Raw genomic sequence first — 44,492 nt, 5'->3', positions numbered from 1 at the left:
TGCAGCCGCTGCAGTCCCGGCCGCCGCCACGGCGGCCACGCCGGCAGTTGCCGCGGCGCCAGCGCCCGCCGCGCCTGGCGTCCAGCAATTCAAGGATGCGGCGCCGGAAAGCGTGGAAGACGCCTACAACGGCTTGAAGACGTATCTGATGCTCAGCGACAAGTCGCGTGCCGAAGCCAGCCACCTGAACGACCAGCTGACGCGCTACTGGCGCGGCTGGCTCGACGCCAACCGGGGCAGCATGCCGCGCGAACAGATGATACGCAGCGCCGAGCGCATGATCTCGTTCTACCTGACGCAGATCAATGACCCCTCGTGGCCGCAGATCGACCGCAAGCTGGCCCTCGTCGACCAGTCGCGCGACAGCCTGCGCCGCGTCGTGCGCGGCATGCCGGCGCGCGACCGCGTGTATGCCGACGTCAAGGCGCGCGCCGCCACGCGCTTCCCCTCGATGACGGTGGCCCGCATCGTTGGCGAGCAGGACAAGGAACTGGTGCTGGGCAGCTACGCCATCCCCGGCACGTTTACCCGCGACGCCTGGGAAAAATATATCCAGCAAGCGTTCCAGGAAGCGGCCAACCGCGAATTGCAAAGCGCGGACTGGGTGCTGAAAACGGCGTCGAAGGACGACCTGACCCTGGAAGGCAGCCCGGAACAGATCCAGAAAGCCCTCGTCGAGCTGTACAAGAACGACTATGCGAAGGAATGGCAGAAATTCCTCCAGGGCGTCAGCATCCGCGAATTGAACGGCTTCGACAACGCGGCGCAAGCCATGAACCGCCTGGGCGACCCGCAAGCGTCGCCCATCAACAAGCTGATCGAGACGGTGTACCAGGAAACCTCGTGGGACAATCCCTCGCTGCTGGGCCAGGGCTTGCAGCGGGCACAGCGCGGCATGATGGATTGGTTCAAGGAAACGGTACTGCGCCAGAAACCGGCCGTGGCCGGCAGCCAGGCGGGCGGCGCCCTGCCCATGGGCCCCGTCGGCCGCGAATTTTCCGGCGTGGCCCGCCTCGTCGTCGCGCGGGACAAGGATGCCTCGCCGATGCGCGGCTACCTGGCCGCACTGTCCAAGCTGCGCGTGCGCCTCAACCAGATCAAGAACCAGGGCGACACGGGACCGGGCGCCAAGCAGCTGATGCAGCAAACGCTGGACGGCAGCGGCTCGGAACTGGCCGACGCCCTGAAATACGTGGACGAGCAGATGCTGACGGGCATGAGCGATCCGCAAAAGCAGGCCATCCGGCCCCTGCTGGTGCGCCCGCTGATGCAGACCTTCGCCGTCATCGTCAAGCCCACCGAGACGGAAATCAACAAGGTCTGGCTGGCCCAGGTGCTCGAACCGTTCCAGAAGACCCTGGCGGCAAAGTATCCGTTCGCGCCCGATTCGCGCACCGAGGCGAGCAACGCCGATATCGGCCAGGTGTTCGGCCCGGAAGGCGCCATCGCCAAGTTCTTCAATACCGCCATCGGCCCCCTGGTGGTGCGCCGCGGCGACAGCATCAGCGCCAGGACGTGGGCGTCGATGGGCATCAGCCTGGCGCCGCCCGTGGTGGCCAGCCTGCCCGGCTGGATCGCGCCGCTCAGCGCGAACGGCGTGGCGACGGCGGCCGGCGCCGCCGAAGCGCAGACCCGCTTCGACCTGCAGGCGCTGAGCGCGCCGGGCGCCGCCGAATACACGATCGAGATCGATGGCCAGGCGCTGCGCTGGCGCGGCCAGCCGCAGCCGTGGATACACATGGTCTGGCCCAATCCACAGGGCGTGCCCGGTTCGCGCATCAGCGCCATCACGCCGGAAGGGCGCAACGTCGTGCTGCTCAATGAACCAGGCCATTTCGGCCTGAAGAAAATGATCGATTCGGCCAAGCGCACGCGCAAGGAAGGCGGCGTATTCGAACTGAGCTGGGAAAACAGCGGCGTCACCGTGACGGCCAACCTGAAGATCGTCAACACGCCGGCACCGGCGGCAGCCCCCGCCGGCGGCCAGGGCTTCCGTGGACTGAAGCTGCCGGAAACGGTGGTCAACAGTGTCCCCGAAGCGGGCGCCGCACTGGCAGGGAACACGCCATGAGCCGCCCGACGTCCACCGCGATCGGCTATTTCGGCAAGATCCCCAGCCGCGGCGACTTCGTCAAGAGCGGCGACAATCCCGCGCTGCTCAAGATGCTCGACGACTGGCTCGCCAACGCCATGGACCTGATGAGCGCCGACGCCCGCTGGAAGCTCACGTACGACGCGCTGGCGCCGCTGCATTTCGCCTTCATCGGCCCGCGCCGCGGACGCGCCATCGCCGGCCACATCGCCGCCAGCAGCGACGCCTCGTCGCGCCGCTTCCCGTTCCTGATGATGAGCGCAATGGAAGTGGGCAACCCGGCCGGCTTCGTGCCCACCAGTCCGCTGGTGCTGTCGCGCCTGTGGAACCGGCTCGATGCGCTCAGCGGCGGCATGCGCGGCGCCGAAGCCGCTGCCGCGCTGCAGGCCGCCAGCAGCGCCAGCGTCGAGCTGGACTTGCGCAGCAGCGCGTACGACGCCGCCTTCGACGACTTCCTCGACCTGCAGACGGTCGGCGCGCTCGATGCGTTGCTGGCGCCCACGGGCTTTGGCGGCTCCGTGCGGCAAGTGCTGCTGGCATTGGGCATGCTGCTGCAGCCCGTCATGGCCAGCAGTTCCAGCCGCCTGGAAAAAAGCCTGGAACTGCCGCTGCCGGACGACCCCCTGTACCGCAACCTGGTGGCGGCGTTCTGGATGCACCTGATCGCGCCGTTCCTGGCGCGCGCCGACTTCGAGCTGGCCCTGTTCATCACCCGCATCCGCGGACGCCACGCGCTGGTGCTGGGTTTTTGCGGCGCTTCGGCGCAGACGCTGCACGCCATCATGGAACCACAGGCGGCGCTGGAACACCACATCGCCTTCGACGACCTGGCCTGGGTCGAGGAACACGTGGGCGGCGACTACGCGATCAAGAAGGTGTCAACCTACCTCGCGCAGGCGAACCTGTCACTCAAATCGGCGCACGACTCGTTCCGTGCCGCCTTCATCGGGACCTGACCATGCGCCACCTACGGATTACCTTCCTCGCCTGCCTGGCCCTTGCCGCGCCCGGCGCCCGCGCCCAGGCGCCCGCCGCCCCGTCCACTCAGGCCACGCCGGTGACGCCGGTTACGCCGGCCGCCATGCCCGCCATACCGGCCGCCGCCACGCCGCAGCCTGGCCAGGTGCTGGCCAGCGGCACGGTGCCCGACGAGGCGTCGAAGGCCGCCGTGCTGGCCCGCCTGCGCGACCTGTATGGCGCCGACAAGGTGGTCGACCAGATCGCCGTGGGCCAGGTCGCGCTGCCGGCCAACTGGAACGCCTACGTGCAAAAGCTGCTGACGCCGGACCTGAAGCAGATCCGCCGCGGCCAGCTGACGATAGACGGCAGCGTGGTCAGCGTGCGCGGCGAAGTGGCCAACGAGGCGCAGCGGCAAAAGATCGCCAGCGATTTCGCCACCAGCCTCAATCCCACCTACACGGTCAACAATGGCTTGCGCGTCTCCGCCGCGGACCAGAATATCCTCGACAAAACGCTGGCCAACCGCACCATCGAATTCGAAAGCGGCAAGACCACGCTGACGCCGTCCGGCCGCGCCATCCTCGACGAAATGGGCGCGGCGCTGCAAAAGCTGGCGGGACGCAAGGTCGACATCATCGGCCACACGGACAACCAGGGGCTGCGCGCCAGCAATCAGCACCTGAGCCAGGCCCGCGCCGAGGCGGTCAAGGCCTATCTGTCGTCCAAGGGCATCGATGGCGACTTGCTGAGCGCCTCGGGCCAGGGGCCGGACCGGCCCATCGCCAGCAACGACAGCACCGATGGCCGCGCGCGCAACCGCCGCATCGAATTCCGCATGGTCCAGTAAGACCTGCCCGCCACCCGGCAAGCCATCCGCCACCTTTTTCGGGAACACCATGATTTCAGCCGACCAGCTCCTCCTTCCCATCAGCGCCGGCCAGCCGTGCGGCATCGATCTCTCCTTTTCCACCGAGCTCGATGCAATCAGCCAGGCGCGCAAGTTCGACGATCCCTCGCTGGACCAGGGCGAATGGGTCACCGACCTGAAGGAGGCCGACTGGTCTTTCGTGCAGCGCCGCTGCGCCGCCCTGCTGGCTGAAAAAAGCAAGGATCTGCGGCTGGCCGCCTGGCTGGCCGAGGCGAGCGCCAAGCAAGACCATTTGCAGGGCCTGGGCCAGGGCTACCGCCTGCTGGCAGGCCTGTGCCGGCAATACTGGGACCTGGGACTGTATCCGCCAGCCGATGGGGGCGACCACGAGCAGCGTATCGGCAACCTGAGCTGGATTTTGGCCCGCACGCCCGCCCTGGTGCGCGCCATGCCCTTGACGGACAAGCAGTCCGGCGGCTGGTCCAGCATCGACTTCGACACGGCGCGCAAGCGGGCCGCCAGCAACCAGGATGGCGTCAACGGCGTGAAGCTGGCGGACATGGAAGCTGCGCGGCGCAACAACTCGGCGCAGTTCCGCGCCGCCTTCGCCGCCGACGCCCAGTTCTGCCTGGATGCGCTGGCGGAACTGGAGCAAGCCGCCGATGCGCGGCTGGGCAAGGACAGTCCCGGCTTTTCGCAGGCGCGCGAAGCGCTGCAATCGATACAGCGCGCAGTGCCCCAGGTCGCCGTGCCCGCTCCCGCTGCGCTACCCGCCGCCGTGCTCCCGGGCAGCGGCCACGCGCCTGGCGCCGCCACGCCGCCGCTGCCGCCCGCGGTGCCGGGCGAGATCCACAGCCGCGCCCAGGCCCTGGCGCAGCTGCGCCAGGTGGCGCTGTACTTCCGCCAGACGGAACCCCACAGCCCCGTTTCGTATTTCGCCGACAAGGCTGCCGACGCGGGCGAGCAGACGCTGCACGAATGGCTGCGCAGCGTGGTCAAGGACAGCGTCTCGCTGGCGCATATCGAGGAACTGCTGGGCGTGCAGCCGCCCGCCAGCCATTGAACGGCGGGCCGCCAACTGACCGCTATCTGGCCGCTATTTGATCGTATACTTGAACTGCCCCTGCTTGCTGGCGCTGACCTTGATCTTGCTGATCGCCAGTCCCTCGGCCATTTTCGCCAGCACGGATTCGGCAATTTCCGGCAGCAGGCTGCCGTTGAGGATATGGTCGACATTGCGCGCCCCCGAATCGACTTCGGTACAGCGCGCCAGCACCGCCTCCACCAGTGCCTCGTCATAGGTGAATTCGGCCTGGTGGTTGGCGCCCACGCGCGCGGCGATCTTGCGCAGCTTGAGGTCGATGATCCTGGCCAGCACGTCGTCGCTGATCGGATAATAGGGAATCACCTTCAGGCGCCCCAAAAAGGCCGGCTTGAAGACCTTCAGCAGCTGCGGGCGGATAGCCAGTTCCAGCTGCTCCGGCGTGGGCACGTCTTCCGGCGCCAGGTTCAGGCAAGCCTGCATCATGGTGGCCGACGCCACGTTCGAGGTGAGGATGATGATGGTGTTCTTGAAATCGATCTCGCGCCCCTCGGCATCGTCCATCACGCCCTTGTCGAACACCTGGAAGAACAGCTCCATGACATCGGGATGCGCCTTTTCCACCTCGTCGAGCAGCAGCACGCTGTACGGATTGCGGCGCACGGCCTCGGTGAGCACCCCGCCCTCGCCATAGCCGACATAGCCGGGCGGCGAGCCTTTCAGGCCGGAGACGCTGTGCGCTTCCTGGTATTCGCTCATGTTGATGGTGATGAGCTTGCGTTCGCCGCCATACAGCGCGTCGGCCAGCGCCAGCGCCGTTTCCGTCTTGCCGATGCCGGACGGGCCGACGAACAGGAACACGCCCTTGGGCTTGTCGGGATCGTCGAGGTTGGCGCGCGAGGTGCGCACGCGCTGCGCCACCGCCTCGATCGCATGGGACTGGCCCAGCACGCGCTCTTCCAGCAAGTCCTTCAGCTTCAGCACGGTGCGGATTTCATCCTTGACCATCTTCCCGAGCGGGATGCCGGTCCAGCCGGCGACGATTTCCGCCACCACGTGGCCATCGACCTGTACCGGCACCATCGGTGTTTCGCCCTGCAATGCGCGCAATTCCTGCAACAGCGCCTGCAGGTCGCCGGCCTGGCTGGCGTCCGGCGGCAGCGCGGGGCTGGCCGCGCCCGCGTCTTCCAGCTCCTGGCGGGCCGCCCGGACCTTTTCACCCAGCGCCTTTTCCGTTTCCCAGCGCGCGGCCAGCGTCCCGTGTTCGCCGGCGGCGGCACTGCGCGCCGCGCGCAGCGCTTTCAGGCGCGCCGCGTGGCTGGCGCCGCCGCTTTCCTCGCGCGCCAGAGCGGACGCTTCCGCATCGATGCGTTCCAGCTGGCGCGCCAGCTTGTCGAGCAGCGCCGGCGTGGCGCTCTGCCCCAGCGCTACCCTGGCGCAAGCCGTATCGAGCACGCTGATCGCCTTGTCCGGCAGCTGGCGTCCCATGATGTAGCGGTGCGACAGGCGCACGGCTTCGCTGATCGCTTCATCGAAGATGCGCACGTTGAAATGCTTTTCCATCAGCGGCGCCATGCCGCGCAACATGGCGCACGCCAGTTCCTCGCTGGGTTCCTCGATCTTGACCACCTGGAAACGGCGCGCCAGCGCCGCATCCTTTTCAAAGTATTTCTTGTATTCGCCCCAGGTGGTGGCGGCGATGGTGCGCAGCTCGCCCCGCGCCAGCGCCGGTTTCAGCAGGTTGGCGGCGTCGTTCTGCCCGGCGCTGCCGCCTGCGCCTATCATCGTGTGCGCTTCGTCGATGAACAGGATGATCGCATGCGGGCTTTTGCTCACTTCGCCGATGACGTTCTTCAGCCGGTTCTCGAACTCGCCCTTGACGCTGGCGCCCGCCTGCAGCAGTCCCATGTCCAGCGTGTGGATTTCCACGCCCCGCAGGATGTCCGGCACGTCGCCCTGCACGATGCGCAGCGCCAGCCCTTCGACCACCGCCGTCTTGCCCACGCCCGCCTCGCCCGTCAGGATAGGGTTGTTCTGGCGCCGCCGCATCAGGATATCGATCGCCTGGCGGATTTCCAGGTCGCGCCCGATCACCGGGTCGACCTTGCCGTCGCGCGCGCGCGCCGTCAGGTTGACCGTGAACTGGTCCAGCGCCGGCGTCTTCGATGCCACCGCCCGGCCTTCCAGCTCCCCCACGGGATCGCCGCCCTCGCCGTCCTGCCCCGCGTCGCCCGCGGCCGGCCCGGCGCGTTCCTGCGAGCCATCGGTCAGCGTCTCCAGCTTGTGCTTGATCTCGTCAAGCTTGAACTGGTGGAACAGGGCCGAGCCCCGGTATGCGAGCTGCGCCAGTTCCGGTTCCGTCAGCAGCGCCTGCAGCAGGTGCGCGCTGCGGATACTCACCTGGTGGCCGGCCCGCAAGTCGAGCGAGGCGATCAGCCAGGCGTGCTCGAACAGCTTCGGCAGCCGCGGCGAAAACACGGGCGTGCGCGCATTGCCCGTCTGTAGCCGGGCCACCTCGGCCCGCAGATCCCCTTCCAGCGCGCCGATGTCGATGCCGTTGCGGCGCGCGATCAGCACGAAGTCGCTCTGCGGCTGCTCCAGCAAGGCCAGGAACACGTGCTCGAGATCGACCTCGTACTGTCCCAGGCCCACGCAGATACTGGCGGCGCGCGTGGCGGCAGTGCGGCAGGTGTCATTCAGCTTGCTGATCAGCGTCTTCAGGTTGATGCTCATGGGGCGGCGGTCCTTGTATGGGGTTGAAAGGGAGGCGAAACCGGTACGCTGGCTCAGGCAAGCGTGTGTAATTCGTAGCGGACGTCGGCGCGGTCCTGCGCTTCGCCGCCCGTGATGAGGAAACTGTCCCAGCCCAGCCGGCCGCCGCCACGCGGCTCGTCCAGGCGCACGCCCTGCACGTCGCTGGCGCGCAGCACCAGCTGCACTTCGTACTCGAGACACAGGCTGGTGAACATGGCGAGCATTTTCTCCAGCGCCCGCGCGGCCGGGCCGCCGGGCAGGAAGGCGTCGAAATGGACGCGCGCCAGCGGGCCGATGGTCAGGCGCATGCGCAGGTCGCGCTGCCACACGCGCCCGCCCACCAGCGCGGTGGCGCCCAGCACGGCGTTGTTCGCGCCCAGGGTGCTTTGCTGCTCGCGCGGCACGTCGTACCAGCAGCCGATGAACTGGCTGACCGTCACGCTTTGGCCGAAATATTCGGACAGCACCTGGCCGATCATCACGGCGGACGGGGGCCGGTGGCGCATGGCGGCGGCAAAGAAGCCCACCGATTCGTCCAGCACGCCGTCGCCAGCCAGGCGGTCGCGCAGCGAAGCGTGGCCCAGTCCCGCCAGCGACAGCAGCAGCGGCAGGAACTGGTCCTTGCCATCGAGCTGGTACTTGAGCTCCAGCCGGTATTTGCGCCAGGCTTCGTAAAACAGGGCCAGGGCGCGGTTGGAAAACGTGTCGAGGAAGGCGCGCGGCCCCTCGTCCTTGGCGTCGAACTGGTGCCCGGCAATGCGTTCCGTATAGTGCGCCGGCAGCGCGCCGGCGACGCCGAGAAACCCCATGAAGGCGGGCGTGATGCGCACATACTTGAGCTGCGCGCTGCGCAGCGCCGCGCCCAAGGTGCCGGCGTCCGTGGCCAGCCCGCGCGGTTCCGGCCGCAGCGATTCGATCTGGCTGGGGGCAAAATCGAGCGAGACGGAATTCTGGAAGCGCAGGAAATTGGCAACGGCGCCTTCATGCGCCATGCCATTGCGCCGCAGCCAGAGCTCCAGCAGCCGCACGGCCTGGAAGTACTGGAAGCGGTACGGCTGCGCAAACAGGCGCTCGATTACACTAGGCTCGAATCGCCGCTTCGTGGTTTGCATCGCAACAGCTCCTCTCCCGATTTCTTGGCCACCAGCACCAGTTGCGTGAAGCTGTTCGCATGCACGTACAGTCCCAGGAAACAGTCGACGACGTGGGCAAACGCATGGATGCCGCTGCCGACGAACGCTTCCTCGTCTATCGTCAGCCGCACTTCGATGCCGCGCACCAGGCAGGCGAACGGGTTGCCGGGAAGCCAGGCATTGACGGCCTTGTGGGCAATCGCCGTGAGGCCGCGGATCTGCCGCTGCGACGTCGGCGAACGGGGCAAGTCATACAGGGCCAGCATTTCCTGGAAGGCGTCCAGGCCGCTGCCGGCCAGCGACAGGTGATTGAGCGACAGGTGCGAGATCAGGCGCCAGTGGGCGCCCCGCCCCCGCTCGAAACGGTACGATTCGGTGGGTTTGCGCAGCAGGCTGATGCTGCGCACGCTGGAGCCGCCCTCGAGGAACAGGTCGCCTCCGCGCAAGCCATAGGTCAGCTGCGCCGGCAAGTCGCGGTTGGTGCAGCTCAGTTCCAGGCTCAGCGTATCCGTTTCCACGGCGGCCGGATCGAAGTCGATGTCGACGATCGATATCTCCGTTTCATAGCCGGGACTCTTGTGGGCGATGACCTCGTCGCGCCGCATCACCCAGTAATGCCCTTCCCTGGCGGGCGTCTGGCCGTGGCGCAGCGAATAGAACGGCCGGAATTCGATCACCGATTCGCCTTGCGGCGTCTGCCGCACCAGTTTGACGGAATCGATGGCATGCACTTCGAACGCATAGGCGCGGCGCGCATCGGCCAGCACCGGATAGCTGGCCGCCGTATGCGTGATGCGTATCGGCTCGCCCCGCTGGCGGAACAGATTGACCACCGGCGTGCAGCCCAGCAGCAGGTTATGCGTCGACATGGTCCCCAGCAGGCGCGCCGTATTCGAATCCGTGCGCAAGCCGCTCAGCGCCAGGTGCAGGGTGATGCGGCGGCATCCGGCCGGCAGCGCGGCGCACAGCGCGCCCAGGTCGATGTCGAAGAAATTGAATTTTTCGGGAAAGCAGAAATACTCGGTCAGCAGCCGGTACGCCGGATGCGAGCGGGCCGCAAACGGGATCAGCGCATCGTCTTCGGCGAAGCCGGCGCTGCTGACGGGAGTGGCGTCCAGCGCGATCCAGCGGCCGTTCTCGTCCGCTTCCGCGTAGGCCCGCACGGTGCGCATGAACAGCGCATCGCGCAGCGCCGCGCAAAACGAGGGCTGGCCGTCGATGAACACGCGCAGCGACTGCAGGCCCAGCTGGGCCAGCGAGAGCTGCTCCGCGCTCGACTCGAGGCGCATGCTCACGCCCGAAGTGGCGTTCGATGGCAGCTGCGCCTGCTCCGGCGCGGCGATGATGGGGGAAAACGCCGCGTGCGTCAGCGCCAGCGGCGCCACGGTGACGGCATACGCCGTGCGGAAGGTGCAGGCCACGCCTTTCACGGGACGCGTCGTCAGTTCCGTGCCGCGGGCGATCTCGGTGGCGGCCGTCAGCTGCGCCGCGGCGGCCGCGTAATCCATGCGGGCGATCGAACAGCTGGGAAAAGGCCGCAGATAGTGGGGATACAGCACCTCGAACAGCGCTTCCGTGAATTCGGGATAGTCATCGTCGAGGCGCTTGGAAATGCGCGAATTGAGCAGCGCAAAGGACTGGATCATGCGTTCGATATGCGGGTCTTCGCATACTTCGCCGCCCATCAGCAGGCGGCCGGCGATCTTCGGGTAGCGTTCGGAGAATTCGCGCGAATAGCGGCGCAAAAATCCCAGCTCCCGCTCGTAATACGGTAACAGTTCTTCCAAGGTCAGGCTCCCGTCTGCGCCGCGCGGCGCCCCTTGCTGATGGTGTAATGCAGGCTGGAAGGCTGCAGGATGGCGTCGAAATTGACGGGTTCATGTGCGGCATGCACCACCAGCAGCGCGCTGATGGCGAAATTGAGGCGGTTGATCGAGCCTTCCTGGATTTCCAGCGAAGCGCGCACATTGCGCAGGCGCGGCTCGTGGCGGGCGATGGCCTTCTCCAGGCACTGGCAGATATGCGCGCGGTCATCGGTGCTGGACAGGCTCAGGCCAGCAAAATCGTTCAAGCCATAGGTGATGATGGACTTGCCGCATTCGGGAAATTTTTTCAGCAGCGCCTCAGGCAGCACCGTGCGCGTGTTCAGCAGCGCCTCCAGGTCGCGCGCCACGGTATCCTTCAGATCCTCGAGCGAGAGGCGCGAGATGGTGCCGCTCGATGCGCCATGGACGGGCGTATCCATCAGGCGGTCGAACAGGCCCGGCGTAAAACCTTTCATAGGCATCCCGCATCAAAGGTAGGAAAGGCCCGTAACCCGCGGCCTGGACAGCCAGCGGCGGGCACGGCAGATATGCGCGCTGGCGCGCGCAGCACGATCAGGCTGTCTTGTTGGCCGACAAGTCCCAGCCGCCGGACGTATTGCCGCCCGAACCGCCGCCGACTTTTTGCTGCGTGTATTTCCACTTGACCTTGGAATACTTGAGCGACAAGTCTTCGCCGAGAATGTCGCCGGCAGCCACCGAAGGCGCCACGCTGCTGATCATCACATTCTCCAGTTCGATTTCAAAGTACTTGATGCGCTCGCCCTGGCCATCGGCACGCAGAAACTCGAGCTTGGCCTTGGGAATGGTTTTGCCTGACGAGCAGGTCTGCAGCAGCAGGGGGCTGGCCAGGTCGGCCATCTTGGCGATGACGATATCCTTGTGCTCCGTGCGTTCGGCCGTATGGCCGCCGCCCGTCGATGCCGTCGCCGACTTGGGTTGCAACACTTGCCACTGGACCGACTTGCATTCGATCCAATCCTTGTGGCTGTTATCCGTGGATTCGCCTTTGATGCCATCAATTTGCAAGTAAACGTCGATTGCCATGTTATTCCTTTCAATTGTATGAAGAAAAATGCATTACGATTTGGTCGACTGCGGAAGCTCCGCGACCAAACGGAGTGAAACGGATAATTCGTCAAGCTGGAAATGGGGACGCAGGAAGGATACGGCGCGGTACACGCCGGGCCGGCCCGGCACTTCGGCCACCTGCACGGAAGCCTCGCGCAGCGGGAACTGGGCCTTCTGTTCCTGGCTGGCGTTATCGTCGAGCAGCACGTACTGCGTCAGCCAGCGGTTCAGGAAATCCTCGACGTTGGCGGCGGCGGCAAAGCTGCCGATCTTGTCGCGCATCATGGCCTTCATGTAGTGGGCGATGCGCGAGACGGCAAAGATGTATTGCAGCTGGGCCGACAGCACCGCGTTCGCATTGGCCGAATCGGTATTGTATTTTTTCGCCTTCTGCGCCGATTGGGCGCCGAAGAACGCGGCGTAATCCGTGTTCTTGCAATGCACGAGCGAAATGAAGCCCAGGTCCGACAACTCCTTTTCGCGGCGGTCCGTGATGGCGATCTCGGCCGGGCATTTCAAGGCCACCTCGCCTTCGTCCGTCTTGAAGGTATGCGTGGGCAAGTCTTCCACCAGCCCGCCGCCCTCCACGCCGCGGATGGCCGCGCACCAGCCGTAATCCTCGAAGGCAGCCGTCAGCTTGGTGCCGAACGCATAGGCGGCGTTGCACCACAGGTATTTCTGGTGGTCCGTGCCGTCCACGTCCTCGACGAAATTGAAGCCTTCGACGGTGGCGCCATCGGCCGGGTTGAATGGCAGGCGGCCCAGGAAACGGGGCAAGGTCAAGCCCACATAGCGGGCATCTTCCGATTCGCGCAGCGATTTCCACTTTGCATATTCGACCGTATCGAAGACCTTGGCCAGGTCGCGCGGCTTGCCCAGGTCGCTGTAGCTTTCCAGGCCGAACAGTTCAGGCGAGGCCGCCGAGATGAACGGCGCGTGGGCGGCCGCGGCCACATGCGACATCTGCTCGATGAAATACATGTCTTCCGGCTGCCGGCTGAATTCGAAGTCGCCCAGCAGGGTGCCGAAGGGGGCGCCGCCAAACGTGCCGAACTCCTCTTCGTAGACCTTCTTGAACATGGTCGACTGGTCGAATTCCAGCGCGCTCTGGAAATCCTTGACCAGTTCGCGCTTGGTCGCGTTCATCATCTTGATCTTCAGGTTCGTGCCCGTCGACGTGTTCTTGACCAGGTAATGCAGGCCCGTCCAGCTGCTTTCCAGCTTCTGGAATTCGGGCGCATGCATGATGGCGCTCAGCTGCTGGGAAATCAGCCGGTCCAGCTCGGCCACGCGGGCGTCGATGGTTGCCGCCAGGTTGTTCGACACCACGACCGTGCCTTCCATGACCTGGCTGACCAGTTCGGAGATCAGGTCGCGCGCGCGCGCATGCTCGACGCTGGACTTGGCCACCTTGCTCTGCTCCACGATCTGGTCGAGCAAGTCGATCTCGGTGGCGGCGGAGGTGCTCAATGAGGGAGTCATCTGTGCGGACATATCAGTCTTTCCTGACGTGGGAGTGTTGTTCCAGCTGGGCCAGTTTCTCGGTGCTGTTGAGCACATCGTTGAGGATGTCTTCCAGCTTGTCGTTGCCGGCCAGCTTGTTGCGCAGGTCGGCCAGCTTGGTGCGCGCTTCGAGCAGCTTGCGCAGCGGCTCCACCTGCTCCACCACCGCCTCGGGACGGAAGTCGCCCATGGAATGGAACTTGAGTTCGATGCCGAACTGGCCGCCAGCGTCGCTCAATTCGTTGGGAACGCGGAAGGTCGCGCGCGGTTCGATGCCCTTGAGCACGGCATCAAAATTATCGCGGTCGATGTCGACGAACTTGCGGTCCTTCAGGCGTTTCTGTTCCAGTTCGGAATTGCCGCCGAAGTCGCCCACCACGCCCACCACAAAGGGCAGCTCCTTGTTTTCAATCGCGTCGCCGATCTCGACGTCGTACGTCATCTGCACGCGCGGCGGGCGGACCTTTTGCAGGCGCTTCTGGACACTATCTTTTTTAGACATCACATCCCCTTCGAAAAGAATCGGCAACATCGGCGATGCGCCTGTTGAACTGCGGCGTTTGGCGTATCACTGGCTCACTTGAGCGCATTGAATGGATTGGCGCTGCCCTCGTCGGCAGTGCGCTTGCTTGGCTGCTTGCGGGGCGGACGCGCCGGCGTCTTTTCCGGCGGCGGCACGAGGACGCTTTCGCCCAGGCTCTCGCGCAGCAGCTTGGCCAGGTCCTGCGATTCCGCGCGCAGGGGGCCGGACAGGTTGTTCTGGCGGCTCAGGTCGGCCAGCGCCCGCGTCGACAGGCGCAAGCCGCTGATGGCGATCACGCTGTTGGCCAGCTTGTCGGCCGGATCGCGCACCAGCACTTCCTGCGCATTGAGGATGGCTTCGCCATACTGGCCCGCCTCGTAGCGCGTCTGCGCCATGCGTACCCACGGCTGCTTGTCGGCCGGGAAGGCGGTGGCAGCCTGCTGCCACAGTCCCAGTGCCGCCTCGTTGCTGCCGCTGCTGGCCGCCTGCGCCGCCTTGGACATCATTTCTTCCATCGTGGGCGGCGCTGCCACCACTGGCGGTTTGGCCGGAGGCGTCGTGCCGCAGGCACTCAACGTCAAGGCACATGCAATTGCTGCGAGCAGCGAAACCGATCGTGTCATATGGTGCTTTCCCTCAAAAAAGAAGATGCGTTGACGGTCAAAATAAAGTTGCAATTTATAGTTGTTAATTGCTTATTTTTCGGAGCCTAACATGATTTGAATATTTATCGCGTTCAATAGAAAATACGCGGAAACTCACTATTCATGCGGCTTTCCGGGCAGCGCTCACTCTGTAAACGTACCGTACGCGCCCTTCCTCAAGATAGTGTTATGGTGCCGTCAGTTGCGAAAAAAGCACCACGCTGTGCGCGGCAAACGGCGGACGATTTCAAGGAAAAAAATACGGTAGCGGCATGCCGGCGCGGACGGGTCCAGCGATCCCCGCGCCTCACTTGGTCAGGTAAAAGGGCAATCCATGAGCGTTGCAAACAAATTGTTATGGGGCGAAGGCTTGTTCTTGCGGCCCCAGCATTTCCAGCAGCAGGACCAGTACCACGAACACCGGCTGCATGAAAGCGTCAAGGCGCTGCACCCGTACGCGTGGGGCGTGAGCCAGCTGCAGATAGACCGCGATGCGCTCGGCAACAACACCTTGCGGCTGCTGGAGCTGTCGCTGATCTTCCAGGATGGCGAAATCTACAATGCGGCCGGCGCCGACGAGCTGCCCGAGGCGATCGACCTGGGCAACCTGCCGCCGTCGCAGCAATCGGTGACCTTTTACGCCGCCCTGCCCGCGTTCAAGCAATTCGGCGGCAACTTTGCCTCGGCCAGCCAGCCCAACAGCGCGGCGCGCTACGGCCAGGCCAATCTGAGCACGCCGGACCTGTACACCCAGGCCGCACAGGCCGAACTGACCTACCTGAAAAAATCGCTGCGCCTGGTGGCCGAATCGGACCCGCGCGACTCCTACGTGAGCTTTCCCCTGCTGCGCCTGCGGCGCCTGTCGACGGGCGGCTTCGAGCAAGACCCCACCTTCGTGCCGCCCAGCCTGTCGATCCGCAGCGCGCCCCTGCTGTTCCTGCAGCTGCGCCGCCTGATCGACGCGCTGCAGGCCAAGGTCAATGCCCTGTATGGCCACCATCGCGAGCCCAGCAAGAGCGTGATCGAATTCCGCTCCGGCGACATGTCCTCGTTCTGGCTGCTGCATACGGCCAGCTCGGCGTTTGCCTCGCTCAGTCATTATTTTCACCATCCGGCCCTGCATCCCGAGCGCCTGTACGAGCAGTTGCTGGGCCTGGCAGGCGCGCTGATGACTTTTTCGAAAACCCACGCGCTGGCCGACCTGCCCGCGTACCGGCACGCCGATCCGGGGCCGCCGTTCGCGCAGCTGCACGCGATCATCCGCGAACTGCTCGACACGGTGATCTCGTCGAAATATTTTGCGATCGCGCTCAGCGAGACCAAGCCGTCCTACCATCACGGCAAGCTCGATTCGGAAAAAATCGACGCCAAGACGGCGTTTTACCTTGGCGTCTCGGCCGACATACCGGGCATGGAACTGGTCGACGTGGTGCCGCTGCGCTTCAAGGTGGGCGCGCCCGACGACGTGGAAAAATTCGTGCTGTCCGCCTTGCCCGGCGTGCGCCTGCAGCATACGCCGCAGGTGCCGGCCGCCGTGCCCGTGCGCCCGGACACGTATTACTTCACCATCGAAGCCAAGGGCCAGATGTACGAGCGCATGCTGCAGGCGCAATCGGTCCTGATCTATGTCCCTTCCGGCATGCGCGACCTGAAGCTCGAACTGGTCGCCGTCACTTCCTGACATTGAAATGAAACGATGAACCTCTCCGCCCCCCCTTCCCTGATGTCCGGCAGCCAGGCTGCCTACTCGGCCAGCGTGCTGGCCGGCCCCGGTACGGAACACACCTTGATGGACCTGATGTATGACGGCTTTTACGCGCTGTTCATGCTGAAGAACGGCAGCGGCCCGCAGGACAATGCCGATTTCATCGCCAAGATGACGCACTTCCTGGAAGAATTCGGCCGCGGCGCGAAGAAACAGGGCGCCTCGGCCGACGACATCGACGCGGCCAAGTATGCGTTCTGCGCGGCCGTCGACGAAATCATCCTGCGCTCGCCCTACAGCATCCGCGACGAATGGGCGCGGCGCCCCTTGCAGCTGGTCCTGTTCGGCGACCAGCTGGCCGGCGAAAACTTCTTCATCCGCCTCGAAGCGCTGCGCGCGCGCGGCAGCGCCCACCTGCAGGCGCTCGAAGTGTTCCACATGTGTTTGCTGCTGGGTTTCCAGGGCCGCTACATCCTCGAAGGTCCGGAAAAACTCAATTACCTGACGGCCCGCCTGGGCGATGAAATCGCCCAGATGAAAGGCAAGAAGACGGGCTTCGCGCCGCATGCGGAGCGGCCCGACCAGGTCATCCACAAGCTGCGCAACAATGTGCCCCTGTGGGTGCTGTGCTCCGTGTTCGCGCTGATCTGCGCGCTCGGCTACCTGGGCTTGCGCACCACGCTGGCGAAAAACACGGAAGAGCAGATGCATGCCTACCAGGATATCGTCAAACTGGCGCCCCGCGTGGCCAACCTGAGCATCACCTTGCCGTGATGAGCGACGCGCAAGCAGGCAGCGAGCCGCAGGGACAGTTCGGCACGGGATTGAGCCAGCATGCCCGGCTGATCGGGCTGGCGACGGCCCAGCCTTCGGACCAGGCGCAATCGCTGATGGCGGAACAGTTCGACGGCCGCGAAGCCGTCAACGAACTGTTCCGCTTCGATGTCGACGCCCTCAGCACGGCCGCGTCGCTCGACCTGGCGTCGTTCATCGGCGAGGAAATGACGCTCACCCTGCTGCAGCCCGACGGCAGCCAGCGCGCCTGGCACGGCCTGTGCACGGACTGCGCCTGGCTCGGCGCCGATGGCGGCGTGGCGCGCTACCGGCTGCGCCTGGAACCGGCGCTGGCCCTGCTGCGCCTGCGCCGCGACAGCTATATTTTCCAGGACAAGAATGCGCGCGACATCGTCGGCGAACTGCTGGCCGACTATCCGCAAGTGCGCCACCGCATCGACATCAGCCAGCCGCTGGCCACGCGCGCCGTCTGGACGCAGTACCGCGAAAGCGACTTCGACTTCCTGGCGCGGGTGCTGGCCTTCGAAGGCTTGAACTGGCGCTTCGAGCATGAGCAGCCGGGCGGCGCGCAGGATGGCGGCGAAGGCCAGGGACAGTCCAGGCACACGCTGGTGATTTTCGACAGCAAGGCCAGCGCGCCAGACACGCCAGGCGGGGCCGAGCTGCGCTTTCACGGCGTGCGTGCCAGCGACAGCGATGACGCCATCGACAGCTTCGGCGCGCGCCGCCAGGTGCAGTCGAACGCCGTCGGCATCAGCAGCTGGGACCCGCAGCAAGTGACGGCGCCAGCCGCCGAACATGCCTCCAGCCTCGATGCGGGCACGCTGCCGCAGCTGGCCGTGTATGACGGCGCGGGCGAGCGGCGCCACGCCGACCGGGCCGCGGCCGATCCCCACGGCGCACGCATGCTGCAGGCGCTGGAACTGGAAAACAAGCAATTTGACGGCGCCGGTGCCGTGCGCCGGCTGGCCGCCGGCCACGCCTTCCGCCTACTACAGCACGAACAGTATGCCGACGGCGCCAACCAGTTCAACGTGCTGTGGGTGGAGCACCAGGCGCGCAACACGGCGGGGCCGGCCGGCGGCGGATTGACGGGCGCGCTGTCGCGCCTGGCCAAGGTGGCCAGCCTGGACGGCGTGGCCGACTGGATCGCCGGCCAGATCGAGGCCGGCACCTACCGCAACACCTTCGGCTGCGTGCGCAGCAGCGTGGCCATCGTGCCGCGCGCCACGGCCGAACGGGCGCCGGCCGTGGCGCTGGGACCGCAGACGGCGCTGGTGGTCGGCCTGGCCGACAGCGTGGCCACCACCGGCCGCGACCACCAGGTGCGCATCCAGTTTGCCTGGCAGCGCGGCGCCGCCGCCAATCCGGGCGGCCTGGCGCACAACACGGACCAGCAAGGCAACGCGCCGGGCAATGAAGCGTCCGGCACCTGGGTGCGCGTGGCCGAGGCGCTGGCCGGGCCGAACTGGGGTTCCCAGTTCACGCCCCGCATCGGCACGGAGGTGCTGATCGACTTCATCGAGGGTGACATGGACCGCCCGCTCGTGGTGGCCCAGCTGTACACGGGCAGCGACGCGCCACCGTACGCGGCCGGCGTCGACGCCAATGTCAACCACGCGGGCGTGCTGTCTGGCATTCACAGCAGCAACTTCGACGGCGCGGGCTACAACCAGTGGGTGCTCGACGATACGCCGGGCCAGCTGCGTACCCGGCTGGCCTCGAGCAGCGCCGCCACGGAACTCAATCTGGGCTACCTGGTCCAGCAAGGCGCCGCATCCGCGCAACGGGGCGTCTATCGGGGCAGCGGCTTCGAATTGCGCACCGACGCCTGGGCCATGCTGCGCGCCGGAGAAGGCTTGCTGCTGTCGGCCACGGCCCGCGCGCGGCAAGGCAGCAGCGTCGCGTCGACCCAGCTCGACACCAGGGAAGCGCTGAACCTGCTGCGCGGCGCCAGTGAACTGAGCAAGGCGACAGCCGTGGCGGCGGGCCAGCAGCGTGCGCTGGTCAGCAAGGATGCCAACCAGGCGCAGCTGGACCTGGCGGGCCAGATCGACCCGCAGCAGGATGGCAAATACCAGAACAGCGTGGGCGGCCACGAAGCCTTCAAGGCCGGCAACGGCGCCCGCGCGCCCGATGCCGCGCAGCCTGTGGAACGCTACGCCAAGCCGCTGGTGCTGATGGAAGGACCGAACAGCATCAACTGGGCCACGCCCGCCTCGACGGTGCTGTTCGCGGGCCAGCACCTGCATGCGACGGCGCAGACGGACCTGCACCTGGCGGCCGGCCATACCGTCGCTTCGGTGGCGGCCCATGCGGCAACCCTGTTCAGCCAGGATGGCGGCATCTCCGCCATCGCGGGCAACGGCCCCGTCTCGCTGCAAGCCCATACCGACCAGCTGGAGATCTTGGCCGACAAGTCCATCACGGTGATCTCGGTAAGCGACGTCATCGAGATCAAGGCCAACCAGAAGATCACCGTGCAGGCGGGCCAGTCGTCGATCACGCTCGAGGGCGGCGACATCACCTTCCAGTGCCCGGGCAACTTTACCGTCAAGGGCGGCCAGCATGTCTTCAACGGCGGCGCCAGCGCGGCCGCCGGCCTGCCGCCGCTGCCGGACAGCCGTTTGAAACTGTTCGACGAAGGCTTCGTGCTGAAAGACCGCGACACGGGCGAACTGATGCCGCGCCAGCCGTACCGCGTGAAACGCGCCGACGGCACGTACGAAACGGGCATGACCGACGACAAGGGCTTGACGCACGTGGTCGCCGCGGCCGCCGTCGAGGCGCTGGTGATCGAATTGCTGAAATCGCCGGGCCATGCGCCCGACGAAGCGGAGAGCCCCGCCCCTGCCCCCGCGCCGGCGCCGCCAGCGCCCGCGAAGGTGCCAGCCGGCCGCGCGCCTGCGCCAGGCACGACGGCCAAGGCGCCGCAGCACGTGCCGCCCGCCAGGCCGGAACCGAAGTTCAAGGACCGCGCCACGTCGAGCACCAGCCCCGTCGACAACAAGCAGCGCAAGGAAGTGCTGATCAAGCGGCCCGCCTGCTGGATCGCCGACTATGAAAAGGAGATCTCCGTCTCCAGCGTGCCCCGCTACAACAACACCTTTGGCGCCAGCGGCGCGCCGCATAACTATTTCGACAACGTGCGCTACAAGATCTACGTGCCCGTGAAATCGAATACCGGCATCATCGCCGAATTGCGCGTCAAGGTGATCACGGTGCTCGAGCCGGCCGACCAGGCGCTGGAAGACCGCGAGAAGGGCACCCCGCAGGCCGCCACGCGGGCCAAGCAGCGCGCCGCCGTCATCAAGTACGTGAAGGGCATCGCCACCACGGGACTGGAAAGCCACTGGAACAATAAATTCCAGATGAAAATCAGCGATCCGGAATGCGGCACGCGCACCCTGCCCATCATCTACCGCGTCGTGTATGTGGAGAGCAACGAGCACTACGTCATGCAGATCCACAAACGCTACGACCGCGAAAGCGTGACGGGTACCATCATCGACGTGTCCGCCTCGACCGATGGCCAGACGCACGCCCATGAATTCGGTCACTGCTATGGCTTGCCGGACGAATACTCGTATGTGGAAGGAGACGACGAGACCGTCAAATACAAGAAGCCGGACGGTACCTGGGATGCGCCCGTACCTTCGCTGTCGGACGATGAGGAACCGGAACCGGCCGCGGCCAACATCATGAACTCGGCCGGCTCCATCGTCATCCGTGACCGGCATGCCTGGCAGATCGCCATCGAAGTACAGGACTTGCTACGGACGAAAATAGGACGGCAGATCAAATGCGATATCATCCTGAACGGCTCCTAATCGCACTGCTCGCAGTGTCCCTACAACTCCCAGGAAACGCCATGCCGAACGAAATCCTCTCCATCAGCGCCCACTGCATCGACAATCCCGCCTGCATTTTCACGGGCAGCGACATGCGCATCGAGGTGCTCATCAAGAATACCGGCAACGGGGAAGTCGGCTATCCGCTCACCTACATGCAGGCGCGGGGGCCCAATATGCGCCTGATCGACAACGCGAGCGAGCAAAGCCAGGTATTGAAGACGGGCCTGGCCAATCACGCACTCAAGCGCGCCTTCACCACGATCGCGCCGGGCCAGTCGATTGCGCTGCAAAGCATCATCAAGCATACCGAACTGCGCATGTTCCGCAAGGACTTCGTCGATGTGACGGCCGAAATCGGCGTCTCGGCCGCCATCGAGCTGGCGGGCAGCGAGGAAACGCTGCCCTTCAAGGGCGGCGCCAGCCTGAAAATCATCGGCAAGGATACGCTGGAGCGCGAGGCGCAGCGGCGACAGGAGCGCTGACGCGGAACTAGACGGCCGGCTCCTCTGCGCCGGCATGCAGCTGGCGCCAGAACGGCGCGGCGGGCCAGCGCTGCTCCCATCCATAATATTGCTGGCGCAGGGCCAGGTATTGCGCATACCGGTGCGCCACCGTCTGCGCCACGGCGCCCAGGCTGGCGTGGCCGGCGATGGCGCCAGCGGCCGCCATGCCGTTGGCGAGCGCCTTGACGATGCCTTGCGACGTAACGGGATCGAAGGCCGAGGCAGCATCGCCGATGGCCAGCCAGCCGTCGCCATGCAGGCGGTCCAGGCAATAGGACGGCGCGGGAAAGCTCTGCACGCCGCCCGCCAGCGGCGCCGCGCCGCGGGCCAGCGCAGCCGTGTTGGGCGCCTGCGCCAGCCATGCCAGCCAGCGGCCCGCATGCTGCAGGCGCTGCGCCCTGACGGTGGCCGCATCGCTGTAGAACGCCAGCAGCAAGGTGGCGTCGGGCAGATGGGCGCCATACCACCAGCCATGTTCGACCGCTTCCAGGTGCGTGAGGCCGGAACGGCTGCCCTCTGGCACAGCGAAGCGCATGGCCATGCATACGAGCGGCAGCGTTTCCACCTTGCGGCTGCCGCGCTGGCGCGCGAAGACGGCGCGCGTGCCGCTGGCGTCGACCACCAGGTCGGCATGGATGGTGGCCTGGCGCGGCTGCGCCGCGGAGCCCAGCGCCAGTTGCAGCGCAAAGCCGCCGCCGTCCGCCGGGGCCGACGCGGCCAGGCTCGCGTGCAGCAGCACTTCCGTCCCGCGCAAGCGCGCCTGCCGCGCCAGGAAACCGTTGAAGCGGGAACGCTCCAGGTGCCAGCCATGGCCCAGCGGATGCATCAGCGCATCGTTGTAGCCGCGCTTGTCGCTGCCCCACCAGGAACAGCTGCCATGGCAAGGCGCGTGCGCTTCGGCGAAAAAATCCTGCGCAATGCCCAGCGCCTGGAACAGGCGGTTGGCTTCGGGCGGAATGCTTTCGCCGATGCGGAACGGCGTGTAGTCGCCCGCCTCGATCACGAGCACGTCGTGCACGCCATGCTGCGCCAGCGCCAGCGCGCAGGCGCAGCCGGCCGGGCCGCCGCCGACGATGGCGACCCGGTAGCGCTGCCGCGATGGTACTGGTGCCGATGCTGGCGCGCCGGGATGTTCTGCGGCCGCCTGCATCAGGGCTTCGGTTTCGGCCGGTACACCTTGTCGATGGCCGTGTTGCGCCAATACTCGACCAGATTGCTTTCATCGCTGTCGAACAGGCTCTCGACTTCCAGGTAGTAGTCGTGGCAGATGTTCTTGTTGCCCTGCGCCTGCGGGATGGCCGTGCTTTGCACCACCACCCCGATACGCGGCCAGTTCAGCAGGAACTGCGCGCGGTCCTGATAGCGTCCCACCTGCATGGCGGGCCGGTCGATTCCCGCGTCGGGGGGCGTGGTCGATGGCAGGCCATCGGCCCGCGTGCCCTTGCCCCGCACGGAAAAGCGCGGCGTCGGCAGCGCCGTGCCGCTGGCCACCACGTCGTCGTAGGTGTACACGGCCACGGGCCGCTGCGCCGGCCAGGACGAGTACAGCAGCGTATTGATGCCGTTGCCAGGCGTCGCCGTGGCCGCGTCGATGGCCGCCTGATTATTCAGCAGCTGGCGCTCGGGCGGCGTTTCCGGCAAATGCGTAGCGCACGAGTTGTAATCCGTATGCCACGGCAGGGCCATGAACTTGGACAGGTCGCCGGGCTGCACCGCCCCGGCGCGCAGCGGCGTGTAGCCGCCCGCCAGGAAGGGGCGGTCCTTGACGGCCTTGCGGTAATCGAGCCGCTCGCGGTTGATGCGGAACGGCCCGCCGCTGTCGTGGCGCTGCCATGCCTGCTGGTAGAGGCCCGGGTCGCGCACGATAAACCCCATTTCGATGCCCGGGCTGTAGCGGCCGCCCAGGCAGTTGAACAGCACCGTGCGGTCCAGCGCCTCGCCGGCGCCCAGCGGAACATCGCTGCCGGCTGGCGCATAGCGGTCCTGCGACCACTGCTTCATGAAGAAATACTGCGCGCGCGTCAGCGACAGCAAGCCGCTGCCCGCGTCGCCCAGCGACAAGGGCATCTGCGGTATCGCCGTCGCCAGCTCCGGCTGGTCCGGATCGCGGATGAAGTTCATGATGCGGTAGCCGCGCAAGCCGTCGACGGCCATCTTGCCCAGCCGGTCATGCTCCTTGATCGCGCGCGGCGGCAGGCTGGTGGTCCACTTCTGCAGCGAGGCGGCGCGCAGGACGGGCTGCACTTCGCTGCCGAAATGGCAGCGGTAGCCGGCCTGATAGCTGCCCTGCGCATAGATGGCGGGACGCAGCGCCATCTTTTCCAGCCAGGTGCAATACAGGTCGTCCCACAGCGTCACCACGCTGGCCGTTTGCGGCGCATACGACGGATCGCTCGAGATCACCCAGGCGCTGCCCTCGACGGCGCGGCTGCTGCCGTCGGCGAACACCAGGCTGGCCGTGACGGGGCCGTCCGCCACGTCGTCGAACCAGCGATCGTTGTTGACGTTGTCGCCCAGCGCGGCGCTGGCCGAGTAATTGCCCTGCGCGTCAAAGCCGCAGGCCTTGCCGTAGCCGCCCAGCACCAGCAGGCGGCCATTTTTTTCCGTCGTGATGGCGCCCAGCGAGGCGATGATGGCGCCCGGTCCATGACCATCCGCGCCCGGTGTCCCACCGCGGGGAAACGACACGGGATAGGCAGGCAAGGCGCACACGGCGCCGCTGTCGGTATCCGCGCAGGAAGGCTCGGTGGCCGCGTCGAACTGCACCACGGCCTGGTGCGATGCCAGGACGGCGCGCGGCCCCGCATCGATGACCAGCAGTTTCAGGCGCTGCGGGTCGTCCGGCGTGTTCTGGCCGATGAAGTCCTGGTTGCGCACGAGCGGCGCGCGGCCATGCTCGAACGGCGCCACGCCATCGCCGCCCACCCAGCTATTGGCCTTCTTGTTGGCCAGGTGCACGGTCCACACGATGTCCTTGACCAGCTTGCCATCGACCGTGCTGCCGATGGCCACTTCAAGCGGCGTGCCCCGCTTGCCGAGCGGATAGGTCTCCAGTCCCGCTGCCTCGTCGAACGCATACTGGAAGATCCGGAAGCGGGCCGCCTGCCGCTTGAGCTTTCCGCTGCCGTCGCGCAGTTCCGTACTGACGATGGTGGTGTCTTCCGTGCCCGGCCGGATCGGCAGGCCGCCCGTGCATGTCTTGCCCGGCAACTCCATGCCCGCCATGCTTTCCGGGCCCAGATAATATTCTTCGCTGTTGCCGACACGGGCGATGCCGATGGCCGGATGGATTCTTAACGCGGTATATGCCATGCTGAACTCCTGGTAATCGAAGATGTCCGTGCCGCCAGGCACGCGAGGCTGCTGGACTTACGGCTGCATGCCGTCCCTGACCCACTGGTCGAAGATGTCGATGCCCTCCTGCGGCATGGGCCCGTCCGGCGGCATGGGATGGGGCGCGGAGCGCACATACTCGCCCGCCCTGCCGCCCCGCACCAGCAGGCGGTGCTCGGCGCTCACCAGCCACGTGTCGCTGCGGCTGTCGTAGTCGTAGCCATGCAGGGCCACCTGGATCTGGTAATGGAAATCCTTCACGCTCTCATACTCGTTCAGGCGCAGCACGCGTACGCCCGACGACAACGGGTTGTTCAGCTTGACCTTGTTCATGTCGGCGACATACTTGGAAAACAAGCCTTGCACGTCGCGCTTGAAACTTGTCGGTGCGCTCATCATTTCACTCCTTCATAGCTGGGCTGGGGAGGCGGCCGGCGGTCGACGATGACGACGGCCGGGCGGGAAAAGTCGCTTTGCCGGATCAGGCCGCGGCCCTTGTCGTTGGTGGTGATGGCTGCCGTGATCTGCCAGGTCTTGCCCCGCTTCCGGGGCACCAGGCTGTCGACGATGCCGGTGATATCGACGTCGATGGCGTAGGCCTTGTGCGCATGCGTGCCGGACAAGGCCCAGTGGCTGGTGCTGGTGATCAGGTAGCGGTCGCGGAAGCGCTTGTCGTCCAGCTGCGCGGCCACGTTCGCAGGATGCAGGTAGACATCGGCCTGGAAACTGTAGTCTTCCATGGCGTGTGCGCGGTCCAGGTGCAGCGTCGCGCGCTTGTCCTTGGCCACGGGCGCCGAGGCGATCGTGTAGGCGCCGCCCAGGACGATGTCGGGCTTGGCGAGCGTGCCATCGCTGGCCTGGTCGCTCAACAGGGCGGCAAACAGGCTTTTCTGGTTGTCGCCAAAGGCAAAGCCGGCCCGCTGGCGCTCGTCGATCAGCGCTTGCAAGTCCTTTTTCCGCACGAACTCGCCGCCATAGGTGGGCTGGAAGCCATAGCCCTGCCTGATGGTGTCGAAATAAATCTCGGCCTGCCCCATGTTGGCCGTGTAGCTGCCCGAATCGGGGCGCTGGGGATCGCCGTCGCCCGCGCTCCAGCCGACGGGCCTGGCCAGGTCCGCATCCTGCTCGCTGCGCAGGAAGGTGCTGCGGCCGCTGCCCCGGATGCCGCTGTCGCCATGCTCGTCCAGCCATTTTTCGAAGCTGTAATCGAGGAAATTGTGAAAGGCGTAAAACAGCGGGTCCAGGCCTGCCGTAATGTTGTCGCCCATGTTGCCGCCCATATAAAAGGCGTGCATGTGATTATGGATGCGCGTTTCCAGGTTGCCGCCCCCGCCGCTGCCATACTCGTCGCCGCCAAAATCGTTCCAGTCCATGTAATAGATCTGATAGCCCAGCAAGTTCGGCGAGGCGGTGGCCATGGAACTGTCGAGGCTACCCTTGATGCGGGTCGAGTCGTACAGCGGCGAATCGACATCCTCGAAGGCTTTCGGGTAGCGCACGCCGCTGGGCTTGCGGGTGAAGTTCCAGTACGGCAGCGCGACGTTGCGCGTGCTGGGCCCCCGTTCGCCGTTCGGGTCGGCCGCCTGCAAGGCTTGCTCATAGAAGTACAGCTGCGCCCGGTGCCATTGCAGGAAGGTGTTCTTCTGGTGTTCGCACTCGCCCGGGAATTCCGGATGGGAATTTGCCTCCGTCGGCGGCTTGTCGAGGAAATACGCGACATCGCAGCTGTTGCGCGTCGGATCGCTGAGCAGCCACTTCAAGCCATCGCCCGGCAAGGCCGCCTTGCGGTCATTGAACACGTCGACGGAAGGACAGTTGTGCACCCAGGCTTGCCACAAGAAGCCGCGCCGGTCATACACGTTTTCCTGGCTCTTGCGCTTCATCTCGCTCACCGCATGCTTGAATGCAGCAAGTTCGGCGGGCGTCAGGTCATCGATGTTCTTGCGGTAGCGCACGACGCGCGCGCCGCCCTGCTCCGCCGGCGCCAGCGCCTCAGGGCTGCAACGGGCGACGGCCAGGGCGCCCGTGTCGGCGCCGGCATGGGCGCCCGTGTCGGCGCCGGCATGGGCGCCGGCGAGCGCCAGGCCGGCCAGCAGGGAAAAGGTCAGGGTTTTCATGCGTAACATGGACAGATGCTCCAGAGACAGGTTGAGGAAGACGGGAGCGCGGCCAGCGCACTCCCGGCAGGAACAATCAATGGCCGTGTCCGCCCACGTCGCCGCCCCCCTTGCCATCCGGCAGCACCACCTTGACGTTCTGCATCATGCCCTGATCTTCATGCTCGAGGATGTGGCAATGCAGCACGTACTCGCCGATGTAGCGCTGGTAACGCGTGGCGATCTCGATCTTGTGCTTTTCGATCACCAGCAAGGTGTCTTTCCAGGTACCGACCAGATCCTTGTATTGCGCATCGACGGTGCCGCCGTCGGTGCGGGTGATGCCGATGATCTGGAAGGGGTTGACGTGGATATGGAAGGGATGGCTGCCATTCTTCGACGCCAGCTCCCAGATCTGCTCGGTACCCAGCACCAGCGTGTGGTCGACGCGGTGCGGATCATAGGCGTATTTCGCGTCGGGGTCCGGCGAGTCTTCCGGCTTGCCTTCCACCATGAAACGGACCTTGCCATCCAGCTTGGCAATATTGAAGGTCGCATACTCCTTCTTCATGCCGCGCATCGTTTCCTTGGCTTCTGCGCTGAAGCCCGCATGCGGGACAAACTTGGCGAGCTTGAGGCCATTCTCTAGGTCGCCGAGGATCGTGCCCTTGACGCTGTCGGGCAACTGCGCAACGGGCAGGCGCTTGACGGCATTGCGCAATTCGGCCAGCAGGAAGTCGCGCGGCGACTCGTCCGCCTTGGCGCGGGCGGCAGCCTTGGCGTTCGTCTTGGCCGTGATCACGCCGATCAGGCGCGTGTTGTTCACGTCATGCATCGTCGTCATGTTATTGAGGTTCGTTTCCGCATACACGCAATACGCGCCGGCCTTCGGCAGCGAGAACAGGATATCGCTGCGGTAGCCCGGCTGCAGGTAATTGAGGTTCTTGGGGATGATCCTGTCGTGCGTCAGGCCGTCGCTGGCCACCTCGAACTGCGTGACGTCCTCGCCATCGCACAGCTCCATCACGTCCTTGTCCTGGTTGGCGACGCTGAGCGCCTTCAGCAGCTTTTGCGGATCGTTCGCGCGGCGGATGCGCAGCACCACGGACGCCTGGAAACCCGTGTCGATCAGGCGCCAGCGGTACAGGCGCTGCGTATCCATCTTCATCACCGGCTGCACCTTGCCGTTGACGGAGGTATAGCGGCCCGACATCAGCCAGGCATCGGGATCCTTGACCTGCTTGAAATCCTCCAGCATGCCCACCGCTTCCCTGTCGCACGCCTTCAGTGGCGTCAGGCTGTTGCTGGGGCAGTCATAGGGAATTTGCTGCAGCAGCATCACTTCGCCGGCGCTGCCGCTGCCGTCGTCGGGCTGGAATTGCTTCAGCACGACGTCGAGGTCGCCATTTGCCTTGTCGGTCGGATAGCGGTCGCCTTCGACCACCAGCGCGCCGGCCATGCCGCTGGCGACCTGCATCGCCGTCGCGCCATGCTGGTGCGGGTGATACCAAAACGTGCCGGCAGGATGGTCGATGGGAATATTGTATTCGTACTCGAAATCCACGCCAGGCTTGATCGAAATCAGCACATTGTCGCTGTTGCCCGAAGGCGAGACCCACAGGCCATGCGAGTGCAGATTGGTGTCGTTGAAGCAGCCAGGCGGACGCGGCGCATTGATATCGTCCGTCGCGCACTGCTCGGCCGGCAGCGCGGGCAGCTGGTTGTACAGCCTGAAGCGCACGGTTTGCCCCGGCGCCATCACCACGGTGGGCGCCATGAAGGTGGCCGCATTCTCATCGCGGCCATCGAGCGCCAGGCCGCTCGTCTGCTGGTACGAGCGCAGGCGCACCTTGTCGTACTTGGCCGTGGTCGGGTTATAGATGGTGCCGTTGGCGTAGCGGATGTACAGGTCGTACGCTTTTTCATACTCGTCGCGCTTGCTCGCCGCGCGCGTGGCGGGCCGGGCGCGCGCCTTCAGTTTCGGCGGCTCCTGCATCAGGCGCAGCTCGACGTTGGGCAGGGATTTCAGGTTAAGGTCGAGATTGAGATTGACGCTGGTTTCCGCAGCGAACACGGCAGCGCAAGCGAACGGCACGGCGGCCAGGCACAGCAGCGCGTGCCTGCGGGGAAGGCGATAGGACATGACAACTCCTTATTGGACTCGGCAATGGACGCATGGCTGGGCCATGCATGTAATTTTTTTAAATTATTAACATTGCCATTATCCATGATGACAAAGAGTCAATTCTCACACTAAATCACTTGTTGTATTTTGGGGCTGGAGATACTGCCGAGGAGGCGATGGAAATGCGGGAGTCCGGAGTGCAAGGTGTGGGCATGGGCGCGCTCGCCGCTAGTGCCTGAGGTGAGGGGACGGCGTTGGCCGCTGTGCGGCCAACGGCCGCGCGCAGCGCGGTGGGATGGGGATTCGGAGCGCCACGCGCCTGCAGGCGCGAGGGCTTCGAATCCCACGCGCAAAGCGCGCAGGCGCTTTGCGCGTCTCCGGAGTGCGGAAATGAAAAAACCCGCCGAAGCGGGTTTTTAAAAATACTGGCGGAGACGGTGGGATTCGAACCCACGATACAGGTATAAGCCGTATGCATCCTTAGCAGGGATGTGCCTTCGGCCACTCGGCCACGTCTCCTAGCTGATTACTCAACTATGTCTCTGTAGCTAACTGCGCTGCAGCGACGAACGTCATAATATCGATTGCCCCCCCTTTGGTCAAGGGCGTAGGGCAATATTTTTGGATATTTAAGCTTTTTCCAGCTCGAACGCTTTATGCAGCGCGCGCACGGCCAGTTCCATGTACTTTTCATCGATCAGCACGGAGATCTTGATCTCGGAAGTGGAGATCATCATGATGTTGATGCCCTCTTCCGACAAGGTGCGGAACATTTGCGATGCGACGCCCACGTGGCTGCGCATGCCCACGCCGACGACGGACAGTTTCGACACTTTCGCGTCGCCCGTGATGCTGGCCGCGCCCAGCGATTCGCGGTTCGCTTCCAGCACGGCCAGCGCGCGCGTGTATTCGCCGCGCGAGACGGTGAAGGTGAAGTCCGTTTTACCGTCCACCGACTGATTCTGTATGATCATGTCGACTTCAATATTCGCGTCCGCCACCGGTCCCAGGATGTGGTACGCCACGCCTGGACGGTCGGGCACGCCGAGCACGGTGATTTTGGCTTCATCGCGGTTGAACGCGATGCCGGAGATGACTGCTTGTTCCATGTTTGTATCTTCCTCAAACGAAATCAGGGTGCCTGAATTGGCTTCTATTTCCAGCGGCAACATCGGGTCGGTCAGCGACGACAGCACGCGCGTGGGGACGCGGTAGTTGCCGGCGAATTCCACCGAACGCGTTTGCAGCACTTTGGAACCCAGCGAAGCCAGTTCCAGCATTTCTTCAAAGGTAATGGTCTTCAGGCGGCGCGCCTCGGACACCACGCGCGGGTCCGTCGTGTAGACGCCGTCGACGTCCGTGAAGATCAGGCATTCGGACGCCTTCATGGCGGCGGCAATCGCCACGGCCGACGTGTCGGAACCGCCGCGGCCCAGGGTTGCGATGTTGTCGTGTTCGTCGACGCCCTGGAAACCGGTAATGATGACAATCTTGCCCGCATCGAGGTCGCGTTTGACTTTTTCGTCATCGATCGACTGGATGCGTGCCTTGGTAAAGGCGGAATCGGTCTTGATCGCGACTTGCCAGCCAGCATAGGATACGGCTTGTTTGCCGATCGCCAGCAGTGCCATCGACAATAGGCCGACGGACACTTGTTCGCCTGTCGAGGCGATCATGTCAAGTTCACGGGGATCGGGTTGATCCATGATTTCCTTGGCCAGTCCAATCAGGCGGTTCGTTTCGCCCGACATGGCGGATGGCACCACCACGATTTGATGCCCAGCGTCGTGCCACTTGGCAACGCGCTTGGCGACATTCTTGATACGGTCAGTCGAGCCCATCGACGTACCGCCATATTTGTGGACGATTAAAGCCATAAGAGTGAAGTTTCCGCTCAAGAAGAATAAAAAAGGAGGGCTTTACTCTACATGCCGCAATGCAAAATAACAAGCTAAAAAGCGCATTAGCTCATACCGATTGCGCATATGGAAATAACCAATCCATGCAGTCCAGCTGGCTTGTACAGCCGTCCGCCGGCCACCTTGGGAGTGGCCGTGGCGGCGGCTCCTGCGCTCAGCAGGACTGCCAGCGCAGGGTGATGCGGGGACGATCCAGCAAGCTCAGGCAATGACAGTCGAGGCCAATACCAGCGGCATACAGCAATTGTTGCGCCGCACAGACAAGGGGCAGGCGTTCGCGTTCCCAGGCGGGCACGTCAAACGCCTGGTAATGGTATTTCAAGCTCTTGGTGGGACGGTTCAGGGCCAGCTTCAGGCGCTCGCCGCCCTGGCGGAAATCGATGCTCAAAGTTTGAGATTGCAACCAGGCAATATCGATGCCTTGCCCGCCCGCTTCCACCGCATCGAAATGCAGCACGCCGCCATACGCGGGAAACGCCAGGCTGGCCTCGCCTTTCCATGCAAACTGCTGGCTGGCTTTTTCCAGGCCCGGAATGCCCGCATCGCTTTTGTCGCGCATGCCGGCCAGGTCATCGAGCTTGGCCGTCAGGTACAGCCGGTCGCGGTGGCGCCGCACGTGGCATTCGGGATGCGTGACCAGCAGCTGCGCATCGGGCCGCGCTTCCAGCAATTGCGCCAGCATTTCCGCCAGCCACGCCGTCGACGGCATGCGCAGGCCGCGCGTGCCGAACCAGTGGCGCAGCAGGTTGTAGCAGCGGTCCGCGCTCAGTGCGCGCAACTTCGCCAGCTCGATGCAATCACCGTCGAGACATGCGGCCAGGTCCTGCGTCGCCAGTTCCGTCAGCAGGCGCTGCGCCGATTGTGCATGCTGGGCGCTGCGGGCAAAGCGCTCCTGGAAACCGGGAAACGCCTGCGCCAGCACGGGCATCACCTGGTGCCGCAGGGCATTGCGGGCAAAGCGGGGATCGTCGTTCGATTCGTCGTGGATGTGCGCGATCGCATGTTTCGCCACATACGTTTCGAGCTGCCGGCGCGACACGGACAGCAAAGGACGCGCCATCACCAGGTCCGGATTGCCCAGCAGTTCGGGCGCGCTGTTGGCGCCGTCCATGCCGGACAGGCCCGCCGTGCCCGAGCCGCGCAGCAATTGCAGCAGCACCGTTTCAGCCTGGTCATCCTGGTGGTGGGCCGTCAGCAGCAGGCGCACGCCATGCGTAGCGCACAGCTCGCCCAGGGCTGCGTAGCGGCGCTTGCGGGCCGCCTCTTCCGTGCCCGTCTTCGCATTCTTTTCCAGCGTGACCTTGCGTGCCTCGAAGGCGATGCCCAGGCCCGCGCACGCGTGCTCGCAGTGGGCCAGCCAGGCATCGGCATTCGGGCTCAGGCCGTGATGCACGTGGAAGGCGTGCAGGGTTGCGCCCTGCTCTTGCGCCCAGGCACGCGCCAGGTGCAGCAAGGCCGCGGAATCGAGGCCGCCGCTCAGGGCAATGCCAACGGGACTGCCGGCTGGCAGCGCACAGGCGTCCAGCGCGCGGGCAAAGATATCGGGCACGGTGGCGGTTTGTTGCTTTTTCAATTCGGACTCCGGGAATGCAAAGAGGGACAGGCTGCTAAACGGATGGTGTCGTTTAGCGGACTGTCCCTGGTGTTGTTTTACCCAAGACCTTAAAAAGCCGGGGTCAGACCCTGAGGGTCTGACCCCAGACTCTGCCGTTGGGTTGAAATAAATTACTCGCTCGGCGTGGTTTCCTTGAACTTGCCGTAGCTCAGCAGCTTCTCGTGGCGCGCGGCCAGCAGGTCCTTGGTTTTCATGCCGTGGAACTGGCGCAGGGTGTCGGCCAGTGCGCGTTTCAGCAAGGTCGCCATCTGTTTCGGATCGCGGTGGGCGCCGCCCAGCGGTTCGTTGATGATCTTGTCGATCAGACCCATGGCTTTCAGGCGGTGCGCCGTCAGGCCCAGCGCTTCAGCCGCGTCGGAGGCGCGCTCGGCGCTCTTCCACAGGATGGAGGCGCAGCCTTCGGGCGAAATCACGGCGTAGGTCGAGTATTGCAGCATCAGCACGGCATCGCCCACGGCAATGGCCAGCGCGCCGCCGGAACCGCCTTCACCGATGATGGTGGCGATCAGCGGCACTTTCAGTTCCGCCATCACGTACAGGTTGTGGCCGATCGCTTCGGACTGGCCGCGCTCTTCCGCATCGATGCCGGGGAAGGCGCCTGGCGTATCGACGAAGGTGAAGATGGGCAAGTTGAACTTTTCCGCCACTTTCATCAGGCGCATGGCCTTGCGGTAGCCTTCCGGTTTCGGCATGCCGAAATTGCGCATGGCGCGCTCTTTCGTGTCGCGACCCTTCTGGTGGCCGATGACCATGCACGGCTGGCCGTTGAAGCGGGCCAGGCCGCCCACGACGGACAGGTCGTCCGCGTAGCTGCGGTCGCCATGCAATTCGTGGAAATCGGTAAAGATTTCATTCACATAATCCATGGTGTAGGGGCGCTGCGGGTGGCGCGCGATCTGCGCCACTTGCCAAGGCGTCAGCTTGGCGTAGATATCCTTGGTCAGCTGCTGGCTCTTCTTGGCCAGGCGGTCGATCTCTTCCGAGATGTCGACGGCCGAATCGTCTTGCACGAAGCGCAACTCTTCGATCTTGGAATCGAGTTCCGCGATCGGCTGTTCAAAATTGAGGAAAGTCGTTTTAGTCATTGTACCTCCAGGTTTTACCGGCCACGGCGCCAGGGCGCGCGGCGTCATCTATGTTTATTTTACCGTACCGGCTGGTGCGCCGGGGGCTGCATCGGGTGCGGCAGGGGCGGCTGCAGGGTCGAGACTGCGCCACAAATACCACGTCGCCACGGTGCGCCACGGTTCCCAATTGGCGGAAACTTCGCGCGCATCGCTGCGGGAAACAGGTTCGCCGGAGAAGTAATTGACGCTGATGCCCTGGATCAAACCGGGGTCGTCGAGCGGCAAGACATTCGGTCGCAGCAAATTAAATATCAAAAACATCTCGGCTGTCCAGCGCCCGATGCCGCGGATCTGCACCAGTTCGGCGATGACGGCTTCGTCATCCATCTGGTCCCACTGGCTCGCATGCACGCGCTTGGCCTTGAAATGGTCGGCCAGGTCGAGGATGTATTCGGTCTTGCGTTTGGACAAGCCGCAGGCGGCCAGTTGTTCGGCGCCCGCCTTCAACACTTGCGACGGCGTGCATTTCGGGCAAGCCAGCAGCAGCTTTTTCCAGGCGGCATCGGCTGCCTTGGGCGTGATCTGCTGACCCACCAGCGAACGGGCCAGGGTGGTAAACGGGTCGCTGTGGCCGACCAGGTGCAGGTCGCCAAATTGCGGGATGAGCTTTTTCATGATGCGGTCGCGCTTCATCAGCTCGATCTTCGCCTCTTCCCAGTAGTGCGGCACCTGGATCACCTGCACCGCTACCGGCGCTTCCCCGTTTTCCCTGGACGTTGGCATCATGCGCGGCGCCAGTTGGTCGAGCCGTCAGGCTTGTCTTCGAGAATAATGCCTGCCGCCAGCAGTTCAGCGCGGATCTTGTCGGACTGCGCAAAGTCGCGCGCCTTTTTCGCCGCGCTGCGCGCCGCGATGGCCGCTTCGATGCCCGCTGCCTCGTCCTGGCCGCCAGCGGCGCCGACCGTCGCTTGCAGGAATTGCTGCGGCGTACGCTCGAGCAAGCCGAATACGCTTGCCAGGCCCTTCAATTGACGCGCCAGCGCCGGCGACTTGCTCTTGTTCACTTCCGTCGCCAGGTCGAACAGGGCGGCCACGGCCAGCGGCGTATTGAAATCGTCGTCCATGGCTTCGCGCACGCGCACGGCATGGGCTTCGCTCCAGTCGATGGCGCCCTCTTCCACGGCCACGTCGGCCAGCGCCGTGTACAGGCGCGTCAGGGACAGGCGCGCATCGTCGAGGTGCACGTCCGAGTAATTCAGGGGGCTGCGGTAGTGCGCGCGCAGGATGAAGAAGCGGATCACTTCGGCATCGAACTTTTGCAGCACTTCGCGGATCGTGAAGAAGTTGCCGAGCGACTTGGACATTTTTTCATTGTCCAGGCGCACGAAGCCGTTATGGATCCAGTAATTGACGCTGGTGTGGCCGAATGCGCCTTCGGATTGGGCGATCTCGTTTTCGTGGTGCGGAAATTGCAAATCCGCGCCGCCGCCATGGATGTCGAACTGTTCGCCGAGCAGGGCGCACGACATGGCCGAGCACTCGATATGCCAGCCCGGGCGGCCACGGCCCCACTTCGAATCCCATTTGACTTCTTCCGGCTCCGACTCCTTCGACGACTTCCACAGCACGAAGTCGAGCGGATCGCGCTTGCCCGTGTTGACGTCGACACGCTCGCCCGCGCGCAGGTCGTCGAGCGACTTGCCCGACAGCTTGCCGTAATTGGGGAAATTGCGCACGGCATAGTTCACGTCGCCATCCGCGCCCTGGTAAGCGAGGTCCTTCGCTTCCAGCTGCTCGATGAGGCTCAGCATCTGCGGCACGTATTCGGTGGCGCGCGGCGTGTGGTCGGGCGTCAAGATGCCCAGCGCGGCCGTGTCTTCATCCATGTAGCGGGTGAAACGCGTCGTCAGCTGGGAAATCGTCTCGCCGTTTTCCACGGCGCGGCGGATGATCTTGTCGTCGATGTCCGTAATGTTGCGCACATAGGTGACGTCGAAACCGGACGCCTTCAGCCAGCGGTAGATGACATCGAACGCCATCATCATGCGAGCATGGCCGATATGGCAATAATCGTAGATGGTCATGCCGCAGACGTACATGCGTACCTTGCCCGCTTCCATCGGGACGAATACCTGCTTCTCGCGAGCCAGGGTGTTGTAAATCTTTAGATTGCTCATCGTACTTTGCAAGTGGAGCGGCCGCCAGCCTGGCAAAACGACAGACAGGCGCGGACACCGGGGGTGCCGCGCCACTGAACTGCCGTGTGCGCCGAAGACTGGTCGACCCGCTATATTGTTGTTCTTGTTTGTTAGAATTGGGGCGTTAGCGGTCAAGTATAACATTGATAAAAACCATACTGGCCCGATATGAATCAGGTTTTTACGATGTTCAACCGAATTTTCACTTATTTACAATTAAAGCAAGTTTAGAGAAAAATAACGATTAAGGACGCCTTCATGCAAGAAATCAAATCGAAACGCCTGTCTTTCCTGGCCCGCTTCTGCACCCTGTTTGCCGGCCTGACCCTGGGCGGCGCCGTCGTGGCGGCAACGCCTGCCGCTCCATCGGCCGCCCCCGATCCCACGCCGCACGTGGCCCTGAAAACGAATATGGGCGAGATCGTGCTGGAACTGGACCAGGAAAAAGCCCCGCACAGCGTGGCCAATTTCTTGCAATACGTCAAAAGCGGCTATTACAAGGGCACCGTGTTTCACCGCGTCATCGACGGCTTCATGATACAGGGCGGCGGCTTCGACAAGAACATGAAACAGAAAGCCACCAAGGCGCCGATCAAGAATGAAGCACAGAACGGCTTGCAAAACGTCACCTACAGCATCGCCATGGCGCGCACGGGCGACCCGCATTCTGCCACGTCGCAATTCTTCATCAACGTCAACAACAACGGTGCGCTCGACTACCCTGGCCGCGACGGCTTCGGCTACACGGTGTTCGGCAAGGTCGTCAGCGGCATGGACGTGGTCGACAAGATCAAGGCCGTGCCCGTCGCGGACAAGGGACCACACCAGAACGTGCCCGTCACCCCCGTGGTGATCGAATCGGCGACTTTACTCAAGGCGGCGCCCGCAAAACTGTAAAATAGCGTTTTTGCGGTCTCCGCATGCCGCCGTGGCATGCCACGGCCCAAATCAACTTTTCATCCAATTTATTAAGGATCATCATGACCTCCGTCATCATCACCACCAATCTGGGCAAGATCACCGCTGAACTGGACGCCGACAAAGCGCCGAAAACGGTTGCCAACTTCCTCGCCTACATGAAAGCCGGCCACTACGACAACACGATCTTCCACCGCGTCATCGACGGCTTCATGATCCAGGGCGGCGGTTTCGAGCCAGGCATGAAACAAAAGCCGGCCGACACCACCGTGGAAAACGAAGCCAAGAACGGCCTGAAAAACGATACCTACACCCTGGCTATGGCCCGCACGTCGGACCCGCACTCGGCATCGGCCCAGTTCTTCATCAACATCCAGAACAACAGCTTCCTCGACTATCCAGGCCAGGACGGCTGGGGCTACGCCGTGTTCGGTAAAGTGACGGACGGCAAAGAAGTCGTCGACGCCATCCGCGCCGTGAAAACCTCGCGCGCCGGCATGTTCGCCGATGTGCCAGTGACCGACGTCATCATCGAGAAGGTAGAAGCCGCTTAATTCGGCTCTGGCATCATGAATAACAGGCATTGCAGCGTTTGCGCCTCTCCATGCACATCACTTTTTGGGAGCGTTGAACGATGACAATGCCTGCCGCACTCTTCATATCCGACCTGCATCTGCAGCGCTCGCACCCGCGCACCAGCGCGGCGTTTCTTTCTTTCCTGGAACACCATGCGCAATATGCGCAAGCGCTGTATCTATTAGGCGACCTGTTCGAATACTGGGCCGGCGACGATGACCTGGAAGACCCGTTCAATGCGCGCATGACGGCCGCCATCCGCGCCGTCAGCGATGCGGGCGTGCACGTCTACTGGATCGCCGGCAACCGCGACTTTCTCGTCGGCTCCGGCTTTGCGGCCGCCGCCGGCGCCACCCTGCTCAGCGAACCCCATGTGGCCACGATTGCCGGCCGGCGCATCGTCTTGCTGCATGGCGATGCCGAATGCACGAAAGACGTCAAATACATGGAGTTTCGCGCCATGGTGCGGCAGCCCGCCTGGCAAAAACAGTTCCTGTCCATGCCGCTGGCGCAGCGCAAGGCCATCATCGACGGTTTGCGTCAGAGCAGCCGCGAGCACAATGGCGAGAAAGCCATGGACATCATGGATGTCACGCCCGATGCCGTCGCGCAAGTGTTTGCCGAACATGCGAGCACCGTGATGATCCACGGCCATACGCACCGCCCTGCCCTGCATAAGGTCGACAATACCTTGCGCTATGTCCTGCCCGACTGGGAATGCGACGTGACGGCACCCGCACAGCCGCGCGGCGGCTGGATCGCCATCGATGCGCGCGGCAACATCACGCGCCATGACTTGAACGGCGACATCATCGACTAGGCGCGCGCCGACCGCGCCACGGGCGTTTGTCCGATAGCCGCGCCCGCCTGGTCTTGCTGTAATGGCAGCATGCACACCCATTACATCGGCACGGCCGGCTGGAGCATTTCCAGCGCCGCCGCCAGCCGCTTCCCCCTCGATGGCAGCCATCTGCAGCGCTATGCGTGCGTCTTGCCCTGCGTGGAAATCAACAGCGCGTTCTACCGCCCGCACCAGCCCGCCACCTACGCGCGCTGGGCCGCCAGCACTCCCGAGCACTTCCGCTTCAGCGTGAAATTGCCACGCAGTATCACGCATGAACGGCGCTTGCGCGACGGCGAAGCGGAACTGGATCGCTTTGCGGGGGAAGTCTTACAACTGGGGAATAAACTGGGCTGCGTGCTGGTGCAGCTGCCGCCCAGCCTGCGTTTCGAGGCGGACGTGGCCGCGCAGTTTTTTCAGGTCCTGCGCCAGCGCTTCGACGGCATGCTCGCTTGCGAGGCGCGCCATCCCAGCTGGTTCGAAACGGACGCGACCGAGCTGCTCGTGCAGCAGACCATTACGCGCGTGCGCGCCGATCCGCCCGCCGGCCAGCCGGGCCCACACGTGCCGACCACGGAGGCCGCCTACGTGCGCCTGCACGGCAGCCCGCGGATTTACTACTCGGACTATCCTGCCGCCTACCTGGCGGCCCTGGCCAATGAATTGGCCGCGCGGGCGCCAGTGAACAGCTGGTGCATCTTCGACAATACGGCGGCGGGCGCCGCCCTGTGCAATGCGCTGGACTTGCAGGCGCGGATCACCGCCTAGGGTACGGGCGTCTGCAACACCGCCTGGTTCGTGAAGCCGTACAGGGTACCGTTGCCGAAGGCAAGGATACCGATGTCCGGATGGCCCCATGCCAATGCTGGGGTGGAAATGACGCCAGCCGTATCGATCTTGCGCAGCCAGCCCTGGCCGCTCAGATACAGATGATCGCGCGCATCGACAGCCAGACTGGGTATGCCGGAAAAGGACAAGCCACCGGTGCCTGGCGGGCCATCGCCGCCGCTGCCCTTGTTCAGGGTTCCGGCAAAAACGCCAGCCTTGCCTGCACGGTCGACCTTGAAGACGACTTGATGCACATTATCATCAAAATACAGATTGCCCTTGCTGTCAAAAACCAGGCTGTTCGGGTCCATGAGCTCCCAATTGGCATCCGTCTCGCCCAGCGAGCGCGTCACGGCTTCGAATGACAGGAACGCCGAGAACGTTCCACCGGGAGGGCGGCGGAAGATGCCATCGCGGCCCCAGCCCAGCCAGGCCATATAGCCATCCTTGTCGATCGCCAGCCGATATTGCAAGGGCTTGCCGCTGCCGGCAGGCAAAGCTTCTTGCGTGGATACCTGGCCATCCTTGCCGATCTTGCGCAAGTTGAATGCGGTACCCACCGCTGCCTTGTCGGCAAAATACACGGCGCCATCCTGGTCGCAGGCGATGGCGACAGGACCAAGCATGGTCGCGCTTGCGCGCGGCCCGTCATTGCTGCCGGCCTGGCCCGCAATGCCCGCGTAGACGCTGAATGTGCCGTCCGGCGTGACACGGCGCAACACCTTGTTGGCGATATCGAGCAGATAGACATTGCCGGCAGGATCGCTGCACATGCCCGAGTTGCCCACGTATCCCACACGGGCGGCCCCACCCACCGCTTCGGTCACTCCCCTGTTGCCCGGCATGATAGGCATGACGGACAACACCTTTGCCGTGTCAAACCTGTTCAAACGGTGCTTGCTGGCATCGTGGACCATGATGCTGCCTGAAGACTCCAGCAACAGCGAACCGAGGCTCGTCCAGCCGGCGGATGCGCCTGCCGCATCGGTCACCGCCCCGCCCACCAAAGTCGTCACGTTGCCATCCGGTGTCACCTTGCGCAGCGAGGCCGTATCGGCCAGCAGCACATTACCGTCACGGTCGGTCACCATGCCGCGGATGTTAGTAAAACTGGCGGCGGTGCCCTTGCCGTCCACGCTCACGCGCTTGTTGTTTCCCGCAACCACGACGGCCACGCCCTGCTGCAAGCGGAATAGCCGGCTGCCAGCGCCTTCACTGAAGTAGATGGTGCCATTGGCATCGACCGCCAGTTGCGATAGGTATACCCGCCCGCCCCTGCCATCGACCAGCTTCTCGGAACTGACCAGGCCACCGGGCGTCACCCTGCGTATGCTTTGGCCCATTGAATCGGCAAGCAGGACATCGCCATTGCTATCCATGGCCATGCCTGTGGTCCAGGCGAATTGCGCCTGCGCCCCCTGCCCATCGGCGACCACGGCATCGGGACTTGCCCAATCGCAGGCTGCGCTGCGCTGACCCGCCACCGTGCTGACCACGCCAGCCGGCGTAATCTTGCGCAAGAGCGCATTGCAGTTATCGAAGAGATACAGATTCTCTGCACGGTCGATGGCCAGGATCGAAAGACCGATACTCATGTGAAAAGTGGCTGCGGCTGCGGCGCCATCGTCCGCGCCTGGCTTGCCCGAAATGCCCGCATACACGCTCGAGGCGCCGGCAGGCGTGACTTTATGGATGACTTGCCGGACAGCATCGGCGACGTAATAGTTGCCAGCCTTATCCTGCACCATGCCGGACACATTCTGGATTTTCTCCTGCACGCCCGCCAGCACGACGGGCAGGCAGCGCACGGCGAGCGTATTGACGTCCGCATTGCCCACCGTCGCCGCCGCATTCGCCATGATGCATCCCAGGCCTTCCGAGGTGCTGTCGATCTTGCCTTCATAGCTGGCGCCCGGCGCCAGTTTTCCCGCAAAACGGAATGCGCCATTGGCCGTCACGGTCAATTTTTCCGCCCCGTTTGCCAGCACCACCTGGGTGCCAGGCACCAGGCCGCTGACCGTGCCGCCCACCAGATAGCTTGGTGCTTCGGTCACCGGCACGGTGGGCGCCGTGGGTGCGCCGGCATCGCTGGAACCGCCGCCGCAGGCGCTCAGCAGGGCCAGCAGGGCAGCGCCGCAGCCGGCGCGTCTGAACAGGTTTTGCACTTCTCCAAAGCAACTTATCATTTCTGCTTTCATCGTGACTGACGGCGGTGTCCGCCAAAAGTTATCAAGTAGGATTTTCAAACACGCAACATTATAGTTTCCCCGTGGATATAAAAAATGAAAATGTTGACATTTATTTTTTCACTGTTATAGTTAACTACAACACCAACTCAATACACCACGGAGCTTCGATGCCTACAGCACTTTTTATGCGCCGCCCCGCCCCGCCCTTGTCGGAGCGCATCCCATGAGCGCGGAATGGAACGACAATAGCCCCATCTACCGCCAGCTCAAGGCCAGGGTGGTGGGCATGATGCTCGATGGCGTGCTGCAGTCCGGCGACGCCTTGCCTTCGGTGCGCCAGGTGGCGGCCGACTACCAATTGAATCCCATCACGGTCTCGCGCGCCTACCAGGAACTGGTCGACGATGCCCTGGTGGAAAAACGCAGAGGACTCGGTATGTATGTCTTGGATGGCGCCCGCGATAAATTGCTGGCCAGTGAACGCGAGCGCTTCATGCGCGAAGAATGGCCAGCGATGCTGGAACGCATCACGCAACTGGGCCTGAACCTCGATCAACTGCTGCAAGCGAGCCGCGACAACGGCGCACACGGAGAGAGCGCATGAATGCATTGAACAAGGACAGCGTCATCAGCGCGCGCGGCCTGCGCAAGCAGTATGGCAAGCAGGTGGCCATCGACGGCATCAGCTTCGACATCGCGCCGGGGCGCATCGTGGGCTTGATCGGGCCTAACGGTTCCGGCAAGACCACCACCCTGAAAGCCATCCTGGGCCTGACGGGCTTCGAAGGCGACCTGTCGGTGCTGGGCCGCGATCCCCGCGTGCAGCGCGATGCGCTGATGGACGACGTGTGCTTCATCGCCGACGTGGCCATCCTGCCGGGCTGGCTGCGCGTGCGCGACGCCATCGATTTCGTTGCCGGCGTGCATCCGCGTTTCGACCGCAGCAAGGCCGAACGCTATCTGGCCCACACCAGGCTGGCACCGGCGATGAAGGTCAAGGCCATGTCGAAAGGCATGGTGGTGCAGCTGCACCTGGCGCTGGTGATGGCCATCGACGCCAGGCTGCTGGTGCTCGACGAGCCGACCCTGGGCCTCGATATCCTGTACCGCAAGCAGTTCTACCAGAACCTGCTGGAAGACTATTTCGATGAAAACAAGACCATCGTCATCACCACGCACCAGATCGAGGAAGTGGAGCACATCCTCAGCGACCTGATGTTCATTCGCGACGGCAAGATCGTGCTGGCCTCGACCATGGAAGAAGTGGGCGAGCGCTATATCGAGGTGATGGTCGGCCCGCAGCACGTCAATCCGGCGCGCGCCCTGCAGCCCATCAGCGAACGCAGCGTCTTCGGCAAGTCCGTGATGCTGTTCGACGGCGTCGCCCGCACCCAGCTGGCCGCCCTGGGCGAAGTACGCACGCCCAGCCTGGCTGACCTGTTTGTCGCGACCATGAAAGGATCGTACCAATGAGTATTTCCCCTGCAAACAAGCTGCAATGGCTGCTCCGGCGCGAACTGTGGGAACACAAGGGCATGCTGGTGTGGACCCCGGCCCTGATCGGCATCGTCATGACGGTGCTGGGTTCCCTGATGGCGGCGGCAACCGTCGCCAGGACCAAGATGCACACGGCGCTGATCGTCAATGGCGAGGAGGTGTCGTGGAGCGCCATCTTCAACACCCGCACCTTCGGCCCGCGCCGCACGGACATCATCGACGCCGTCGCCAACAACTACACGTACGCGGCCGCGCCGCTGTTCCTGGCGCTGGGCTTTCTCGTGTTTTTCTATTGCCTGAGCGCCCTGCATGACGACCGCCGCGACCGCAGCGTGCTGTTCTGGAAATCGCTGCCCATCTCGGACGCGCAGACGGTGCTGTCGAAAGCGGCCATCGCCCTGCTGGTCGCGCCGCTGATCGTGGCGGCCGCCGCCAGCCTCACTTCGCTGGCGCTGGTCCTCATCCTGAGCGGCGTGCTGGCGGTCAACGGCATCCACGTGTTTGCCGAGCTGCTCGCTTCCCCTGGCCTGTACCTGGGACCGCTGCGCGTGTTCGGCTTGCTGCCCGTGTATTGCCTGTGGGCCTTGCCGACGGTGGGCTGGCTGCTGATGGTCTCGAGCTGGGCCAGGTCGAAAGTCTTCCTGTGGGCAGTCGGCCTGCCCCTGCTGCTGCTCATCCTGACGGTCTGGGCCGGCAAGCTGACGCAGACGGAAAGCGACGTCAGCTGGATACAGATGAATGTCATCGGACGCGCCCTGCTGGGCACCCTTCCCGGCAGCTGGTATCTGTTCGAACCGGGACTGCTGCCGCAAACGCACGCGCTGGCAGAAGGGGGATCGCACATGATGCGCATCAATGTGTTCAGCAATTCCTGGTCCAGCCTGGCCTTGCCAGCCGCCTGGCTCGGTGCGGCGGCCGGCGGGGCGATGCTCTACGCCGCCATCCGCCTACGCCGCTGGCGCGAAGAAGGCTGACCGCACCATATCGCCGCCCCGAAAAAACGCCCCGCCCGCCGGGGCGTTTTGCATTTTGGCCCCGCTGCGGCGCTGGAAATAATAACTACCGTGCTGATAGTGATTATTAACAGATCCCAACACCAAATAAAGACTATTCATTCGATAGTGTTAATTAGATATAAAAATTACAAATAATTATTCCTATCGTATTTTATTACCAATCAAATTTGATAATCACCGGACAAAAAAACAACAACTAGCAAATCGATAGCGAGACGATTTTTGAGATGAAAGGCGCAGAAATGCTGGCGCATGGCAGCAGATTCATCCGGAAAGCCCTGTTTCGTGACAATCCGTGATTATTCACTTGCGCAAAGCTTGACAGAATAGAGTCGTGGAAAGTGATCAAAATGAAATTGAAAGTTTCAAAATTGAAACTACCATCAGAGTGAGGGCAGGCGCGGACATCCAGTAAATATGCCATCCTGCCAGTATGTATCGCAAAACAAGCCAGTTACGGGCGAAACAAAAGACGAGAAATAATCGCCATGCAAAACAAATGCAAAATTAGCATTTTTAATATCGGGGATGAAGCACTCTTTTGCGCCAGCGATTTTTTTCCAATTATGTTTTACTTGCCACTATCAGCATCGGCAACACCAGAGTTCGACCACGGCCCAAGCCACGCCGGAGTAACCAAGGAAACGAAATACATTATTGATTTTTTAATATCTTAAAAAATTGAACGAATATCCAACCTCTTCCGGAGACTTTAAAATGGCCACCACCCCAAATCCAGCACAAGTTCCCGTCAATGCCGAAGGCGTTGGCGCCCAGATCGCGACGCCCGCAAAAAAAGCCGCCAAGCCGAAAAACGGCGACCGCAAGCAATATGACGAAGATGAACTGGTACAAGGGACCGATGCCAGCCAAAGCATGCCGCCTGAAAATGTCGTCGACGTCACGGGAAGCGCCGATACGGGCAATGCCGGCGCCCTGGGCGCGGCGGCCGCTGTAGCGGCAGCCGCCGCGGCCGCCGGTGGTGGCAGCGGCGCGGCAGCAGG

35 protein-coding genes and 1 tRNA gene are annotated in these 44,492 nt (G+C 63.8%); 16 read left to right on the top strand and 20 right to left on the bottom strand.

From position 1 onward, the window contains the following. The 4 genes from GCN75_RS25460 to tssA all read left to right on the top strand — a co-directional run. A partial coding sequence (locus tag GCN75_RS25460) for an ImcF-related family protein (RefSeq protein WP_319633307.1) occupies positions 1-2,071 on the top strand: 2,071 nt, incomplete at its 5' end. Further along, positions 2,068-3,048, top strand: coding sequence for a type VI secretion system-associated protein TagF (gene tagF / locus GCN75_RS25455; protein ID WP_152284861.1), 981 nt, complete (start codon positions 2,068-2,070; stop codon positions 3,046-3,048). The genes GCN75_RS25460 and tagF, both read left to right, overlap by 4 nt. 125 nt (positions 3,049-3,173) lie before the next feature. Then, positions 3,174-3,899, top strand: coding sequence for an OmpA family protein (locus GCN75_RS25450; RefSeq protein WP_152284864.1), 726 nt, complete (start codon positions 3,174-3,176; stop codon positions 3,897-3,899). Positions 3,900-3,948: 49 nt separating this feature from the next. After that, complete coding sequence (tssA, locus tag GCN75_RS25445; protein WP_152284860.1) at positions 3,949-4,983, top strand: type VI secretion system protein TssA; 1,035 nt, start codon at positions 3,949-3,951, stop codon at positions 4,981-4,983. 33 nt (positions 4,984-5,016) lie between these two features. Here tssA and tssH read toward each other — a convergent pair whose 3' ends face one another. The 8 genes from tssH to GCN75_RS25405 form a co-directional block, all read right to left on the bottom strand. Continuing rightward, complete coding sequence (tssH, locus tag GCN75_RS25440) at positions 5,017-7,695, bottom strand: type VI secretion system ATPase TssH (RefSeq protein ID WP_152284859.1); 2,679 nt, start codon at positions 7,693-7,695, stop codon at positions 5,017-5,019. Between the two features lie 53 nt (positions 7,696-7,748). Beyond that, the gene (tssG, locus tag GCN75_RS25435) at positions 7,749-8,828 is read right to left on the bottom strand and encodes a type VI secretion system baseplate subunit TssG (RefSeq protein WP_152284858.1); all 1,080 of its coding nucleotides are present in this window, start codon (positions 8,826-8,828) and stop codon (positions 7,749-7,751) included. Continuing rightward, a complete protein-coding gene (gene tssF / locus GCN75_RS25430) occupies positions 8,792-10,636 on the bottom strand; it encodes a type VI secretion system baseplate subunit TssF (protein WP_152284857.1) in 1,845 nt (614 codons plus the stop codon). Before tssF ends, tssG begins: the two co-directional genes overlap by 37 nt. A 2-nt stretch (positions 10,637-10,638) precedes the next feature. Then, positions 10,639-11,130, bottom strand: coding sequence for a type VI secretion system baseplate subunit TssE (gene tssE / locus GCN75_RS25425; RefSeq protein WP_152259427.1), 492 nt, complete (start codon positions 11,128-11,130; stop codon positions 10,639-10,641). 97 nt (positions 11,131-11,227) lie between these two features. Then, a complete protein-coding gene (locus GCN75_RS25420) occupies positions 11,228-11,719 on the bottom strand; it encodes an Hcp family type VI secretion system effector (protein WP_152259428.1) in 492 nt (163 codons plus the stop codon). Positions 11,720-11,752: 33 nt separating this feature from the next. After that, complete coding sequence (gene tssC / locus GCN75_RS25415; protein ID WP_152259429.1) at positions 11,753-13,237, bottom strand: type VI secretion system contractile sheath large subunit; 1,485 nt, start codon at positions 13,235-13,237, stop codon at positions 11,753-11,755. 1 nt (position 13,238) lies between these two features. Then, positions 13,239-13,748, bottom strand: a complete 510-nt coding sequence (gene tssB, locus GCN75_RS25410) for a type VI secretion system contractile sheath small subunit (RefSeq protein ID WP_152259430.1) — start codon at positions 13,746-13,748, stop codon at positions 13,239-13,241. Positions 13,749-13,822: 74 nt separating this feature from the next. Next, the gene (locus GCN75_RS25405; RefSeq protein ID WP_226941564.1) at positions 13,823-14,350 is read right to left on the bottom strand and encodes a tetratricopeptide repeat protein; all 528 of its coding nucleotides are present in this window, start codon (positions 14,348-14,350) and stop codon (positions 13,823-13,825) included. Between the two features lie 397 nt (positions 14,351-14,747). Here GCN75_RS25405 and tssK point away from each other — a divergent pair, with 397 nt between their 5' ends. The 4 genes from tssK to GCN75_RS25385 are packed head-to-tail and all read left to right on the top strand — an operon-like array spanning position 14,748 to position 21,249. Next, the gene (gene tssK / locus GCN75_RS25400; RefSeq protein WP_152284855.1) at positions 14,748-16,094 is read left to right on the top strand and encodes a type VI secretion system baseplate subunit TssK; all 1,347 of its coding nucleotides are present in this window, start codon (positions 14,748-14,750) and stop codon (positions 16,092-16,094) included. Between the two features lie 15 nt (positions 16,095-16,109). Beyond that, positions 16,110-16,892 (top strand): type IVB secretion system protein IcmH/DotU, encoded by a 783-nt coding sequence (gene icmH / locus GCN75_RS25395; RefSeq protein WP_152284854.1) that lies wholly within the window; start codon positions 16,110-16,112, stop codon positions 16,890-16,892. Next, positions 16,892-20,743 (top strand): type VI secretion system Vgr family protein, encoded by a 3,852-nt coding sequence (tssI, locus tag GCN75_RS25390; protein WP_152284853.1) that lies wholly within the window; start codon positions 16,892-16,894, stop codon positions 20,741-20,743. The genes icmH and tssI overlap by 1 nt, the downstream gene beginning before the upstream one ends. 41 nt (positions 20,744-20,784) lie before the next feature. Next, complete coding sequence (locus GCN75_RS25385; RefSeq protein WP_152284852.1) at positions 20,785-21,249, top strand: hypothetical protein; 465 nt, start codon at positions 20,785-20,787, stop codon at positions 21,247-21,249. Between the two features lie 7 nt (positions 21,250-21,256). On the opposite strand, the gene GCN75_RS25380 is transcribed toward GCN75_RS25385, so the two are convergent. The 11 genes from GCN75_RS25380 to cysS all read right to left on the bottom strand — a co-directional run bounded on the left by GCN75_RS25380 (position 21,257) and on the right by cysS (position 35,602). Further along, on the bottom strand, positions 21,257-22,420 hold the full coding sequence (locus GCN75_RS25380; protein ID WP_152284851.1) for an FAD-dependent oxidoreductase: 1,164 nt from the start codon (positions 22,418-22,420) through the stop codon (positions 21,257-21,259). Further along, entirely contained in the window at positions 22,420-24,582 is a 2,163-nt protein-coding gene (locus tag GCN75_RS25375; RefSeq protein ID WP_152284850.1) for a LodA/GoxA family CTQ-dependent oxidase, read from the bottom strand. The genes GCN75_RS25380 and GCN75_RS25375 overlap by 1 nt, the downstream gene beginning before the upstream one ends. Positions 24,583-24,639: 57 nt before the next feature. Beyond that, positions 24,640-24,999: a hypothetical protein gene (locus GCN75_RS25370; RefSeq protein ID WP_152284849.1), complete on the bottom strand. Its 360-nt coding sequence runs from the start codon at positions 24,997-24,999 to the stop codon at positions 24,640-24,642. After that, positions 24,999-26,729, bottom strand: a complete 1,731-nt coding sequence (locus tag GCN75_RS25365) for a tyrosinase family protein (RefSeq protein ID WP_193317651.1) — start codon at positions 26,727-26,729, stop codon at positions 24,999-25,001. Before GCN75_RS25365 ends, GCN75_RS25370 begins: the two co-directional genes overlap by 1 nt. Before the next feature lie 67 nt (positions 26,730-26,796). After that, complete coding sequence (locus GCN75_RS25360) at positions 26,797-28,842, bottom strand: multicopper oxidase family protein (RefSeq protein ID WP_152284847.1); 2,046 nt, start codon at positions 28,840-28,842, stop codon at positions 26,797-26,799. A 408-nt stretch (positions 28,843-29,250) separates the two neighbouring features. Next, positions 29,251-29,343, bottom strand: a tRNA-Ser gene (locus tag GCN75_RS25355). A 110-nt stretch (positions 29,344-29,453) separates the two neighbouring features. Further along, on the bottom strand, positions 29,454-30,701 hold the full coding sequence (locus tag GCN75_RS25350) for an aspartate kinase (protein ID WP_034756957.1): 1,248 nt from the start codon (positions 30,699-30,701) through the stop codon (positions 29,454-29,456). A 196-nt stretch (positions 30,702-30,897) separates the two neighbouring features. Beyond that, positions 30,898-32,316 (bottom strand): tRNA lysidine(34) synthetase TilS, encoded by a 1,419-nt coding sequence (gene tilS, locus GCN75_RS25345; protein WP_152284846.1) that lies wholly within the window; start codon positions 32,314-32,316, stop codon positions 30,898-30,900. A 152-nt stretch (positions 32,317-32,468) separates the two neighbouring features. Then, positions 32,469-33,443 (bottom strand): acetyl-CoA carboxylase carboxyltransferase subunit alpha, encoded by a 975-nt coding sequence (locus GCN75_RS25340; protein WP_034756951.1) that lies wholly within the window; start codon positions 33,441-33,443, stop codon positions 32,469-32,471. A gap of 54 nt (positions 33,444-33,497) precedes the next feature. Then, a complete protein-coding gene (locus tag GCN75_RS25335; protein ID WP_405002837.1) occupies positions 33,498-34,211 on the bottom strand; it encodes a DNA-3-methyladenine glycosylase family protein in 714 nt (237 codons plus the stop codon). Next, on the bottom strand, positions 34,208-35,602 hold the full coding sequence (cysS, locus tag GCN75_RS25330; RefSeq protein ID WP_152284845.1) for a cysteine--tRNA ligase: 1,395 nt from the start codon (positions 35,600-35,602) through the stop codon (positions 34,208-34,210). The genes GCN75_RS25335 and cysS overlap by 4 nt, the downstream gene beginning before the upstream one ends. A gap of 279 nt (positions 35,603-35,881) precedes the next feature. On the opposite strand from cysS, the gene GCN75_RS25325 reads away from it, so the two are divergent. From GCN75_RS25325 to GCN75_RS25310, 4 genes are all read left to right on the top strand, one after another. Then, the gene (locus GCN75_RS25325) at positions 35,882-36,520 is read left to right on the top strand and encodes a peptidylprolyl isomerase (RefSeq protein WP_152284844.1); all 639 of its coding nucleotides are present in this window, start codon (positions 35,882-35,884) and stop codon (positions 36,518-36,520) included. An 83-nt stretch (positions 36,521-36,603) separates the two neighbouring features. Further along, positions 36,604-37,095: a peptidylprolyl isomerase gene (locus GCN75_RS25320; protein ID WP_152259268.1), complete on the top strand. Its 492-nt coding sequence runs from the start codon at positions 36,604-36,606 to the stop codon at positions 37,093-37,095. An 86-nt stretch (positions 37,096-37,181) separates the two neighbouring features. Continuing rightward, on the top strand, positions 37,182-37,937 hold the full coding sequence (locus GCN75_RS25315; protein WP_152284862.1) for a UDP-2,3-diacylglucosamine diphosphatase: 756 nt from the start codon (positions 37,182-37,184) through the stop codon (positions 37,935-37,937). 69 nt (positions 37,938-38,006) lie between these two features. Next, on the top strand, positions 38,007-38,726 hold the full coding sequence (locus GCN75_RS25310) for a DUF72 domain-containing protein (protein WP_152284843.1): 720 nt from the start codon (positions 38,007-38,009) through the stop codon (positions 38,724-38,726). On the opposite strand, the gene GCN75_RS25305 is transcribed toward GCN75_RS25310, so the two are convergent. Further along, a complete protein-coding gene (locus GCN75_RS25305) occupies positions 38,723-40,951 on the bottom strand; it encodes an NHL repeat-containing protein (RefSeq protein WP_152284842.1) in 2,229 nt (742 codons plus the stop codon). The two genes, GCN75_RS25310 and GCN75_RS25305, sit on opposite strands and share 4 nt — an antisense overlap. Before the next feature lie 247 nt (positions 40,952-41,198). On the opposite strand from GCN75_RS25305, the gene GCN75_RS25300 reads away from it, so the two are divergent. The 4 genes from GCN75_RS25300 to GCN75_RS29355 form a co-directional block, all read left to right on the top strand. Further along, entirely contained in the window at positions 41,199-41,579 is a 381-nt protein-coding gene (locus tag GCN75_RS25300) for a GntR family transcriptional regulator (RefSeq protein WP_152284841.1), read from the top strand. After that, positions 41,576-42,448 carry an ABC transporter ATP-binding protein gene (locus GCN75_RS25295; RefSeq protein ID WP_152284840.1) on the top strand — a complete coding sequence of 291 codons (873 nt, stop codon included), beginning with the start codon at positions 41,576-41,578 and terminating at the stop codon, positions 42,446-42,448. Before GCN75_RS25300 ends, GCN75_RS25295 begins: the two co-directional genes overlap by 4 nt. After that, complete coding sequence (locus tag GCN75_RS25290; protein ID WP_152284839.1) at positions 42,445-43,446, top strand: hypothetical protein; 1,002 nt, start codon at positions 42,445-42,447, stop codon at positions 43,444-43,446. The genes GCN75_RS25295 and GCN75_RS25290 overlap by 4 nt, the downstream gene beginning before the upstream one ends. Positions 43,447-44,205: 759 nt before the next feature. Then, positions 44,206-44,492 (top strand): hypothetical protein (locus GCN75_RS29355; RefSeq protein WP_193317650.1); only part of this gene is annotated, 287 nt, incomplete at its 3' end.

Origin of the sequence: Janthinobacterium violaceinigrum (genome assembly GCF_009208555.1) — a bacterium.
Lineage (GTDB): Bacteria > Pseudomonadota > Gammaproteobacteria > Burkholderiales > Burkholderiaceae_D > Janthinobacterium > Janthinobacterium violaceinigrum.
Note: the sequence above shows the minus strand (reverse complement) of the source record. Positions and strands in the feature narration are given on the sequence as shown.

Bases quoted from the DNA above. Each gene is read 5' to 3' on its own strand.
- GCN75_RS25350 (WP_034756957.1), bottom strand. From the start codon at position 30,701: ATGGCTTTAATCGTCCACAAATATGGCGGTACGTCGATGGGCTCGACT.
- cysS (WP_152284845.1), bottom strand. From the start codon at position 35,602: ATGAGCAATCTAAAGATTTACAACACCCTGGCTCGCGAGAAGCAGGTA.
- GCN75_RS25340 (WP_034756951.1), bottom strand. From the start codon at position 33,443: ATGACTAAAACGACTTTCCTCAATTTTGAACAGCCGATCGCGGAACTC.
- GCN75_RS25325 (WP_152284844.1), top strand. From the start codon at position 35,882: ATGCAAGAAATCAAATCGAAACGCCTGTCTTTCCTGGCCCGCTTCTGC.
- GCN75_RS25310 (WP_152284843.1), top strand. From the start codon at position 38,007: ATGCACACCCATTACATCGGCACGGCCGGCTGGAGCATTTCCAGCGCC.
- GCN75_RS25360 (WP_152284847.1), bottom strand. From the start codon at position 28,842: ATGTCCTATCGCCTTCCCCGCAGGCACGCGCTGCTGTGCCTGGCCGCC.
- GCN75_RS25320 (WP_152259268.1), top strand. From the start codon at position 36,604: ATGACCTCCGTCATCATCACCACCAATCTGGGCAAGATCACCGCTGAA.
- GCN75_RS25365 (WP_193317651.1), bottom strand. From the start codon at position 26,729: ATGTTACGCATGAAAACCCTGACCTTTTCCCTGCTGGCCGGCCTGGCG.
- tagF (WP_152284861.1), top strand. From the start codon at position 2,068: ATGAGCCGCCCGACGTCCACCGCGATCGGCTATTTCGGCAAGATCCCC.
- tssI (WP_152284853.1), top strand. From the start codon at position 16,892: ATGAGCGACGCGCAAGCAGGCAGCGAGCCGCAGGGACAGTTCGGCACG.
- tssH (WP_152284859.1), bottom strand. From the start codon at position 7,695: ATGAGCATCAACCTGAAGACGCTGATCAGCAAGCTGAATGACACCTGC.
- tssG (WP_152284858.1), bottom strand. From the start codon at position 8,828: ATGCAAACCACGAAGCGGCGATTCGAGCCTAGTGTAATCGAGCGCCTG.
- tssC (WP_152259429.1), bottom strand. From the start codon at position 13,237: ATGTCCGCACAGATGACTCCCTCATTGAGCACCTCCGCCGCCACCGAG.
- GCN75_RS25335 (WP_405002837.1), bottom strand. From the start codon at position 34,211: ATGATGCCAACGTCCAGGGAAAACGGGGAAGCGCCGGTAGCGGTGCAG.
- GCN75_RS25370 (WP_152284849.1), bottom strand. From the start codon at position 24,999: ATGAGCGCACCGACAAGTTTCAAGCGCGACGTGCAAGGCTTGTTTTCC.
- GCN75_RS25420 (WP_152259428.1), bottom strand. From the start codon at position 11,719: ATGGCAATCGACGTTTACTTGCAAATTGATGGCATCAAAGGCGAATCC.
- GCN75_RS25380 (WP_152284851.1), bottom strand. From the start codon at position 22,420: ATGCAGGCGGCCGCAGAACATCCCGGCGCGCCAGCATCGGCACCAGTA.
- tssE (WP_152259427.1), bottom strand. From the start codon at position 11,130: ATGAAAGGTTTTACGCCGGGCCTGTTCGACCGCCTGATGGATACGCCC.
- GCN75_RS25315 (WP_152284862.1), top strand. From the start codon at position 37,182: ATGCCTGCCGCACTCTTCATATCCGACCTGCATCTGCAGCGCTCGCAC.
- icmH (WP_152284854.1), top strand. From the start codon at position 16,110: ATGAACCTCTCCGCCCCCCCTTCCCTGATGTCCGGCAGCCAGGCTGCC.
- GCN75_RS25385 (WP_152284852.1), top strand. From the start codon at position 20,785: ATGCCGAACGAAATCCTCTCCATCAGCGCCCACTGCATCGACAATCCC.
- tssK (WP_152284855.1), top strand. From the start codon at position 14,748: ATGAGCGTTGCAAACAAATTGTTATGGGGCGAAGGCTTGTTCTTGCGG.
- tssA (WP_152284860.1), top strand. From the start codon at position 3,949: ATGATTTCAGCCGACCAGCTCCTCCTTCCCATCAGCGCCGGCCAGCCG.
- tssB (WP_152259430.1), bottom strand. From the start codon at position 13,748: ATGTCTAAAAAAGATAGTGTCCAGAAGCGCCTGCAAAAGGTCCGCCCG.
- GCN75_RS25290 (WP_152284839.1), top strand. From the start codon at position 42,445: ATGAGTATTTCCCCTGCAAACAAGCTGCAATGGCTGCTCCGGCGCGAA.
- GCN75_RS25450 (WP_152284864.1), top strand. From the start codon at position 3,174: ATGCCCGCCATACCGGCCGCCGCCACGCCGCAGCCTGGCCAGGTGCTG.
- GCN75_RS25300 (WP_152284841.1), top strand. From the start codon at position 41,199: ATGAGCGCGGAATGGAACGACAATAGCCCCATCTACCGCCAGCTCAAG.
- GCN75_RS25375 (WP_152284850.1), bottom strand. From the start codon at position 24,582: ATGGCATATACCGCGTTAAGAATCCATCCGGCCATCGGCATCGCCCGT.
- GCN75_RS25295 (WP_152284840.1), top strand. From the start codon at position 41,576: ATGAATGCATTGAACAAGGACAGCGTCATCAGCGCGCGCGGCCTGCGC.